The 56,519-nt window shown below is 65.7% G+C and carries 53 protein-coding genes (2 of these 53 running past the window's edge); 25 read left to right on the top strand and 28 right to left on the bottom strand.

Translation table 11 applies throughout. The features are described 5' to 3' along the window. On the bottom strand, window positions 1-579 hold the start of the coding sequence (locus ASF14_RS11665; RefSeq protein WP_236697032.1) for a malate synthase G. Its footprint begins 1,479 nt before the window's first position; 579 of the gene's 2,058 nt are visible here — the first part of the coding sequence; the start codon lies at window positions 577-579; its stop codon lies beyond the left edge, outside the window. A gap of 116 nt (window positions 580-695) precedes the next feature. Here ASF14_RS11665 and ASF14_RS11670 point away from each other — a divergent pair, with 116 nt between their 5' ends. Together ASF14_RS11670 and ASF14_RS11675 are read left to right on the top strand one after the other, a co-directional pair. Next, window positions 696-1,568 carry a LysR family transcriptional regulator gene (locus ASF14_RS11670; protein ID WP_056434949.1) on the top strand — a complete coding sequence of 291 codons (873 nt, stop codon included), beginning with the start codon at window positions 696-698 and terminating at the stop codon, window positions 1,566-1,568. 79 nt (window positions 1,569-1,647) lie between these two features. Next, a complete protein-coding gene (locus ASF14_RS11675) occupies window positions 1,648-2,601 on the top strand; it encodes a DUF808 domain-containing protein (protein ID WP_056434950.1) in 954 nt (317 codons plus the stop codon). Here the strand turns inward: ASF14_RS11675 and ASF14_RS11680 are convergent. Further along, the gene (locus ASF14_RS11680) at window positions 2,588-2,800 is read right to left on the bottom strand and encodes a DUF5818 domain-containing protein (protein WP_056435371.1); all 213 of its coding nucleotides are present in this window, start codon (window positions 2,798-2,800) and stop codon (window positions 2,588-2,590) included. The two genes, ASF14_RS11675 and ASF14_RS11680, sit on opposite strands and share 14 nt — an antisense overlap. 43 nt (window positions 2,801-2,843) lie before the next feature. Then, window positions 2,844-5,882 carry a ligand-binding sensor domain-containing diguanylate cyclase gene (locus tag ASF14_RS11685; protein WP_168371522.1) on the bottom strand — a complete coding sequence of 1,013 codons (3,039 nt, stop codon included), beginning with the start codon at window positions 5,880-5,882 and terminating at the stop codon, window positions 2,844-2,846. Between the two features lie 169 nt (window positions 5,883-6,051). On the opposite strand from ASF14_RS11685, the gene dinB reads away from it, so the two are divergent. Continuing rightward, on the top strand, window positions 6,052-7,170 hold the full coding sequence (dinB, locus tag ASF14_RS11690) for a DNA polymerase IV (RefSeq protein ID WP_269083250.1): 1,119 nt from the start codon (window positions 6,052-6,054) through the stop codon (window positions 7,168-7,170). Window positions 7,171-7,177: 7 nt separating this feature from the next. Here dinB and ASF14_RS11695 read toward each other — a convergent pair whose 3' ends face one another. The 4 genes from ASF14_RS11695 to glmU form a co-directional block, all read right to left on the bottom strand. Continuing rightward, entirely contained in the window at window positions 7,178-8,947 is a 1,770-nt protein-coding gene (locus ASF14_RS11695) for a sensor histidine kinase (RefSeq protein WP_082442207.1), read from the bottom strand. Between the two features lie 14 nt (window positions 8,948-8,961). Further along, entirely contained in the window at window positions 8,962-10,836 is a 1,875-nt protein-coding gene (locus ASF14_RS11700) for a putative bifunctional diguanylate cyclase/phosphodiesterase (protein WP_056434954.1), read from the bottom strand. Between the two features lie 78 nt (window positions 10,837-10,914). Beyond that, window positions 10,915-12,738 carry a glutamine--fructose-6-phosphate transaminase (isomerizing) gene (gene glmS, locus ASF14_RS11705; protein WP_056434955.1) on the bottom strand — a complete coding sequence of 608 codons (1,824 nt, stop codon included), beginning with the start codon at window positions 12,736-12,738 and terminating at the stop codon, window positions 10,915-10,917. A 7-nt stretch (window positions 12,739-12,745) separates the two neighbouring features. After that, entirely contained in the window at window positions 12,746-14,110 is a 1,365-nt protein-coding gene (gene glmU / locus ASF14_RS11710) for a bifunctional UDP-N-acetylglucosamine diphosphorylase/glucosamine-1-phosphate N-acetyltransferase GlmU (protein ID WP_056435373.1), read from the bottom strand. 62 nt (window positions 14,111-14,172) lie between these two features. Between glmU and ASF14_RS11715 the strand changes: the two genes are divergently transcribed. After that, a complete protein-coding gene (locus tag ASF14_RS11715; protein ID WP_056434956.1) occupies window positions 14,173-14,865 on the top strand; it encodes an HAD-IA family hydrolase in 693 nt (230 codons plus the stop codon). Here ASF14_RS11715 and ASF14_RS11720 read toward each other — a convergent pair. From ASF14_RS11720 to ASF14_RS11735, 4 genes are read right to left on the bottom strand one after another with little or no spacing between them, the layout of a single operon-like run. Beyond that, window positions 14,825-15,841, bottom strand: coding sequence for a nucleotidyltransferase domain-containing protein (locus tag ASF14_RS11720; RefSeq protein WP_236697033.1), 1,017 nt, complete (start codon window positions 15,839-15,841; stop codon window positions 14,825-14,827). The two genes, ASF14_RS11715 and ASF14_RS11720, sit on opposite strands and share 41 nt — an antisense overlap. Further along, complete coding sequence (locus tag ASF14_RS11725; RefSeq protein ID WP_056434958.1) at window positions 15,838-16,683, bottom strand: HprK-related kinase A; 846 nt, start codon at window positions 16,681-16,683, stop codon at window positions 15,838-15,840. The genes ASF14_RS11720 and ASF14_RS11725 overlap by 4 nt, the downstream gene beginning before the upstream one ends. Continuing rightward, window positions 16,680-16,958: an HPr-rel-A system PqqD family peptide chaperone gene (locus tag ASF14_RS11730; protein ID WP_056434959.1), complete on the bottom strand. Its 279-nt coding sequence runs from the start codon at window positions 16,956-16,958 to the stop codon at window positions 16,680-16,682. Before ASF14_RS11730 ends, ASF14_RS11725 begins: the two co-directional genes overlap by 4 nt. Before the next feature lie 4 nt (window positions 16,959-16,962). Further along, window positions 16,963-17,430, bottom strand: coding sequence for a hypothetical protein (locus tag ASF14_RS11735; protein WP_056435375.1), 468 nt, complete (start codon window positions 17,428-17,430; stop codon window positions 16,963-16,965). A gap of 143 nt (window positions 17,431-17,573) precedes the next feature. On the opposite strand from ASF14_RS11735, the gene ASF14_RS11740 reads away from it, so the two are divergent. The 8 genes from ASF14_RS11740 (at window position 17,574) to ASF14_RS11775 (ending at window position 25,220) form a co-directional block, all read left to right on the top strand. Further along, window positions 17,574-18,818, top strand: coding sequence for a sensor histidine kinase (locus ASF14_RS11740; RefSeq protein ID WP_056434960.1), 1,245 nt, complete (start codon window positions 17,574-17,576; stop codon window positions 18,816-18,818). Between the two features lie 72 nt (window positions 18,819-18,890). After that, the gene (locus tag ASF14_RS11745) at window positions 18,891-19,937 is read left to right on the top strand and encodes a substrate-binding domain-containing protein (protein WP_056434961.1); all 1,047 of its coding nucleotides are present in this window, start codon (window positions 18,891-18,893) and stop codon (window positions 19,935-19,937) included. Next, window positions 19,934-21,310, top strand: coding sequence for a phosphate ABC transporter permease subunit PstC (pstC, locus tag ASF14_RS11750; RefSeq protein WP_056434962.1), 1,377 nt, complete (start codon window positions 19,934-19,936; stop codon window positions 21,308-21,310). Before ASF14_RS11745 ends, pstC begins: the two co-directional genes overlap by 4 nt. A 43-nt stretch (window positions 21,311-21,353) precedes the next feature. Continuing rightward, a complete protein-coding gene (gene pstA, locus ASF14_RS22280; protein ID WP_236697034.1) occupies window positions 21,354-22,568 on the top strand; it encodes a phosphate ABC transporter permease PstA in 1,215 nt (404 codons plus the stop codon). Further along, entirely contained in the window at window positions 22,565-23,326 is a 762-nt protein-coding gene (gene pstB, locus ASF14_RS11760) for a phosphate ABC transporter ATP-binding protein PstB (protein ID WP_236697035.1), read from the top strand. The genes pstA and pstB overlap by 4 nt, the downstream gene beginning before the upstream one ends. Window positions 23,327-23,334: 8 nt before the next feature. Beyond that, on the top strand, window positions 23,335-24,021 hold the full coding sequence (gene phoU, locus ASF14_RS11765) for a phosphate signaling complex protein PhoU (protein ID WP_056435378.1): 687 nt from the start codon (window positions 23,335-23,337) through the stop codon (window positions 24,019-24,021). A gap of 13 nt (window positions 24,022-24,034) precedes the next feature. Next, window positions 24,035-24,727, top strand: coding sequence for a phosphate regulon transcriptional regulator PhoB (gene phoB / locus ASF14_RS11770; RefSeq protein WP_042488715.1), 693 nt, complete (start codon window positions 24,035-24,037; stop codon window positions 24,725-24,727). A 109-nt stretch (window positions 24,728-24,836) separates the two neighbouring features. Then, window positions 24,837-25,220: a hypothetical protein gene (locus ASF14_RS11775; protein ID WP_056434965.1), complete on the top strand. Its 384-nt coding sequence runs from the start codon at window positions 24,837-24,839 to the stop codon at window positions 25,218-25,220. Window positions 25,221-25,293: 73 nt separating this feature from the next. Here ASF14_RS11775 and ASF14_RS11780 read toward each other — a convergent pair whose 3' ends face one another. After that, entirely contained in the window at window positions 25,294-25,626 is a 333-nt protein-coding gene (locus ASF14_RS11780) for a DUF2794 domain-containing protein (protein WP_056434966.1), read from the bottom strand. Next, window positions 25,626-26,309 carry a serine O-acetyltransferase EpsC gene (epsC, locus tag ASF14_RS11785; protein ID WP_056435381.1) on the bottom strand — a complete coding sequence of 228 codons (684 nt, stop codon included), beginning with the start codon at window positions 26,307-26,309 and terminating at the stop codon, window positions 25,626-25,628. Before epsC ends, ASF14_RS11780 begins: the two co-directional genes overlap by 1 nt. Before the next feature lie 154 nt (window positions 26,310-26,463). Here epsC and ASF14_RS11790 point away from each other — a divergent pair, with 154 nt between their 5' ends. Next, on the top strand, window positions 26,464-27,228 hold the full coding sequence (locus ASF14_RS11790; protein WP_156361172.1) for a sulfite exporter TauE/SafE family protein: 765 nt from the start codon (window positions 26,464-26,466) through the stop codon (window positions 27,226-27,228). A 132-nt stretch (window positions 27,229-27,360) separates the two neighbouring features. On the opposite strand, the gene ASF14_RS11795 is transcribed toward ASF14_RS11790, so the two are convergent. Both ASF14_RS11795 and ASF14_RS11800 read right to left on the bottom strand, forming a co-directional pair. Continuing rightward, the gene (locus tag ASF14_RS11795; RefSeq protein ID WP_056434968.1) at window positions 27,361-27,882 is read right to left on the bottom strand and encodes a carboxymuconolactone decarboxylase family protein; all 522 of its coding nucleotides are present in this window, start codon (window positions 27,880-27,882) and stop codon (window positions 27,361-27,363) included. 124 nt (window positions 27,883-28,006) lie between these two features. Further along, window positions 28,007-28,552: a peroxiredoxin gene (locus tag ASF14_RS11800; protein ID WP_042488670.1), complete on the bottom strand. Its 546-nt coding sequence runs from the start codon at window positions 28,550-28,552 to the stop codon at window positions 28,007-28,009. Between the two features lie 156 nt (window positions 28,553-28,708). Between ASF14_RS11800 and ASF14_RS11805 the strand changes: the two genes are divergently transcribed. The 3 genes from ASF14_RS11805 to ASF14_RS11815 all read left to right on the top strand — a co-directional run bounded on the left by ASF14_RS11805 (window position 28,709) and on the right by ASF14_RS11815 (window position 31,018). After that, entirely contained in the window at window positions 28,709-29,611 is a 903-nt protein-coding gene (locus ASF14_RS11805) for a hydrogen peroxide-inducible genes activator (RefSeq protein ID WP_056434969.1), read from the top strand. 66 nt (window positions 29,612-29,677) lie between these two features. Continuing rightward, a complete protein-coding gene (locus ASF14_RS11810; protein WP_236697036.1) occupies window positions 29,678-30,298 on the top strand; it encodes a fasciclin domain-containing protein in 621 nt (206 codons plus the stop codon). 114 nt (window positions 30,299-30,412) lie between these two features. Then, window positions 30,413-31,018 carry a fasciclin domain-containing protein gene (locus ASF14_RS11815; RefSeq protein WP_082442239.1) on the top strand — a complete coding sequence of 202 codons (606 nt, stop codon included), beginning with the start codon at window positions 30,413-30,415 and terminating at the stop codon, window positions 31,016-31,018. A 50-nt stretch (window positions 31,019-31,068) separates the two neighbouring features. Here ASF14_RS11815 and ASF14_RS11820 read toward each other — a convergent pair whose 3' ends face one another. Genes ASF14_RS11820 through pgsA form a run of 3 tightly spaced genes read right to left on the bottom strand, consistent with a single transcriptional unit; the run spans window position 31,069 to window position 32,317 of the window. Next, the gene (locus ASF14_RS11820; protein ID WP_056434970.1) at window positions 31,069-31,509 is read right to left on the bottom strand and encodes a molybdenum cofactor biosynthesis protein MoaE; all 441 of its coding nucleotides are present in this window, start codon (window positions 31,507-31,509) and stop codon (window positions 31,069-31,071) included. After that, window positions 31,506-31,763 carry a molybdopterin converting factor subunit 1 gene (moaD, locus tag ASF14_RS11825; RefSeq protein ID WP_056434971.1) on the bottom strand — a complete coding sequence of 86 codons (258 nt, stop codon included), beginning with the start codon at window positions 31,761-31,763 and terminating at the stop codon, window positions 31,506-31,508. Before moaD ends, ASF14_RS11820 begins: the two co-directional genes overlap by 4 nt. After that, on the bottom strand, window positions 31,763-32,317 hold the full coding sequence (pgsA, locus tag ASF14_RS11830) for a CDP-diacylglycerol--glycerol-3-phosphate 3-phosphatidyltransferase (RefSeq protein WP_056434972.1): 555 nt from the start codon (window positions 32,315-32,317) through the stop codon (window positions 31,763-31,765). The genes moaD and pgsA overlap by 1 nt, the downstream gene beginning before the upstream one ends. Window positions 32,318-32,431: 114 nt before the next feature. On the opposite strand from pgsA, the gene ASF14_RS11835 reads away from it, so the two are divergent. Further along, complete coding sequence (locus tag ASF14_RS11835) at window positions 32,432-33,742, top strand: MFS transporter (protein WP_056434973.1); 1,311 nt, start codon at window positions 32,432-32,434, stop codon at window positions 33,740-33,742. On the opposite strand, the gene ASF14_RS21900 is transcribed toward ASF14_RS11835, so the two are convergent. The 5 genes from ASF14_RS21900 to ASF14_RS11855 all read right to left on the bottom strand — a co-directional run bounded on the left by ASF14_RS21900 (window position 33,739) and on the right by ASF14_RS11855 (window position 39,125). Then, window positions 33,739-33,906 carry a hypothetical protein gene (locus tag ASF14_RS21900; protein ID WP_167345429.1) on the bottom strand — a complete coding sequence of 56 codons (168 nt, stop codon included), beginning with the start codon at window positions 33,904-33,906 and terminating at the stop codon, window positions 33,739-33,741. The genes ASF14_RS11835 and ASF14_RS21900 overlap by 4 nt on opposite strands. Window positions 33,907-34,002: 96 nt before the next feature. Next, window positions 34,003-35,706 carry a cation acetate symporter gene (locus ASF14_RS11840; protein ID WP_056434974.1) on the bottom strand — a complete coding sequence of 568 codons (1,704 nt, stop codon included), beginning with the start codon at window positions 35,704-35,706 and terminating at the stop codon, window positions 34,003-34,005. Continuing rightward, the gene (locus tag ASF14_RS11845; protein WP_056434975.1) at window positions 35,703-36,008 is read right to left on the bottom strand and encodes a DUF485 domain-containing protein; all 306 of its coding nucleotides are present in this window, start codon (window positions 36,006-36,008) and stop codon (window positions 35,703-35,705) included. The genes ASF14_RS11840 and ASF14_RS11845 overlap by 4 nt, the downstream gene beginning before the upstream one ends. Window positions 36,009-36,078: 70 nt before the next feature. Next, window positions 36,079-37,395 carry a sigma-54-dependent transcriptional regulator gene (locus ASF14_RS11850; protein ID WP_056434977.1) on the bottom strand — a complete coding sequence of 439 codons (1,317 nt, stop codon included), beginning with the start codon at window positions 37,393-37,395 and terminating at the stop codon, window positions 36,079-36,081. Continuing rightward, window positions 37,392-39,125: a sensor histidine kinase gene (locus tag ASF14_RS11855; RefSeq protein WP_236697037.1), complete on the bottom strand. Its 1,734-nt coding sequence runs from the start codon at window positions 39,123-39,125 to the stop codon at window positions 37,392-37,394. The genes ASF14_RS11850 and ASF14_RS11855 overlap by 4 nt, the downstream gene beginning before the upstream one ends. Window positions 39,126-39,391: 266 nt before the next feature. Between ASF14_RS11855 and ASF14_RS11860 the strand changes: the two genes are divergently transcribed. From ASF14_RS11860 to ASF14_RS11870, 3 genes are all read left to right on the top strand, one after another. Next, window positions 39,392-40,723 (top strand): dicarboxylate/amino acid:cation symporter, encoded by a 1,332-nt coding sequence (locus tag ASF14_RS11860; protein ID WP_056434979.1) that lies wholly within the window; start codon window positions 39,392-39,394, stop codon window positions 40,721-40,723. A 111-nt stretch (window positions 40,724-40,834) separates the two neighbouring features. Beyond that, the gene (locus ASF14_RS11865; RefSeq protein ID WP_082442209.1) at window positions 40,835-42,322 is read left to right on the top strand and encodes an alginate export family protein; all 1,488 of its coding nucleotides are present in this window, start codon (window positions 40,835-40,837) and stop codon (window positions 42,320-42,322) included. A 40-nt stretch (window positions 42,323-42,362) separates the two neighbouring features. Next, window positions 42,363-43,655, top strand: a complete 1,293-nt coding sequence (locus tag ASF14_RS11870) for an MFS transporter (RefSeq protein WP_056434981.1) — start codon at window positions 42,363-42,365, stop codon at window positions 43,653-43,655. A gap of 3 nt (window positions 43,656-43,658) precedes the next feature. Here the strand turns inward: ASF14_RS11870 and mtnP are convergent, their stop codons facing one another. The 4 genes from mtnP to ASF14_RS11890 form a co-directional block, all read right to left on the bottom strand. After that, window positions 43,659-44,537 carry an S-methyl-5'-thioadenosine phosphorylase gene (gene mtnP, locus ASF14_RS11875; RefSeq protein ID WP_056434984.1) on the bottom strand — a complete coding sequence of 293 codons (879 nt, stop codon included), beginning with the start codon at window positions 44,535-44,537 and terminating at the stop codon, window positions 43,659-43,661. Between the two features lie 119 nt (window positions 44,538-44,656). Next, on the bottom strand, window positions 44,657-46,126 hold the full coding sequence (locus ASF14_RS11880) for an efflux transporter outer membrane subunit (RefSeq protein ID WP_056434986.1): 1,470 nt from the start codon (window positions 46,124-46,126) through the stop codon (window positions 44,657-44,659). Next, on the bottom strand, window positions 46,119-49,331 hold the full coding sequence (locus ASF14_RS11885; protein WP_056434989.1) for a multidrug efflux RND transporter permease subunit: 3,213 nt from the start codon (window positions 49,329-49,331) through the stop codon (window positions 46,119-46,121). The genes ASF14_RS11880 and ASF14_RS11885 overlap by 8 nt, the downstream gene beginning before the upstream one ends. A gap of 18 nt (window positions 49,332-49,349) precedes the next feature. Further along, entirely contained in the window at window positions 49,350-50,537 is a 1,188-nt protein-coding gene (locus tag ASF14_RS11890) for an efflux RND transporter periplasmic adaptor subunit (protein WP_056434991.1), read from the bottom strand. A gap of 128 nt (window positions 50,538-50,665) precedes the next feature. On the opposite strand from ASF14_RS11890, the gene ASF14_RS11895 reads away from it, so the two are divergent. The 4 genes from ASF14_RS11895 to ASF14_RS11910 are packed head-to-tail and all read left to right on the top strand — an operon-like array spanning window position 50,666 to window position 55,060. Further along, the gene (locus tag ASF14_RS11895) at window positions 50,666-51,298 is read left to right on the top strand and encodes a TetR/AcrR family transcriptional regulator (RefSeq protein ID WP_056434992.1); all 633 of its coding nucleotides are present in this window, start codon (window positions 50,666-50,668) and stop codon (window positions 51,296-51,298) included. Between the two features lie 56 nt (window positions 51,299-51,354). Then, on the top strand, window positions 51,355-52,470 hold the full coding sequence (locus ASF14_RS11900) for a glycosidase (RefSeq protein ID WP_056434994.1): 1,116 nt from the start codon (window positions 51,355-51,357) through the stop codon (window positions 52,468-52,470). Further along, window positions 52,467-54,056 (top strand): alpha-amylase family glycosyl hydrolase, encoded by a 1,590-nt coding sequence (locus tag ASF14_RS11905; protein ID WP_056434996.1) that lies wholly within the window; start codon window positions 52,467-52,469, stop codon window positions 54,054-54,056. Before ASF14_RS11900 ends, ASF14_RS11905 begins: the two co-directional genes overlap by 4 nt. Then, the gene (locus tag ASF14_RS11910) at window positions 54,053-55,060 is read left to right on the top strand and encodes a glycosyltransferase family 4 protein (RefSeq protein WP_056434997.1); all 1,008 of its coding nucleotides are present in this window, start codon (window positions 54,053-54,055) and stop codon (window positions 55,058-55,060) included. Before ASF14_RS11905 ends, ASF14_RS11910 begins: the two co-directional genes overlap by 4 nt. On the opposite strand, the gene ASF14_RS11915 is transcribed toward ASF14_RS11910, so the two are convergent. Then, the gene (locus ASF14_RS11915; RefSeq protein WP_056434999.1) at window positions 55,039-55,509 is read right to left on the bottom strand and encodes a MarR family winged helix-turn-helix transcriptional regulator; all 471 of its coding nucleotides are present in this window, start codon (window positions 55,507-55,509) and stop codon (window positions 55,039-55,041) included. The two genes, ASF14_RS11910 and ASF14_RS11915, sit on opposite strands and share 22 nt — an antisense overlap. Before the next feature lie 63 nt (window positions 55,510-55,572). Between ASF14_RS11915 and hppD the strand changes: the two genes are divergently transcribed. Further along, window positions 55,573-56,519 carry the 5' portion of a 4-hydroxyphenylpyruvate dioxygenase gene (hppD, locus tag ASF14_RS11920; RefSeq protein ID WP_056435001.1) on the top strand. 115 nt of this gene lie beyond the right edge of the window, so only the first 947 of its 1,062 coding nucleotides appear in the window; it begins with the start codon at window positions 55,573-55,575; its stop codon lies beyond the right edge, outside the window.

The following is a 56,519-nucleotide window of genomic DNA, read 5'->3' on the forward strand; positions in this document are numbered from 1 at the left end:
ATCCTCAAGCCGCTCGACGGCGGTGGCAAGGTCGGGCACCGCGTCCCAGCCCCCAGCAATAGGCAGGGCCTCGTCCAGAAAGCCACGCGCCCAACGGATCACCGCCGCGCCGCGCTCCGGGTCATAGTCCGTCGTCCCCGAAACCGGCGCGATGGCGTCGGTGCCGTAGAGCGCGTCATACAGGCTGCCCCAGCGGGCATTGGCGGCATTGAGCAGGAAGCGTGCATTGAGCATCGGGACGACCAGCTGCGGCCCGGCGCGCGACGCGACTTCCTCATCCACATCGTCCGGCGCGATGGTGAAGGGCGCGGGCTCGGGAACCAGATAGCCGATCTCGGTCAGGAACGCCCGCTGCGCTACTCCGTCGCGCGCGCCGGCCTGTCGATACCAGTCATCGATCTGCGCCTGCAGCGCATCGCGGCGACGGAGCAGCGCGTCGTTCTCGGGGGCGAAGCGGGTGACGATATCGGCCATCCCGGCCCAGAAACGATCCGGATCGATGCCACTGCCGGGCAGTGCATGCTCCTCCAGAAAGCGGACGAGCGCGGGAGCAACGGACAGGCCGTGGCGGTCGATCATGCGGCGCTCCTCAAGCATCGAAACTCTCCTCTTGCCCTGTGGTCGGGATGATAGAGCATCGCCATTTGTTCCGGTAGTCGGCATAATCGAATAGCTGTCGATCGCTGGAGGAACGAATGGACCCCGACATTGCGTTGTTCGTCGATGTCGTTCGTGAGGGCAGTCTGGCGAGCGCGGCTCGTCTTTGGCGGCTGTCGCCCGCCATGGTGTCGAAACGGATCGCCCGGCTGGAGCGCCGTTTGGGTGTGCGGCTGCTCCACCGTACGACCCGTCGTCTGGCCCCGACCACGGCCGGGGCCGCCTTCCATATGGAAGTAGCACCGCTGATCGCCGGGCTTCGCGCGGCGGAGGCTCGGGCGACGCAGAATGGCGGCGGTCCTGCGGGCCCGCTTTGGGTAAGCGCACCGACCTCGTTCGGGCGGATGTGGATCGCGCCGTATCTCACCCCCTTTCTCGACCGCTATCCGGCGATCCGGCTTCGGCTCGATCTGACCGACGATTTCATCGACGTGATCGACGGCGGCATCGACCTCGCGATCCGGATCACCGCGACGCCGCCTTCCGGTCTGGAAGCGCATCGACTGGCCGACAATCGGCGGGTTCTGTGTGCGAGCCCCGCTTATCTTGCCCGAGCCGGGACGCCCCAAAACATCGCCGATCTGGCCGACCATGCGCTGCTTGCCGCGCAAGGCCAGTTCCCCTGGCGGCTGACGGGGGCGACGGTGAACGGCGAGAGCCGTGTCGAAACCCCATCCAGCGAGGTGGTGCGCGAACTGGTCCTGGGCGGCGCGGGGATTGCGCTTCGCTCATTATGGGATGTTGGCGATGCCTTGGCGGATGGCCGGCTGGTCCGCATCCTACCGGCTCATGAAGGCTCGGCAGCGGTCGGCATCTGGGCAGTCCATGCGGCGGCGGGGGCGCCCCCGGCGGTACCCGCCCTGCTCGCTCATCTGAGCGAGGTCTGGCGCGACGCAACATGGATGACATGACGCACTCGTCATTTTTCCGTGCATCGCCCCCAAGGAGCCTCTAGGCACGGGATAACAGGGTTTAGGGAGATACGGGTCGATGGCTGGTGGTCTGGTCGCATTGCTGGACGACGTGGCGGCGATCGCCAAGCTGGCGGCGGCGTCGCTGGACGATGTCGCGGGTGCTTCGGCGCGAGCGGGTGCGAAGGCGGCGGGCGTGGTCATCGACGACACGGCCGTCACCCCGCGATATGTCGTCGGGCTGGCGCCGCAGCGCGAACTGCCGATCATCGGCAAGATCGCGCTGGGCTCGTTGCGCAACAAGCTGATCTTTTTGCTGCCTGCCGCCCTGCTGCTCAGCGCTTTCGCGCCCTGGGCGATCACGCCGATCCTCATGGCGGGCGGCGCGTTCCTGTGCTTCGAGGCGAGCGAGAAGATCCTTGAAACGCTCACCGGCCATCATGCCGAGGCGGAGGATGCCGCGCCGGTCGACGCCAAGCAGTTGGAAGAGCGCCAGGTGTCCGGCGCGATCCGCACCGACCTGATCCTGTCGGCGGAGATCATGGCCATCGCCCTGTCGGAACTGCCCGACCTGTCGATCGGCACCCAGGCCATTGCCCTGGCGTTGGTCGGCATCGCGATCACCGTGGGCGTGTACGGCGTGGTCGCCGCCATCGTGAAGATGGACGATATCGGTCTGCATCTGGCCGGGCGCGACAATGCGACCGCGCAAGCGATCGGGCGTGGCCTGGTCAAGGCGATGCCGGTCGTGCTGCGCGTGCTGGCGATCGTCGGTACTGCCGCGATGGTCTGGGTCGGGGGCGGGATCATCGTCCACGGCATGGAGGAATTCGGGCTGACCACCCTGCCCCATCTGATCCACGGCACCGCGCATCACGCGGGTGAGGCGCTGCCCGTCGGTGGCGCGGTGGCGGAGTGGCTGGTCGGCGCGATCGGCTCGGCCATTGTCGGCCTTATCATCGGTGCGGCCATCGTGGGCGTGCTGCACCTGATCCCCAGCGAAGGCGCATTGATCCCGTTCAGGCGCCCCTGACGCCGTGGACCTCCATTACATCGGGGGTCAGCAGGTGGCCGGTCACCGCGACCGATTTGCCGACATGATCGACGGGAACCCGCATCAGACGCAGTTCCAGATGCCTGCCGTCATCGCCTTCCAGCACAAAGGCACCGCCCCGGCGGACCAGACGACCGCTCCGAACGAGCGATGGGGCGGTATCGGCGCTGTCGTTCATCGTCATGTCCATTCAATGCTGTCGGGCGTGCACGGGTTCCGGATCAGGCCGCCCGCGCGACCCGGTCCCTTCCGCTGCGCTTCGCTTCGTAGAGTGCGTCGTCGGCACGGCGGATCATGGCCGCCACGTCTTCGCACGGACGCCACTCCGTCACGCCCGCGCTGAAGGTGACGGTGATCGCCTGGTTGCCAACCAGCAGCGGCGTGCTGGCGATTTCCTGCCGCAAGCGTTCGACGATGCCCGTCGCGCTATCGAGCGTCGCGGCGGGAAAGAGGATCGCGATCTCTTCGCCGCCATAGCGCGCCACGACGTCGTTCGACCTTACGCCCTTCAGCAGACGGGCTGCCATACGCACCAGCACTTCGTCGCCAGCGCCATGGCCATAGCCGTCGTTGATCCGCTTGAAATGATCGATATCCAGGAGCGCGAAGGTAAAGTAGCCGTCCTCCGCAATTGCCCGGTCGCGCGCATCCTGCAGCGCCGCCATCAGGGTCCTGCGATTGGCCAGCCCGGTCAGCGGATCGGTGCTGGCCAGGCGGTCGAGTTGCTCATTCGCGGCGCGCAGTGCGCTGGTCCGCTCCTCGACCATGGTTTCGAGCATTCGCGCGCGACGGCGAACGACGGCCGTAACGAGCCAGAAGGTCGCACCCAGCAGCAAGAGGAACAGCATGGCCAAGCCGATCCGTCCGAGCCAGCTTTCATACCATTGCGGATCGACGGTGATCTCGACGCGACGCTCGACCATCCGCGCGCCCAGCCCCGGAACATAGGCCCGGAGTTCCAGGTTGTAGGTGCCCGCCGGAAGGTTCGTATAGGTCGCGCTGGCGGGCGTCCCCGCTGGCACCGTCATCCATGTCCGGTCGAATCCGTCCAGGCGATAGCTATAGCGGATCGTCTCCGGCGCGTCATAATCGGCCAGGGCAAAACCGATGCGCAGGGTGCGCCCGTCCGCACCCCAGCGCAGCGAGAGCGATTTGACGGCCGAGTCCACGGCCAATGCGTGACCGTCGATATCCGCCGAGCTGACGATCAACGGTCCCGGACGGGCGCGGCTCAGCCGCCCGAGCAGGACATCGGGTTGCAGGACGATCAGCCCGTCGGGTGCGCCGAACAGCAGCGAGCCGTCCGCCATTCGCGCCGCCGCCCGCTGGTTGAAGGCGCTGGCGCTCAGTCCATCGCGCTGGCTCATGACCCGCACATGGCGGCTTGCCGGGTCGATGACCGAGATGCCGCCGGCACTGGCGACCCAGGGACGTTGCTGGGCATCCAGGACAAGGGAGGCAACATTGTCCCCTGCCAGTCCCTGTGCTTCCGTGATCGCACGGAAGCGCCAGCCGCCTGCGACCGCCCGGCCCAGGGCGACGCCGCCATAGGTTCCCACCCATATCCTGCGCCCGGCCGGAATGATCGAACCGGCATAGTCCTGCGGCAAGCTACCCGGCCCTGGCGACCGACTGGAAAAATTGGTGAACTTTCCCGCTGGCACATCGAGATGGCCGATGCCGCCCGGCGTGGCGACCAGCACGCTGCCGTCAGACTGCGTCACGATGTTGATGACTTCGTTGTTGGGCAGGCTGTGCGGGTCGGCGGCATCATGTTCGAACACCCGCACCCGTCCGTCGCTGCGCCGTCGAACGAACAGGCCCTTATAGGTGCCGATCAGCAGCGCATCGCGCGTCTCGGCCAATGAGATGACCGGAAGGTCGCCGAGCCCATTCACGGTCAACGCATGCTGCGACAGGGTGCGCGGATCGATCGCGACGACGCCGCGCGCACCGACCAGGATGGTGCCGTCCGACGATTCCAGCAGCGCCTTGATATCCTGACCGCCATGCTGGCCGTTCAGGGTCAGTCGACGAACCCGCCCTGCCTTTCGGTCGAGCGCATCGACAGTCCCGTTACTCAGGCCCAGCCAGACCTGATCATGCCGGTCGACCATGATCCCACGAACATTGTCGTCCGACAGCGACATGCGCGGATCGGGCATCGCCGATCCGATACGCAACGTCCCGCCGCCCAGTCCCTGCGTCCGCGCCGCGCCCATTTCGGTTGCGGCCCAGACGCCCCCCGACCCGTCCAGCGCCAGCGCGCGCACCGTGTCGCCCGCCAGCGACATCGGGTTCGCGCCGAGATGGCGGATCGCGGTCGCCGAAAAGCCGTGGCGGGGATCGATCAGCACGATCCCCATGCCATCGGTACCGACCCATAGCCTTCCCCGTTCGTCTTCGATGATCGCCCTGATCGTCCGATGCCCGATCAGGGGGGCGGCGCCACGCAATGCGGGCATTTGCGAAAAACGCGGGCGGATGCCCCGGTCATTCGACAAATAGACGCCGTCCGAACCTGTGCCTGCCCATAGCCGCCCGTGCCGATCACGCAGGATCGACCAGATGTCACGGCTATTCGCGGCATCCACGAGCGACGTCGGATGGAACCGCCTGGACTTGGCAGGGCGTACCCACAGTCCACCTTCACACCCCGCCCAGAGCGTGCCATCCGCATCGCGGTAGACCGCAAATGCTCCCTGACGGCGCCCGTCGGCCGACCGGATCGCCGAACCTGCCATGGAGTCGAGTTGATCGGCATGGGCGATGTAATGATGAACGCCACCATCCGATGCGATATAGGCCCCTCCCGATCCATCCGGGGTAAAGCTGAAAACACGGCTGCCCGTCGGTCCATTACGGGCCTTCAACCGGATGAACCGGCCACTCGCCGGTTCGTAACGCGCCAGGCCGCCGACATTGGTGCCGATCAACAGCCCGCCATCGGGCAGCGCCAAAAGCGAGCGGACATAATTATCCGGCAGCGAAAACGGATCGCTCGACAAGGCCTTGAAGCTACGGACACGCTGCCCGTCATAGCGGATCAGACCGCCTCGCGTACCGATCCACATGGTCCCGTCGCTGGCGCGGACAACCGCCGTCGCGGTGATATGGGGCAGGCGCACTGCGTCGCCGAGCCGCGTGAAGCTGGCCCATTGCCATGCCGCCCATGGATCGCCGCGTGCTTCTCCCCGGACCATGGCGGGCAGACACAGGAGCAATAAAAGGGCAGCGGCACCGAAGGATCGGAAGCGCATCAAATCATCATCCCGCGCCCCTTTTAGAAAAGGTTCCATAAAAGGATATTAATTTTGATCAACGCTCTGATTGCCGTCCCGACGACCCCGGGCTTGACGTTTGGGCGCTGTTCCTGTTTCGTTTTCAAGCCCGTAGGGTGCGGGCGCAAGGATCATTCCGGGCTATTGCGTGCCAGCGCCATTATCACCTTTCGACGAAACGGGGCGGCTTGACGGGCGCAAGATCATCCATGTCGACATGGACGCCTTCTACGCTTCGGTAGAGCAACGCGACGATCCGGCGTTGCGCGGGCGTCCGCTCGCCGTGGGTGGATCACGCGCAAGGGGTGTCGTGGCGGCGGCGAGCTACGAAGCGCGGACCTTCGGCGTTCGGTCGGCCATGCCTTCGGTGACGGCATTGCGCAAATGTCCGGACCTGGTGTTCGTGCCGCCCCGGTTCGACGTGTATCGCGAGGTTTCGCAACAGATCCGCGCCATCTTCGCCCGTTATACCGACCTGATCGAGCCGCTATCGCTCGACGAAGCCTATCTCGACGTCACCGAAGACCAGGCTGCCCTGGGGTCGGCCACCGCCATCGCCAATGCCATTCGAGAGGCGATCCGCTCGGAGACGGGGCTGACCGCCTCGGCCGGGGTCAGCTACAACAAGTTCATCGCCAAGCTCGCTTCGGATCAGAACAAGCCCGACGGCATATGCATCATTCCACCGGCGCACGGCGCGACCTTTGTCGCGGGATTGCCGGTTAAGCGGTTCCATGGTGTCGGACCGGTCACGGCACGCAAGATGGAGACTCTGGGCATCCTGACCGGACAGGATTTGCGCGACCGACCGTTGGATTTCCTGCAACGCCATTTCGGCAGCTATGCCGATTATCTCTACGGGGCCGCGCGCGGGATCGATCACCGACCGGTTCGTGCCCATCGCATCGCCAAGTCGGTCGGCGCCGAACGGACTTTCGAGTCCGACCTGTCCGATCGCGAGGGGCTGCGGAGTGCGCTGGAGCGGGTGGTCGACGCCGCCTGGACCCGGATCGAACGAAGCGGGGTTGCGGGCCGGACGGTGACCTTGAAATTACGGCACAGCGACTTCCGGACCATCACACGGGCGCGCTCGGCCCATCACCCGATCCGTGACCGTGCCGAATTTCTGGCGGTCGGGCTCGATCTGTTGGACCAGCAACTGCCCGTGACGCTCGGGGTTCGTCTGCTGGGGCTGACGCTATCCGGCCTTTCCAGCGATGATGACGGCGCTCAGTCTGCCCCGACCCAGGCGGAACTGCCGCTATGATCGACGATCAGGCAGCCAGTTCGACCTGGCGCTCCCCTTCGCCATCCGCGTCGAGCGTCACGATCGCCACCGCACCGGTGCCCCGGCCTGCACTGCGCAATTCGAGCGTCCCGCCCATCCCCGCCATGGAATTGGCACACCAATGCAGGCCAAGCCCGCCGGACTTCTCGGTCCGGGTCGAGTAGCCGGCCTGGAACAGCCGCGTCGCCTGGGCGGGCTCGAACCCCTCGCCGTCATCGATGATCCGAACAGACAGCCGCCCTTCGCTGGGCGGCGGAATGTCGACGGTGATCGCGCCATGATCGCGCCCCGTCGCGACGATCGCCTCGACCGCGTTGGAGAAGAGGTTGCCGATCACCTGGCTCAGGATCACCCGGTTCGCCACCACATAGGCCGGGTGGGCCGGGAAGGTGAAGCTGATCGATACGGCATGGGCATAACGTGCGATCGTCGCATTGCGCGCCACGATGTCACTGATGTCGCAGCGTTCGCGGGCGGGCCGCTCGTGAGCCCGGGCCTGTTGCGCGCCGATGATCTCCAGCGTCTGGCGCATGGCATCGCGCCCGACTTCCAATTGCCGCCGGACCTCGGTGCGGGCCAGCGCTTCCGCATCGAAGGCGGTCGACAGGAAGGCGACGAGCTTGGCGCGTCTTTCGGGCTCGACCTCCCCGTCCGCCAGTTCGGCCAGCGCGCGGTCGAGCAGGTCGCGTCGGGCGCCGTTATGCTGTCCCACGCCGTGGCTGAGGATCGTCGCCAGGGGCGCCAGTGCGTTGCGGACATTGTGCAGGACCGCGACGGCGCTTTCCGAACGACCGAGCGCGAAGCTCTGTATTTCGTTGCGTTCGCGCAAATCCTTGAGCTGGCTGAGCATGGCGTTGAAGTTGCGGCCGAGCGATCCGAACTCCTCGCATTGGCCTTGATCGTCCTCGAACGGCAGCAGCGCGCCCGATGCCTGGACCCGCTGCATATGCCGCTGGACCCGGTCGAGCGGAACGAGCACGAACCGCCCCAGCGCGCGCCGCAGCATGAGCAGAAGCAGCACCAGCAGGAGGATCGATGCCGCCGCCGCTAATAGGAGAACGCGGCGGCCGAGCAGCACGACCTCGCGTGAGACCCGGAACCGGGCCGAGGCGACCGGCCGCCCATCAGGTCCATCGACCGGCACGGCGATATCGATGAATTGCGCGCCGCGGCGGGGCCCAGCATTACTGGTCGGAGCCCCGGTGGAAAGGGCCACTGGTCGCCCAAGCAGGCGAGACAGAGTCTGCACTGTCAGACGCCGCGCCACGGCGACGTGCATATTGCCTCGCGGGCTGTCCGCTACACCCACGGCCAGGACGTCTTCCCCAACGGCCAGATAGAAACGTGTCGAGCGCCCTGCGTCCACCAGATGTTCGAAACCCAGGCGATCCAGTGCCGCTTCGACCTGACGCGTATCTTTGGTCAAGGGCCGCTGAACGCTGCCGCCCTCACCGACCGCACGCCGATACACGATGCTTTGGTCTGGCACGGTCGGCGCGATGCCGTCGGAGGTAACGGCACTGGCCTGTTCGCGTGCGGCAACCTCGCTGATCGCCGCGAAGTCCGACAACACCGTCTGGGCCCGACCGCGATAGCCTTCCGTCGCCCGCTCTTCCAGCTCGGCAAAACCCGGCGAGATGACCAGCGTCAGCAGGACGGCCAGCGCCAGTGCCCCGCCGATCCCGGTCAGGGTCAGCAGCGACACCATCGTCTCACGAAGCGATCGTGGCCGCCGCCGTTCATGCCACCGGCGCATGATGCTTCGCTTCGTCAGCGCCCCGCGCCTGCCATGATGGGAGCGCCTTGCGCTTCGCCGGGCAGCGTCAGGAATTTCCGCTCGGCGAGTTTGCGGGCCTCGGTCGCCGGAACGGGTTTCGAGAAGAGATAGCCCTGGAGATGGCTGGCACCTGCGACGCGCAGCGCTTGCGCCTGGGATTCCGTCTCGACGCCCTCGGCGATCACGCCCAGGCCCAACGCCCGACCGAGATGGATGATGGAATGGACGATCGCCGCGGACTCGCGCTCGCGCCCCATGCCGTCGATGAAGCTGCGGTCGATCTTCAGGCAGTCCAGCGCGAATTTGCGGATGTTGTAAAGGCTGGAATAGCCCGTACCGAAGTCGTCGAGCGCGATACGGAAGCCCAGCTTGCGCAGTTCGCAAAGGGTCTGCGCGGCATGTTCGGCATCGTCGAAAATGGCGGTTTCGGTAATCTCGATCTGGACGCGCTGGGGCTCGACGCCCGCCCTTCGCACGCTCTCCATCACATGCCCGACGAAATGCGAACGGCGGAACTGGATCGGGCTGAAATTCACCGAAACATATTGGCCCGGCCAATGCTGGAGCTCGGCCAGGGCGTGGTCGAGGATCCAGTCACCCAGATCATGGATCAGGGTGCTTTCCTCGGCCAGCGGGATGAAGATCGCCGGGCTGATCGCACCGCGTTCGGGCGTGCTCCAGCGGACGAGCGCCTCGAACCCGACAATGTCCAGGCTGCCCCGGGCGACAATCGGCTGATAGGCCAGGCTCAGCTCGTCGCGGGCGATGGCTTGGCTTAAACCGGCCTCGATCTCCCGGCGAACGCGAATGCCTTCGTCCATGCTGGCATCGAAAACCCGAACGGTTCCGCGCCCCGAACGCTTGGCTTCGTTCAGCGCCATGTCGGCCTGTCTGACGAGATCGGTCGGATCGCGCTCCCCGCCCGGCTGGCACATCACCAAGCCGCAGGATGCGCCGCACCGCACCGCATGGCCCAGCACGTTGAAGGTCGAGGCACAGGCGGTGACGATCCGGTCACAGGCCGCGACGGCCAGGTCAATGTCCTCAACCTCGAAGAAGATGCCAAACTCGTCGCCGCCAAGCCGGGCCAGCATCGCGCCCTCGGGCATATTGGCCTGGATGGTCGCGCACACCATACGGATCAATTCATCCCCGGCAAGATGACCGAGCGTGTCGTTGACGAGCTTGAACCGGTCGAGATCGAGCATCGCGGTAACGAACGGACCGTCCTGACGCCCTCGCTCGGTCAGGCGGCGCAGGAAGGCGACGCGGTTGGGGGCATCGGTCAGGGCGTCGTGCATGGCGATATGCATCGCCCGGCTTTCGTTCGCTTCCAGCTCGGCGGTCTTTTCCTCCAGCGTCGCGACCTGCGTCGCCAGCAACGCCCGAGCGGCGGCCAGTTCGCGGTCATTGTCCCAGCGGCGGCACAGAGCATGCGCCATCTGCTGGACTTCGATCACCTCGAACGGCTTGGCGATGTAGAAGATCTTGTCGGCCGGCCCCGCCACCTTGCCGATCTCGGCGGGGGAGAAATCGGAATAGCCGGTGACGATAACGATATGGATATCGGGATCGAGCGCCCGGATGCGCCGCGCGGTTTCGCGACCGTCGATACCCGGCGGCATCCGTATGTCGATGAACGCCACCGCGAAAGGCGATCCTTCCGCCTGGGCTCGCTCCACTGCGGCGACCGCCTCCAGACCCTGATGGCAATGATGCCGGTCGAGGACCAGGTCGCCGTCCCCCCCGTCGGCCCCCTCACCGAACAGCTCGGTCGCCATAGCGTCCAGGGTGACGTTTCGTCCCGAGAAGCATAGTTCGTAGCTCTCGTGAACCGCCGGTTCGTCGTCGGCGATCAGAATACGCATCCGGCTACCATCCGTCTTCATTACTCAACACGAAGATAGATGGTAACCAGAGAGGCTTAAAGTGACGTAAATGGTCAGTTATTCGACCGTAACGCTCTTGGCCAGATTGCGCGGTTGGTCGACATCGGTGCCCTTGGCGACGGCGACATGATAGGCGAGCAGCTGTACCGGCACCGCATAGACGATCGGGGCGATCAGCGGGTGGACCTTGGGCATGGTGATGGTGGCGATACATCCGTCGCCCGCCGCTTCGATCCCGTCATAGTCGGAGATCAGGATCACCTTGCCGCCGCGTGCCTGAACCTCCTGCATGTTCGAGACGGTCTTTTCGAACAGCGGGCCGGAGGGCGCGATGACGATGACGGGGACATGCTCGTCGATCAGCGCGATCGGGCCGTGCTTCATCTCGCCCGCCGCATAACCTTCGGCGTGGATGTAGCTGATTTCCTTCAGCTTCAATGCCCCTTCCAACGCGAGTGGATAGTCGGTGCCGCGCCCCAGATAGAGCACGTCGCGCGCGCCCGCGACGGCACCCGCCATGCCCTCGATCGCTTCGTCATAGGCCAGCGCGCCGTTGATGGCGGCGGGCGCTTCGGCCAGGTGACGGACGATCTGCTTTTCCTCGTCAGCCGACAGGCGCCCCTTTGCCTTGGCCAGATTGGCGGCCAGCGCGGCCAGCACGCTCAGCTGGCAGGTAAAGGCCTTGGTCGAGGCGACGCCGATTTCCGGCCCGGCATGGGTCGGCAGCAGCAGGTCGGCCTCTCGCGCCATCGAGCTGGTCGGCACGTTGACCACCGCCGCGATCGTCTGCCCCTCATTCTTAGCATGGCGGAGCGCGGCCAGCGTGTCGGCGGTCTCGCCCGACTGGCTGATGACGATCATTAGCCCGCCCGGCTCCATGACGGGCGCGCGGTAGCGGAACTCGGACGCGACATCGAGGTCGACGGGCACGCGCGCAAACTGCTCGAACCAGTATTTGGCGACCATGCCCGCGTAGAAGCTGGTCCCGCAGGCGACGATGGTGACCCGCTTGATGCCCGACAGGTCGAAGTCCGGAATGGGCAGCGCAACCTTGCCCTCCAGCCGCTGGAGATACGAGCGCAGCGTCTGAGCGACGACGATCGGCTGCTCGTAGATTTCCTTCTGCATGAAGTGGCGGTGATTGCCCTTGTCGATCAGCGCGCCGGTGACGCCCGACAGGGTCACGGGCCGGTCGATGGGGGTGTTGTCACGGTCATAGACCTGGGCGCCCTCGCGGGTGCAGACGACCCAGTCGCCTTCGTCCAGATAGGCGATACGCTGGGTCAGCGGTGCCAGCGCCAGCGCGTCGGAACCGAGATAGGTCTCGTCATCGCCGTAGCCGACCACCAGCGGCGAGCCGAGCCGCGCGCCGATCAGCATGTCGGGCTGATCGCGGAACAGGATGGCGAGCGCGAAGGCCCCGTGCAGGCGCGGCAGCACCTCACGGACGGCGGCAACGGGGTCGAGGCCCTGCTCTACCTTCTCGCTGACCAGATGCGCCACGACTTCGGTGTCGGTTTCGCTAGTGAACACCCGGCCGCGTCCGATCAGTTCGTCGCGCAAAGCCTTGAAGTTCTCGATGATGCCGTTGTGCACGACCGCGACGTGATCGGTCGCGTGCGGGTGCGCGTTGTTGGTCGTGGGGCCACCATGCGTCGCCCAGCGGGTATGCGCGATACCGATGGAGCCGGGCAGCGGATGCGCCGCGAGTTCCTTGGCCAGATTGACCAGCTTGCCCGAGGCCCGGCGACGTTCGATCTCACCATGGTCGATCGTTGCGATGCCTGCCGAGTCATAGCCCCGATATTCCAGTCGACGCAGCCCGTCGAGCAGCCTCTCGGCCACGTCGTCACCGCCCAGGATTCCTACGATACCGCACATAAGCTAATTACTCCCCAGCCTTTTTCGCAGCCTTTTTGGCCGTCATCATGTCTCTGAAACGCTTGGCCCAACCGGCCTTGGTCCGCCGCTCGGCGCGGACGAGTGCCAGGGCATCGGCCTCCACGTCGCTCGTCACGACGGAACCCGCGCCCACGATCGCACCCGCACCGATCATGACGGGCGCGACCAGCGCCGAGTTCGAGCCGATAAAAGCCCCCTCGCCGATCACGGTCTTATACTTCAGGAAGCCGTCATAATTGCAGGTGATGGTGCCTGCGCCGATATTGGCGCCCGCGCCCACTTCGGCATCGCCCAGATAGGTCAGATGATTGGCCTTGGCGCCGGGGCCGAGGACGGCCTTCTTCATCTCGACGAAATTGCCGACCCGTGCGCCCTCGCGTACGTCCGCACCGGGGCGAAGCCGGGCATAGGGGCCGATATCCGCACCGGTGGCGACGGTCGCGCCCTCCAGATGGCTGAAGGCGTGGATGGTCACGCCGTCGGCGACATGGACGCCGGGGCCGAACACGACATGCGGCTCGATCACGACGTCGCGGCCGAGACGGGTATCGTGCGAGAACCAGACTGTCTCGGGTGCGATGAGCGTCGCGCCGTCGGCCATTGCACGGGCACGACGACGGACCTGCCAATCCCCCTCGACCACCGCCAGTTCGGCCCGGCTGTTGACGCCCGCGACCTCGCCCGCGCCCGTCTCGATGACGGCCGAATGGCGACCGTCTGCGGCGGCCAGCATGACGATATCGGGCAAATAATATTCGCCCGCCGCATTGTCGTTGCCGACCCGGTCGAGCAGGCCGAACAAATCGCTTGAGCGCACGGCCATCAAGCCGGAATTGCAGAGGGTTACGGCACGCTCTTCAGGATTGGCATCCTTGAACTCGACCATCCGATCGATACGCCCGCTCCGATCGGCAATGACCCGGCCATAAGCGGCAGGGTCATCGGGACGGAAGCCCAACACCACCGCCGCTGGCGCATCGGCTTCGCCCAGCCGGTCGATCATCGCACGCATCGTCCCTGCCTCTACCAGCGGAACGTCGCCGTAGAGGATCAGCACATCGCCCTCGAACCCGGCCAGTGCCTCGCGTGCCTGCGCGACGGCATGGCCGGTGCCCAGCTGTTCGGCCTGAAGCGCGGTGGCGACGCCCAGCGGAGCGACAGCCGCCTCGACCTGCTCGCGCCCGGCGCCCGTCACCACGACCATGCGTTCGGGCGACAAGGCCTTCACGCTGTCGATCAGGTGGAGCAGCATCGGCCGCCCGGCAATGGGATGGAGGACCTTGTGCAGGTCCGACTTCATGCGGGTGCCCTTGCCCGCGGCGAGGATGATGGCGGCGATCGGTCTCGTCATGACGGTTGCGCCTGCCATGGATTTCCGGTCAAGGCCAGTCGGAGACTGCACCGGGACCGAACATGGACGTCAATTCATCGCATGGTTTTCCCTTCGCCATTGTCGGCTTCGACCTGGACGGCACGCTGCTGGATACCAGCGGCGACCTGGCCGCCGCAGTCAACCACGCGCTGGGCTCGATCGGACGTGCGCCCCTGAGTGTTGAGGCGGTCAAGCCGATGATCGGCGGCGGCGCCCGCGCGATGTTGCGGCATGGGCTGGACGCGACCGGCGGCCATGATACCGAGACGCTGGATCGGCTGCACAACCTGCTGCTCGAATATTACGAGGCCCATCTGGCGGTGCATACCGCACCCTTCCCCGGCGCGATCGAAGCGCTGGATGAATTGGCGGCACGCGGCGTAACGCTGGGCATCATGACAAACAAGCTGGAGCGCTTCGCCCGGGCGATCCTGGGGGCGCTAGACCTGACCGATCGCTTCGCCTCAATCATCGGCGGCGATACGCTGGGCGTCGCAAAGCCCTCCCCCAGACCGATCCAGGCCCTGGTCGAGCAGTGCGGCGGGGGGAAAGCCGCGTTCGTCGGCGATTCGATCTTCGACGTCCAGGCGGCCCGTGCAGCAGGACTGCCGGTCATCGCCTGTTCCTTCGGGTTCCTGAGCCAGCCGGTCGAGGCCCTGGGGGGCGATGCGATCATCGACGGCTATGCCGAGCTTATCCCGACCCTGTCGTGGCTTTCGCCTTCCGCCATTTGATCCACAAATGTCGGATGAGCATCGGCAGCGGCATTCGGATGAGGTGCGAGCGGATATAAAAGACGGTCCGTAACGCCTTGTGCCGTTCCCGCCCCCATCCGTCACGCGCCGTCATGCGGCATCGGTAAAGGCGATCGATCATGGTCAGCCTTCGCCACCGGGCAGGAACGGCCGTGCCATAAAGCGCATGCGTCAACCGCAGCGCACGATCAACGGCGGACGAAAGGCCGTGATGCGCCGCCCGTACCTCCAGCCCCTCCATGCCCTTTTCCTCGATCAGCGCATGGATATCCCACAAATTGCGGAGGCCCCCGGCCAGTTCGCCATCGGCCAACAGATGCGCCGCCGCATGGACGATCATGTCCGTATGGCACAGCACCGCCAATCCGCCGTCCAGCACTTCGGCATCGTCGATGAGAGCCAGTGCATCCGGTGTAGGCCTCGCCGTCAGCGGCAGGATGGTGTGGTGCACATCGACCATCCGCCCCCGCTCGCCATGGACCAGCGGCGGGAGCTCGTGCATCCATTGGCGATAATAAAGGTCATCATAGGGATCGGATTTCATCCATTCCCATCCGGCATCGACCAGCAGCTTTTCGGCATGGCCGAGCAGCGGCCGGGGAAGCAGGATATCGCAGTCGCCGATACCGCGCCCCTGGCCCGCCGCCAGCCCGGCCGCGACGAAGGCGGTGCCTTTCAACAGGATGACCGGGTGCCCCAGGGGCCGAAGCGCAAGCGCCACGCGGTTCGCCTCCCACAGCGCCGTCCGCCTGGCCTCGGCGGCGTCGATCCGGGCCTCCGCGAGCGCCCCGACGACCTCACCGGGTAGCGCAAGCCCCTCCAATCGATACGCCAAGGTTCCGGCCAGCGTCTCGGCCCGCGCAACCGCCAGCACCTCGGTCCAGTGCGCCGGATCCACAGCCCTAGCACGCCTGGGATCACGCAGCAGCGCGACCAACGTCCGAACCGCGCTCACAGCGCCTCCCAAAGGGCTTCGACAGCGGCGACACCCGCTTCGCCATCGGGATAATCCAGCGCCACCGCCGGGACCTGCCCGCGGAGACGGGTCAGCGTCTGGAACCCGGCCTCCCCCATCGCGACATAGTTGGTCGATGCCTGAGTCAATCGCATAAAGGTCTCGGTCGGCGCGACGCCGCTCAAGGCGGAGGGAAAACCGAAGCGCGGAAAGATCAACAGCGCAGGCTGTGCACGCTCGTCCATCGCAGCGATCGCAGCGGCGGGCGGCGCGACGTGGCGCACATCGCCCTTGGGCGTGCCCGTCAGCAACGGACCTGTACGATAGCCTTCGGGAATGAGCGAAAGGCTCTCGTTCTTCAGGCTGACCGGACGGGGAAAGGGATGGGCCAAGCCGGTGTCCGGATCGATCATGGCGAACTCGTCGCCCAGGAAGCGCCAGCCCCTTTGCGACAGCATCAACGCCAGCGTCGACTTGCCTGCGCCGGACTCGCCGCTCATCAGGATCGCCCGATCGTCGCGTGCGACCACGGCGGCGTGAAGTAGCAGGTGACGGCGATGCCCGAGCGCGACCTGCAAGTTCATGCCCATCTCGGCCGCCAGCACGCCTTGCGCCAACGGCAATGGCGACGCATCAGGCAACCAATAATCCCCCGCCACCCGAACAGATGGCCGCACCCGGCGGCGCCAGGGCGATACGGCCTCCAATCGGACGCTGTAATCGGCGAATTCGGGTCGCGGATAGTCGCGATACAGCGCATCCAGCGCCGCAATCGGCGCATGCCAGTCCGATCCGATCCGGAAACCGACCGGCCCGACCCGCAAGGTAATTTGATGCCTCACGCCCGGTCGACCAATCCGGCCGCCTCCAGTTCAGCCAGACGAGCCTGCAACACCGCCGTACCGTCTGCGTCACCCAAGTCGAAATTTTGCGTGAGCCGAGCGAGCAGCGCATCCCTATCCAAGGGTTCGTCCGCCAGTGCCTCCATTATCTGTGGCGCCGGTTCGTTCAGCAAATGGGTCACGCCGGAGGGGCGATGGAAAACGGCCGTGAACATATCCAGCGGCTCGACGATCAAGAGCGCCGCCGCCGCCGCGCGGTAGCGCGGACCGGCCATCGGATCAGGTCCTGGGATTCTGAATGGACAGGAAACAGGTATAGCCGCTCTGGCCGCCGCTCAGCTTCTTGATATATTTGAGATAGGCATCGTTGGAATAGTAAGTGGTGCCGGGCAGCGACATGCCGTTGTACAGTGCATTGCGCACTTCTTCGCCGGTGAAGGGCCGCGACGGTGGCGGATAGGGCCCGCCGAAAAGCGCGCCCAACGGGCCCAGCGGGCCGGGGTTCACGACGTTACCATTCCTGTCTATATATTTTCCGGCATCGCCCGGACCGGGCACGGGGATCTGACAGTTCAGCACCGATGCCGTCGTCTGGGCCAGCGCCGGGCGGACGGCAATCACCGTGCTCGCCCCGACCGCGCCCAGCATCAGCATCCGGCGGCTGGTCACGCTGGAGGCAGGCGCATCGGCCTGCGCTTCGGGCGCGAAGCCCGATGCGGGGCCGGGTTCGGAGGGCGTGTCGTCCATGACGAAGCGGTCTCCCATATTCGTCGGCCCGCCACAAGAACCTGTGCAAGCCCAGCCGCTTCCCAAAACTGGAAGCCGGTCCGTGCCGGTCCGCCATTCAGCGGTGGAGACAGGGCGCGCCTGCGCCGCTACATCGGCACGTCATGGGATTCGGCATTCGCACCTTATGGGCCATCGTCGTCGTCGTCGTGGCCGCCGCTGTCGTGTTCCTGACGGCAGGACCGGCGCCTGCCATCATTGCGCTGGTCGGCGGGATCGCCGCCGCCCTGGTCGCCAGTGAGGGCGTGCCGAACGAAGCCGAGGAGGATCCCGCTGCCGAGGAGGGCCATACCGGCCTCTCTCCGCTGCTCGAAGAAGCACTGGACGCGATCGTCGAGCCGGTGCTGCTGATCGAGGGTGGACGCGTTATCCTGGCCAATCGCTCGGCACGCGGGCTGCTCGGCAAGCATATCGTCGGTGAGGATGCCCGCATCGCCATCCGGCACCCCGCGGCCGCCGAACGTCTGCTGACCAAGGAAGGCGTGACCGATCCCGACCATCCGATCTCTCTCGTCGGACTGGGGTCGCTCGAACAGCGCTGGGAAATGCGCGTGGCCGATACCACGAGCGGCCAGCGCATCGTCCACCTGATCGACCAGACCGCACACGACGCCGCCGAGCGGATGCGCGTCGACTTCGTGGCCAATGCCAGCCACGAATTGCGCACCCCCCTCGCCTCGATCCTGGGGTTCATCGAGACCCTGGGCGACGAAGCGGGCGAGGACGCGGAAATCCGCGCGCGCTTCTTGAAGGTGATGTTCGACGAGGCACGGCGGATGCAGCGGCTGGTCGAGGACCTGATCTCGCTCAGCCGGATCGAGGCGGACAAGTATCGCCAGCCCGCCCAGCCCGTCGATATGGCCGAACTGGTCGACCATGTCTGGGAGGAGTTCCTCGACTCCGGCTCGCCACGCGCCGACGACATTGGCTGCGAACTGGCCGAAGATCTGCCGCCGATTGCGGGTGACCGTGCGCAATTGTCGCAGATGCTGCACAATCTGATCGGCAATGCGATGAAATACGGAAAGGCGGAAACGCCGGTGCGTGTCAGGCTGGATCGCGACGGGCCCATGCTGCGCCTGAGCGTCGCCGACCGGGGCGAAGGCATCGCGGCCAGCCATTTGCCGCGCCTGACCGAACGATTCTACCGGGTCGACTCGGGCCGGAGCCGCAGCATCGGCGGTACGGGACTGGGCCTCGCCATCGTGAAGCACATTGTCGAGCGGCATCGGGGAAAGCTGGAAATCGCCAGCGAGGTGGGCGTCGGGACGACCGTGACGGTTCGCCTGCCGGCGCTGAAGACACCGGAAAAGAACGCTTCCGAGAGCGCTGTCACAAAACCACAATAAAAATGTCACACGGAGGTATGGCGAGCGTGGCAGCGCCGGTTCGCACCCGTTCCGGTGTTTCCAAGGATCTCGATGCGTCTGCCCTGCCTTCTCGCCGCGATGTTCGCGCTGGCGGCCTGCCATGATCAGGCCAATGGCGGCGGCGCGGGCGTGCGGGAGCAGATCACGGCTGTCGGTTCGTCGACCGTCTATCCCTTCACCACGATCATTGCCGAGCGTTTTGTCGCGGCCGATCCCGATGCCAAGGCGCCGGTGATCGAGTCGACGGGTACGGGTGCGGGCATGAAGCTGTTCTGCGCCGGGATCGGGGCGGGTCATCCCGACCTGGAAGACGCGTCCCGCCGCATGAAAGCCAGCGAATATCGCGACTGCGCGGCGCACGGTGCGGGCGAATTGCTGGAGATCCAGATCGGCATCGACGGCATCGCCTTTGCTGAATCCAAGCGCGGGCCGCACATGGCGCTGACCTCGGTCGATATCTACCGCGCGCTGTCGGCGCATCCCGGCGGCGAGCCCAATGCCGCGCGTACCTGGGCTGACGTCAATCCAGCGCTCCCCGCCATTCCGATTCAGGTCTATGGGCCGCCCGCGACCAGCGGTACGCGCGACGCGCTGGCCGAGCTGATCCTGGCCAAAGGGTGCGATGCAGTCGAACCGGGCGCACCCGCGCTGGCCGCCCGTGATCCCGAAGCGCACCGCCTGTTCTGCACGCGCGTCCGCGAAGACGGCGCCTATATCGATGCGGGCGAGAACGACAATCTGATCGTCCAGAAGCTCCAGGCCAATCCCGACGCGCTCGGCGTCTTCGGCTATTCCTATCTTGAGGAAAATCGCCAGACGGTCGACGGGGTGACGATCAATGGCGTCAAGCCGACCTATGACGCGATCGCCGCCGACCGTTATCCGGGATCGCGCCCCCTCTATGTCTATGCCAAGAAGGCGCATCTCGATGCCATTCCAGGGTTGCGCGCCTTCCTGCGGCTTTATGCCGAAAACTGGGGCAAGGACGGGCCGCTGGTCCGCCGGGGTCTGATCGCCTCGCCGGAGGCGATCCAGGCTCGTTCGCGCGCCATCATTGGCCGTGAAATCACGCTCGATCCGGCGAACCTGCCGTCATGAACGGCGTAGTCCTTCTGATCCTGACGGTCGGGCTGGGCATCATCGCCTGGGCCTCGACGCGGATGCATGCGCTCGGCTTCCGTCGTCGGTCGGGAACGCGCGCCAGCTCGCTGCCGCATCATTATGGCTGGTATGTCGCGCTGTGGACCGCCGTCCCGCCACTGATCTTCCTTGCCATCTGGGCCGCGACCTCCCCCGCGCTCGTCACCGACATGGTGCTCCAGGCCCCTGCCGCCGTGCAGCTTCCCCCGCCCGGATTCGAGCGCGCGGCGATCCTGTCCGAAGCGCGCGCGCTGGCGGCGGGGCAGGCGCATGGTGCCTTCCATGCGCTTTCACGGACGCTCGCGCCCGCCTATGACGCCGCGCAGACGCGGATCGACTGGATCGCCACCGCCATCGTCTTGCTGCTGGCGCTGGCGGGCGGCGCCTATGCCTATCTGCACGTCCGGCCGGAGTTTTCGGCGCGCACCCGGATCGAACGGGTGGTGCTCGGACTGCTGCTGGGTGCGTCGCTGATCGCGATCCTGACCACCGCCGGGATCGTCGCCTCGCTGCTCTACGAGGCCGGGCGCTTCTTCTCGATCGTGCCGGTCACCGATTTCCTGTTCGGCACGCATTGGAGCCCCCAGTCGATCGATCCGCGCGATCCCGGCGCGTCGCTGGGGGCGGTACCGCTGTTCTGGGGCACCTTCTTCATCGGGGCGGTCATCGCCATGGCGGTCGCCATCCCGTTCGGGCTGATGAGCGCCATCTATCTGACCCAATATGCAGCCCCCCGTGCGCGTCGTATCATGAAGCCGGTGCTGGAGGTGCTCGCGGGCATCCCGACCGTCGTATATGGTTATTTCGCCGCGCTGACCGTGGCCCCCGCCGTCCGGCAGTTCGCGGTTGCGATCGGCATCGAGTGGGCTTCGTCGGAAAGCGCCTTGGCCGCCGGGCTGGTCATGGGGGTGATGATCATCCCCTTCGTCTCGTCCATGGCCGATGACAGCCTGGCCGCCGTGCCCAACTCGATGCGGGACGGCAGCCTGGCGATGGGGGCCACCCCGTCCGAGACGATCACCCGCGTCATGTTGCCCGCCGCCCTGCCCGGCGTGGTCGGCGGCGTGCTGCTGGCCGTCAGCCGCGCGATCGGCGAGACGATGATCGTCGTCATGGCCGCCAGCGGCGTCGCCACGCTGACCGCCAACCCTTTTGCCAGCACGACCACGGTCACGCGCCAGATCGTCGACCTGCTGACCGGCGAAGCCGAGTTCGACAGCCCCAAGACCTTGGCCGCCTTTGCGCTGGGCCTGACGCTGTTCCTCATCACGCTGCTGCTCAACATCGTCGCGCTGAATGTGGTGAAGCGGTATCGGGAAACCTATGAATAAGCCGCCCTCCCAGCCTCCGGCCATGGGTTGGGACAGCCCCGCCATGGCCCGTCGCCTGCGTCGGCGCTATGCTGCGGAACGTCGCTTCCGGCGGCTGGGCGCGGCGGCCGTCGCCTTGTCGGCGGCGTTCCTCGCCTTCCTGCTGATCACCATGCTGGCGCAGGGGCTTCGCGGCTTTACCGAGACGCGGGTGGCCATGCCGGTCAACCTCGCGGCTGCCGAACTGCCGATCGAGCCCGCCCGCTTGAAGGGGCGCGGGGCCGATCTGGCGCTGGCCGGGGCCGGGCTGGAGGATGCGGTGGAGAGCGCCGCGACGACCGCCTTCGGCCCGATGGGAACCGACCTGCTGTCGCCCGGCGCCTGGATCGTGGTGCGCGACGCGATCAAGGCCGACCCCGACCTGCTCCGTCGCACCGTCCGCTTCGAACTGCCGATCGCCAGCCGCTATGACGTCGCCGCCAAGGGTGTCGGTACGCCCGAGGCCGAGGGCGTCGTCGCGCAGTTGCAGGCGCGCGGGGTGTTGTCGACCGGTTGGGACATGGGCTTCCTGCGCGATGCCGATGCCACCGACCCGACGCGGGTCGGCATCTGGGGGGCGACAAAGGGATCGCTGCTGACGATGCTCGTCACGCTGGCGCTGGCCTTCCCCATCGGTGTGCTGGCCGCCCTCTATCTCGAGGAATATGCGCCGAAGAACCGCTGGACCGACATGATCGAGGTGTCGATCAACAATCTGGCGGCGGTCCCCTCGATCATCTTCGGGCTTTTGGGGCTGGCAGTCTTCCTGGGCAGCTTCGGCCTGCCGCGCTCGGCCCCGCTGGTCGGCGGCCTGACGCTGGCGCTGATGACCATGCCGGTCATCGTCATCGCGGGGCGCAATGCGATCAAGGCGGTGCCACCCTCGATCCGTGATGCCGCACTGGCGGTCGGCGCTTCGCGGGTGCAGGTGATCTTTCACCATGTCCTGCCGCTGGCCCTGCCCGGCATATTGACGGGCACGATCATCGGCATGGCCCGTGCGCTGGGCGAGACGGCCGCCCTGCTGATGATCGGCATGCGCGCCTTCATCGCAGCGCCGCCGCGCGGGCTGACCGATCCGGCGACCGTGCTGCCGGTCCAGATCTTTCTCTGGTCGGATCAGGTCGACCGCGGCTTCATCGAAAAGACCTCGGCCGCGATCATCGTCCTGCTCGTCTTCCTGCTCGCGATGAACGGGCTGGCCATCTACCTCCGCAATCGGTTCGAGACACGCTGGTGAATACCCCCAAGATAACCGCGCGCAACGTCAGCGTGTCCTATGCCGACAAGCAGGCGATCCATGACATCTCGATCGATGTCGACATGGATCACGTCATCGCGTTCATCGGCCCGTCGGGCTGTGGCAAGTCGACCTTCCTGCGCACGCTGAACCGCATGAACGACACCATCCCCTCGGCGCGGGTGTCGGGTGACGTGCGGCTGGACGGGCAGGACATCTATGCGCCCGAGATGGACGTGGTGCAGCTCCGCGCACGCGTCGGCATGGTGTTCCAGAAACCCAACCCCTTTCCCAAATCGATCTACGAGAATGTCGCTTACGGACCGCGCATCCATGGCCTGGCGACCTCACGGAGCGAGATGGACGCCATTGTCGAGCGCTCGCTGACCCGTGCGGGCCTGTGGAACGAGGTCAAGGATCGCCTGTCGGAAAGCGGCACCGCGCTGTCGGGCGGCCAGCAGCAGCGGCTGTGCATCGCCCGCGCCATCGCCGTCGACCCCGAGGTCATCCTGATGGACGAGCCGTGCAGCGCGTTGGACCCGATCGCCACGGCGCGCATCGAGGAACTGATCCACGACCTGCGCGGCCGCTACGCCATCGCGATCGTCACCCACAATATGCAGCAGGCCGCCCGCGTCTCGCAACGCACCGCCTTTTTCCACCTCGGCACCTTGGTCGAGTACGGCAAGACGTCCGACATCTTCACCAACCCGAAGGAAGAGCGGACGAAGGACTATATTACCGGCCGTTACGGCTGAGGACGAGGATCATGGACCACACCGTAAAAGCCTTCGACAATGATATCGGCCGCCTGCGCGGGCTGATCAGCCAGATGGGCGGATTGGCCGAGGAGGCGATTGCCAATGCCATCAAGGCGCTGCAACGCTCCGACCTGGAACTGGCGCGCAAGGTCCGCGAGGACGACAAGGCGATCGACCTGATCGAGGCGGAGGTCGAGCGGCTGGCGGTGCGAACCATCGCACTCCGGGCGCCGATGGCCAACGACCTGCGCGAGGTGGTCGCGGCGCTCAAGATCGCCAGCGTCGTCGAGCGCATCGGCGACTATGCCAAGAATATCGCCAAGCGCGTGCCAATGATCGAGAGCGAGGATCGGATCGAGCCCGTCTCGATCCTGCCCGCCATGGCCAAGATCGCCTCCGCCATGGTGCATGACGTGCTCGACGCCTTTGCCGCGCGCGATGCCGAGGCGGCGATCCGGGTCCGCGACAGCGACAACGCGCTCGACGATTTCTACGATTCCATCTTCCGCACGCTCGTCACCCATATGGTCGAGAATCCCAAGACGATCGGACAGGTCGCGCACCTGCTGTTCATCGCCAAGAATCTCGAACGGATCGGTGACCATGCGACGAACGTCGCGGAGATGGTCTATTTCGCCGCCACCGGCACCCAGATGGGTGAGCGGGACCGCGGCGGCACATTGCCTTCTTGAGGGAACAGGCACGATGGCACGGGTAAAGATGTTGCTGGTCGAAGACGACGCCGCATTGGCGGAACTGCTCGTCTTCCATTTCAAGCGCGAGGATTTCGACGTCACCCACACGGTCGACGGCGAGGAGGCTCTGCTGCTGGCGCGGGAGAGCACGCCCGACATCGTCCTGCTCGACTGGATGGTCGAGGGGATTTCGGGGATCGAGGTCTGCCGCCGCCTGCGCCGCTCGGCCGAGACGGCGAACGTGCCGATCATCATGCTGACCGCGCGCGGCGAGGAAGAGGACCGGGTACGCGGGCTGGAGACGGGCGCGGACGATTATGTCACCAAGCCCTTTTCCCCGCGAGAGCTCGTCGCGCGCGTCGGCGCGGTGCTGCGCCGCGTGCGTCCGGCGCTGGCGGGCGAGGCGCTGACCTATGCCGATATCGAGATGGACACGGTCGGCCACAAGGTTCGCCGCGCAGGCGAAGTCGTCTCGCTTGGGCCGACTGAATTCCGCCTGCTCAAGCATTTTCTCGAGCATCCCGGCTGGGTGTTCTCGCGCGAGCGGTTGCTCGACGCGGTATGGGGACATGACTCGGATATCGAGAGCCGGACCGTCGACGTGCATATCCGCCGCCTGCGCAAGGCGATCAACATCGGCGACCGCCCCGACATCATCCGTACGGTGCGCTCGGCGGGCTATTCGCTCGATGCCGGTGGTTGATTAAAAGCCTGTCAGGATCGGGTCGCAAGCGAAACGAGGGAGCCAAGTGCGGCATGGGGCGTTCTGCCCGACGCGCTAACGCACTTGCGCTTCTGAACAGGAGATTCGCATGAAGCTCGTTTTTCTGGCCGCCACCGCTCTGATGGCGGCGCCCGCTTTCGCCCAGCAGACCCAGACCGACACCACCGCCCAGGCGGGGGTGCAGGCCGGCGCCTCGACGCAGACCGATACGACCACGACGCAAACCCAGACCGACGCGTCGGCTCAGGGTTCGATGCAGGCCAATGCCGCCGTGACCGCCGGCACGATGACCGCCGGTGGCTATCAGCCCGCCCAGCCGCCCATGGCGTCGCAGCCCGCGCCCGGCGCGCCGGTCGTCTTCCAGCAGGCGCCCAGCCCGTCCCAGGCCTATCCGGCCCCGGCGCCCCTCAAAAGCTATCCAATCTGCAAAAAGGGTCAGTATGACCAGTGCCGTCAGCGTGGCGGCAAGTAATCGGCCCATCACCCGGCTGTAAGAATGGCGCCGGTTCCCGACACGGGGACCGGCGGTTTTTAATGGGGACAGGTTATTCTTCGACCAGCTTCATGAGGCGCCGCTCGACCGGGGCCAGAACCGGCCCCAGTTCATGCCCACGCTTCAGCACCGCCCCGCCCTCGCCGATCAGCGCCCACATGCCCTGTCGGTTGCGCAGCGCCGGGCGCTTCTCGATCCGAAATTCGGGGCGTTCGGCCGCGCGGCGAAAGGCGGAGAAGATCGCCGCATCGCGGCCCATGTCCATCGCATAGTCGCGCCAGTGCCCGGCCGCGACCATTCGGCCATAGAGGTCGAGGATACGCGTCAACTCCGCGCGGTCGAACCCCACCTGCCCCGCCGCTTTGGGAAAGGGTACGACCCCCATCAGGCCCGGTCGCGCTCTTCGCCCTGCTCGGCCAGCACCGCGTCCAGCCGCCGCCGCATCGTCTCCAGCTCGCAACGGAGCATTTCGATCTTCTGGGTCTGGGGATCGAACATCTCGGAACAGGGCGTGCCGTAAGGAACGAAGCGCTTCTCGGGCGCAGCCCCGCCTTCGACGATCGTCGGGCGAGCCGGAATGCCAACCATCACCGCCCCCTCGGGCACGTCGCGCGTGACGACCGCGTTCGCGCCGACCCGCGCGCGCGGACCGACGATGATCGGACCCAGCACCTGCGCGCCGGATCCGACGATCGCACCGTCCATCAGGGTCGGATGCCGCTTGCCCGCCACGCCATTGTCCGGGCTGGTGCCGCCTAGGGTCACGCACTGATAGATGGTGACGTCGTCGCCGATTTCCGCCGTCTCGCCGATCACGACGAAGCCATGGTCGATGAAGAAGTTGCGTCCGATCCTGGCGCCGGGATGAATGTCGATCGCGGTCAGGAACCGGGTGAAGTGATTGACCAGCCGCGCGAGGAAAAACGCCCGCGACTTGTACAGCCGGTGCGCGACCCGGTGCCCGGCCAGCGCCCAGACGCCGGGGTACAGCAAAATCTCCGCACGCGAATGCGGAGCGGGATCGCGAGCCCGGATCGAATCGAGATAGGCGGCCAATCGGCTCGGCATGAGCATGTCCCCAGATGCGATATGCGCATTTAGGCATAGGCCCGGCCAAAATCCAGATCGACCCATTCTCGCTTGGTATCGGGCAAACTCTATCGCGGTTGCAGCGTTGGCCGGGACACGGCATGGCCGCCGGTCATAAAGCACAGGAGACATGATGGACCCGACCAGCACCGAACTGATCCACATCCTGCCGTTTGTGGCCGTGGGGTTTGCCGCGCAGGTGGTCGACGGTGCGCTGGGCATGGCCTTCGGGGTGATTTCCAACACGCTGCTCATCAGCCTGGGCGTTCCGCCTGCCGCCGCCTCGGCGGGCGTGCACAGTGTCGAGACCTTCACCACCGCCGTCTCGGGGATCAGCCATGCGGTCCATCGCAACGTCAACTGGCGGCTGTTCCTGCGGCTGATGATCCCCGGCGTGATCGGCGGGGCGCTGGGCGCCTATGTGCTGTCGAACATCGATGCAGCCGTGGTGAAGCCCTTCATTCTGGCCTATCTGACCGGCATCGGCATCTATCTGCTGATCCGCGCCTGGCGACACAAGGCGGCAACGCGTGAGCCCAAGATCGTCGAGCCTCTTGGGTTCCTCGGCGGCTTTCTGGACGCGGCGGGTGGCGGCGGCTGGGGGCCTGTCGTGACGTCGAACCTGCTGGCCCAGGGGGCTGCGCCGCGAACCACCATCGGCACGGTCAACACGGCCGAATTCTTTCTGACGGCGACCATCTCGGCAACGTTCATCACGCAGCTCGGCTGGGGCGCCTTCACCATGGCGACGGTCGGGCTGCTGATCGGCGGCATCTGTGCGGCGCCGTTCGGAGCGATGCTGGCCAAGCGGGTCCCGGCGCGAACCCTTTTGACGCTGGTCGGGGTGATCCTGACCCTGACCAGCCTCTGGGGGCTGTATCAGGCGGTTAAAGGATAAATCCTCCCCGGCACGGGGAGGTGGCAGGCCAAAGGCCTGACGGAGGGGGGCTTCCGCAGAGTCCGTCCTTGGCGGAGAGCCCCCTCCACCATGCTACGCATGGTCCCCCTCCCCGTGCCGGGGAGGATATTTTTACGCGATGGCCGAGTGTACGGTGGCCACGGCCTGCATCACCGCCGCGATGCGAACGGCGGTCTGGATGACCTCGGCCGAGGCACCGGCCTTCTTCAGCACTGCCTCATGCGCGTCGATGCACATGCCGCAGCCGTTGATCGCCGACACCGCCAGGCTGAACAGCTCGAAATCGATCTTGTCGATGCCCGGCGCACCGATCACGTTCATGCGCAGCTTGGCGGGCATGTTGCGATATTCCTGGTTCCCGGCCAGGTGGGTGAAGCGGTAATAGACATTGTTCATTGCCATCACCGCCGCCGCCGCGCGCGCCGCATTGGCGGCTTCGGGCGAGAGCTTGGGGGCGCATTCCGCCTCGGCGGCCTCGACCAGCGGCTTGTGGCCGGTGCCATGCGCGCAGGCGAGCAGCAGGCCGTACTTGCGCTGATCGTTCAGCACCGGCTCGTTGAGCAGCGAGCCGACGTTCAGGCGGATGTCCTTGGCGAAGTCGGGCAGCTGCCCGGCAAATTCCTTGAGCGACATGAAAGGGATTGCTCCGGATAAACGACGCCCCAGTCCGGGCCGCCGATCCGCGATGGACCAGCGACCCTCGCCGGGGCGTCGGAAATGTTGGGTCCGGGGACGTCACCGCCCCCGGATGACAGAATTACTCGGCGGCGAGCTGGAGGACGTCGTCGCCCTTGTTCCAGTTGCACGGGCACAGCTCGTCGGTCTGCAGCGCGTCGAGGACACGCAGCGTCTCGGCCGGGTTCCGGCCGACGTTCAGGCCGTTGATCGTGACGTGCTGGATGACATTGTCGGGATCGATGATGAAGGTCGCGCGGTAGGCGACATGCTCGTTCTTGTCGACGATGCCCAGCGCATCGGCCAGGACGCGGCCATTGTCCGCGATCCAGGGGAAGTCGGCCGCGGCCAGATCCGGGTCCGACTTGCGCCATGCCAGGTGGACGTGCGCAGTGTCGGTCGACGCGCCGATCAGCACGGCGTCGCGATCCTCGAAATCGCCCTTCAGCTCGGAATAGCCCACGATCTCGGTCGGGCAGACGAAGGTGAAGTCCTTCGGCCAGTAGAACAGGACCTTCCACTTGCCCTCATAGGAGGTGTCGCTGATCGTCTCGCCGGCGGGCAGCGCGTTGGTGCCCTGCTGGACGGGAACGGTGAATGCGGGGAGCTTGTCTCCAACGGTCAACATGGCAATAGCCTCCATTCTTCAACAAAATTCGGCTTCAGCCATCCTCTCGTACGATCGGCGGTTGGCCCGCCTGTATTCGTTGCCGTGACAGATATGGGGACTGGCGCCTTTGATCCAACAAGCTATTTGTCACATCGCAATCGACTGAGACGATCAATGGCCGCGACCTATCTACCGACCCTGAAACAGTTACAATATCTCGTGGCCCTGCAGGACCATGGCCATTTCGGCCGGGCGGCGGATGCGTGTTTCGTCACGCAATCCACCCTGTCGGCGGGCCTGCGCGAACTGGAAACGCTGATCGGCGTGACGCTGGTCGAGCGGACGCGGCGTGTCGTGCGTTTCACGCCGCTGGGCGAGCGGATCGCCGACAAGGCGCGCCGCGTCCTGCGCGAGGCGGACGAACTGGGCGACATGGCCCGCGCTGCCGGACGGCCTTTGTCGGGCGAGATGCGCATGTCGGTGATCCCGACCATCGCGCCCTTCATGCTGCCGCGCATCCTGCCCCGGCTGCGGCGTGACTTTCCCGACCTGAAGCTGTTCCTGCGCGAGGAGCCGAGCGGCCCGGCCTGCGAGCGTCTGCATAACGGTCGCACGGATTGCGTGCTGCTCGCCCTCCCCTATGCCTGTGGCGAGGTGACGGCCGAGCCCCTGTTCGACGACCGGCTGTTCGTCGCCTTCCCGACCGACGAGGATGTGACGCCGCCTGCCGCCTTCCCGGCCTCTGCGATCGACGAGGCGCGGCTGTTGCTGCTGGAAGATGGCCACTGCCTGAAGGACCATGCGCTGGCCGCCTGCAACCGCCCCGAACTGCGCGCCGAGGCGACGATGCTCGGCACGTCGCTCCACACCATCGTCCAGATGGTCGACAATGGCCTGGGCATGACGATGCTGCCGGAAATGGCGCTGCGCTCGGGCATTCTGGACAATACCCAGATCACCGCCCGGCCGCTCGACGCCGAGAATGCAGTGCGCAAGATCGCGCTAGTCTGGCGTCGCGCCAGCCCGCGCGAGAAGGACTTTCGTTTGTTGGCACAGGTGCTCGCGGAAGCAGCGTGAAGCGCAACCCGGGCGGCGCCTTGCGCGTCCCCTTCGATATCATCCCATCTACAGGAGATTTCGCCCATGACCCATAATGCACGGCAGCTGGTGGCCGTTCTGCCGCTCATCGCCATGATCGGACTGGGCGGCTGCGGACGCGGGCGGGATCAGCGGGAGGCCCCTGCGGCCCCATCCAGCGCGCCGGTCGTCGCGACCCCGGCGGCTCCGCAGCCGGACCAGCCGATGGTGCCGACCCGCACCATCCTCGACAATGCGACAGCCACGCCTTCGCTATCGTCGCTGGTTGCCGCGATCCGCGCCTCCGGGCTCGCGACGACGCTCGCAGGCCCTGGCCCCTATACCCTGTTCGCACCGTCGAACGAGGCTTTTGCCCGACTGGCGCCGGGTGTGCAGGAGCAGCTGTTGCAGCCCGCCAACCGGGACTCGCTGGTCAAGCTGATCCGCTTTCATATGGTGCCCGGCGTCGTCGGTATCGCCGACCTGCAACAGCAGATCGCGGCCGGTGGCGGGACCGCCAAGCTGATGACCGTCCAGGGCGAATGGCTGACCGTCAGCATGACCCAGTCGGTCATCACCCTGACCGACAGCGGCGGAAACAAGAGCTATATCGAGGCGGGTGACATGACCCAGGCAAACGGGGTCATCCATATCGTCAACGGCGTTTTGGTGCCAAAACTGGATTAAGTGCGTTACTCCCAGCAGGACGGCCGTTTCGCTCGAGGAACGGCTGGCCTGCCCTTCACCATGCGGCGCGATGCGACCCCGCTCCGCCGCCAGAAGAACGGGAGTATGCTATTCATGTTGAAGACCTTTGCCATTCTCGTGTCCGCCACGGCCCTGACCGGCGCGGGTACCGCCATGGCCCAGACGGCGCCCCAGACCGCACCGATGCAGCCCGCGCCTGCCCAGACTGCTCCAGCAGCCCCGACCAGCGCGACGCCCGCCGCAACCGGTACCATCGTCCAGATCCTGGCCGCGACGCCGGATCGTAGCACGCTGGCAGGCCTCGTCACGACGGCGGGCCTGAATGCCGATCTGTCCGGCCCCGGCCCCTTCACCGTCTTCGCGCCCAGCAACGAGGCGTTCAGCCGTATGCCCCCGGGCGCGCTCGACACGCTGAGCAAGCCGGAGAACAAGGCCACGCTGGCGACGATCCTGAAATACCATGTCGTGTCGGGCAAGGTAACCGCCGACCAGCTGAAGGCGCAGATCGCGGCGGGCAACGGCACCGCCACGCTGACAACGCTCGCTGGTCAGCCGCTGACGGCGCAGCTCGGCCCCAACGGCAATATCATGTTGACCGATGTGAACGGCCAGAAGGCCTATGTCGACAAGGCCGATGTGCAGGCGACCAACGGGGTCGTGCACCTGACCAACGGCATCAACGTGCCGAAGATCGGCTAAGTCGGCGGATCGCCGAAACAGGAAAAGGCGGGGCTTCGGCCTCGCCTTTTTTATGAAGTCCAGCGTTCGGCCGCCGCCGTGTCGCTGTCACGCGCCTCGACCCAGCGCGCATCTTGTCCCCGCGTCTCGCGCTTCCAGAAGGGCGCGTCGGTCTTCAGCCGGTCGATTAGATAGGCGCAGGCGTCGAGCGCGTCGCGGCGATGCGGGGCCGCCGCCAGGACCAGCACGATCCGCTCGCCCGGCCGCATCGGGCCGACCCGGTGGACGATCGTCGCGGCCTGAAGCGACCAGCGCTCCGCCGCCTCCTGTGCGATCCGCTTCAACGCCGCCTCGGTCGCGCCGGGATAATGTTCGAGTTCGAGGCAGTCGACCCCGTCATCGGCGCGAACGAGCCCGCAAAAGCTCGCCACCGCGCCGACATCCTGTCCCTCGATCCGCGCCATTTCCTCGGCGAGATCGATCGGGGCGACCGATACCAGGATATTGATCATCCGCCCGTCACCGGCGGAAAGATCGCGACCTCACGGGCATTGCCGATGGCGGCTTCGAGGCTCACGAAATTCTGGTCGACCGCAGCGCGCAGCCGCTCCGGTTCGGCCATCGCCTCGGCATAGCCGCCGCCGCGCGTCGCCAGCCATGCGACCAGATCGCCGACCGTCACGACATGCTCGGGCGGCGTCACCGTCTCTTCGGCCTGTCCGATCCGTTCCCGGACCCAGGCGAAATACAGGATCGTCAGCGTCATCAGCTATCCATATGCTTGAGGCCGACGCGGAGATAATCCCAGCCGGTGACGAGCGTCAGCACCGCCGCGGCCCAGAGCGCCGCCAGGGCCGCCACATGCAGCCACGGCCAACCGGGCAGCGCACCGCCCAGGATGAGACCGCCGAGCGCGATCAGTTGCAGCGTCGTCTTCCACTTGGCCAGTCGCGAGACGGGCACCGACACCTGCAACTGCGCCAGGAACTCGCGCAGTCCCGACACCGCGATCTCGCGCAGCAGGATGACGAGGCCCGCGACCACGCTCACCCCGCTCAGCACCTGTACCGCGACCAGCACCAGGATGACCGAGGCGACCATGATCTTGTCGGCGATCGGATCGAGAAAGACGCCCAGCTTCGACACCGCCCCCTGCGCACGCGCAAGATAGCCGTCGAAATAATCGGTGATGCCCATCAGGCAGTAGAGGGTAAAGGCGATGCCATAGCCCAGCGCCCAATCGGGTTGCCACAACAGCCCCGCGAGCAGCGGCACGGCCAGGATTCGCGAGAGCGTCAACAGGTTGGGCAGCGTCAGCATGCCGCCTTCTAACCGCTCGTTCGCGCATGACAAACCGCTTTAAGCGGTTGGCGATACGGGTACGCATAGCTATGTTGCTGTCATCCTGTTGCCACGATCGGGCCATTTTTCGTTATGCTCAATGCCCTCGGGCTTCTCAAACAGCGTCGCTTCCTGCCGCTGTTTGCCACCCAGTTTCTCGGCGCGTTCAACGACAACCTGTTCAAGACGTCGATGGTGTTGTTCGCCACCTATGCGATCTTCACCGACCCCCATTCCGAATTCTATTTCAACTGCGCCGCGACCGGCGCCGCCATCCTGCCCTTCGTCTTCCTGTCGGCACTGTCCGGGCAATTGGCCGACAGCCACGACAAGGCCAAGATCATCCGCATCGTGAAGACGGTCGAGATCGGCATCATGCTGGTCGGTGCGGGTGGCCTGCTGATCGCCAAGGCGGGGTACACGACCGCCGGACTGGCGCTGATGCTGGGCACGGTGCTGGCGCTGGGCGTCCATTCGACCTTTTTCGGGCCGATCAAATACGCCATCCTACCCCAGCATCTGGAGGCCGAAGACATATTGGGCGGCACCGGCCTGGTCGAGGCGGGGACCTATCTCGCGATCCTGCTCGGCACGGTCGCGGCGGGGTGGATCCCGATCGAGGCGGCCGCCATCGGCGTGCTGGTGGTCGCGGTGATCGGCTGGTTCCTGGGGCGTCAGGTGCCCCCGGCCCCGCGCGAAGGGCCGCCGCTGAAGCTCAACTACAACCCCTTTACCGCCTCGTGGCGGCTGATCTCGGCGACGCTGCATATCCGCCGCCTGTTCCTGGCGATCATCGCGATCAGCTTCTTCTGGACGATCGGCGCGGTTCTCATCATCATCTTCCCGCCGCTGGTGAAGAATGTCCTGACGGCGGACAAGGAAGTCGCCAGCCTGGCTATCGCCATCTTCTCGATCGGGGTCGCCATCGGATCGGTGGTCATCAACACGATGCTGAAGAGCGAGATTTCGGCGCGCTATTCGCCGATGTCGGTCATCGCCATGGGCGCCTTCGTCGTGCTGTTCTCGTTCCTTTGCCGCAACTGGACCCCGGCGGTCGGCGGCGGCCTGTATAGCTGGCAGGCGTTCCTGGCCGAGCCGCGGGCCATCGGTATCCTCGCCACGCTTCTGGCGATCGCCACGACCGGGGGCATGTTCGTCGTGCCGCTCTATGCCTTTCTGACCACCACGGTCGAGAAGGATCAGACCGCGCGGACGGTGGCGGCGAACAACATCGTCAACTGCTTCGCCATGACGATCGGCTCGGTCCTGGCCTTCGCGATCAGCGCGGCGGGCGTCTCATCGGCCGACATGCTGTTCGTGGTCGCGGGCATGTGCCTCGTATCCGCATGGCTCGCACTGCTACTGCACCGCGCCTGCGACGAGGTTTCCGTCGAACCGGCTTAAAACAGAAACGTGTAGATACTGATGAAGAAGGCCGTGAAGCTGAGGACGAACAGCCTGATATCCTGATCGTCATCCTGTCGCCTCCGCGCTTTGACGGGGGGCGGCAGCGTGCGCCGAAAGGGGTGGCGGGCGGCTTCGTTGGTCAGGACTAGGCGGCGTCTCATAGCCCCCTGTTAACGTCTCGTTTACCGTTTCGGCAGCGGCTCGATATCGGACCGTCTGTCCCCGCTGCCCCGTATCGAGACAGCGGGGATCGAGACTCAATGGTCGTGTGCGCCCGACGCGCCGATGCCCGTCTCCGAGCGGATGCGCTGCGCCGGATAGCCCGCCTTGTCGACCGCCGCACGACCGCTGCTATCGGTGATCGACACCAGCCAGATGGTCAGGAACGCCAGCGGCATCGAGAAGATGGTCGGCGAGCCATAAGGGAAGATCGGCGCGGCATGGCCCAGCACGTTCACCCAGATGGCAGGCGACAGGATGGTCAGCACGAGCGCGGTCAGCAGGCCGACTAGGCCGCCCGCCACCACACCGCGCGTCGTGCATCCCGACCAGAGCAGCGACAGGAACAGCACCGGAAAGTTGGCCGACGCCGCCAGCGCGAAGGCCAGGCTGACCATGAAGGCGACATTCTGCTTCTCGAACAGGATGCCCAGCAGGATCGCGATGACCGCCAGCACCAGCACGGTGATCCGCGATACCCGAAGCTCGGAAGCGGAGTCCGCCTTCCCCTTCTTGATGACGGTCGCATAGAGGTCATGACTGACCGCCGAGGCTCCCGACAGGGTCAGACCCGCCACCACCGCCAGGATGGTCGCGAACGCCACCGCCGAGATGAAGCCCAGGAACAGGTTGCCGCCCACCGCCTGCGCCAGATGGATCGCCGCCATGTTGCTGCCACCACGCAGCGCGCCCTCTGCATCGAGGAAGCCAGGGTCGGTAGCGACCAGCACGATCGCGCCGAAGCCAATGACGAAGGTCAGGATGTAGAAATAACCGATCCAGCCCGTAGCCCACAGCACCGAGCTGCGTGCCGCCTTGGCATTGGGCACCGTGAAGAAGCGCATCAGGATATGCGGCAGGCCCGCCGTGCCGAACATCAGCGCGGCCCCGATCGAGATGGCGGAGATCGGATCCTTGATGAACCCGCCCGGCCCCATGATCGCCCGGCCCTTCGTCACCGCTTCGTCCGGCCCTGCGCCCGCCAGAGCGGCCAGTGCCGTCTTCACCTCGACCGCGCGGGCGAACAGGGCCTCGGGGCTGAACCCGAACCGCGCCAGCACGGCGATCGCCATGAAGCTGGCGGCACCGAGCAGCATCATCGCCTTGACGATCTGAACCCAGGTCGTCGCGGTCATGCCGCCGAACAGGACGTACATCGTCATCAGCACGCCGACGATGATCACCGCATAGCCATAGGGCAGGCCGAACAGCAGGCGGATCAACTGCCCCGCCCCGACCATCTGCGCGATCAGATAGAATAGGACGACAAGCAATGTCGAACAGGCCGCGACCATCCGCACCGGCGTCTGGGCGAAGCGGAAGGACGCGACATCGGCGAAGGTGAACCGCCCCAGATTGCGCAGGCGTTCGGCCATCAGGAACAACAGGATCGGCCAGCCGACGAGAAAGCCGATCGAATAGATGAGCCCGTCATAGCCATCGGCATAGATCTGCGCCGAAATGCCCAGGAAGGATGCGGCGGACATGAAGTCGCCCGCAATCGCCAGGCCGTTCTGGAAGCCGGTAATCCCGCCCCCGGCCGTATAGAAATCGGAGGCCGTCCGCGTTCGCCGCGCGGCCCAGCGGGTGATGGCCAGCGTCAGCGCGACAAAGGCCGCGAACATGCCGATCGCGGTCCAGTTCGTCGCCTGCTGAACGGCAGGGCCGATGGCATGAGCCTCGGCCGCCGAGACGGGCAGCAACGTCAGGGCGACGGCGAGCGTGATCCTCGCGCGCGTCATGCACCATACTCCGCTCGGAGCGCGTCGATGACCGGATCAAAATCGCGATTGGCCCGCCATACGTACAGGCCGGTCAGCACGATCGCGAGGGCGATCACCCCCAGCCCGATCGGTATGCCCCAGCTCGTCGCGCCCCCGCTGACCGAATGGGCGAGCAACGCCTTGTCGAAGGCGATGGTCAGGACGAACCCAAAATAGACGATCAGCATGATGACCGTCAGGACAGTCGTGAAGCGCCCTCGTTTGCGAACCAGCGCGATGTAGCGCGGATCGCTGGCCAGACGGGCTGCGGCATCCTCCATGGCAATCTCCTAACCCCCGCACCGTACATCGGTGTCGTGGCCGCCATGCTCCCCCGCCCCCGCCGTAACGTCAAGCGCGATTGGGGCGATAGGCGTTCAGGTCGATGCCGTGCCGTGCGACCTTGTCGTAAAAGGTCTTCCGCGGGATGCCCAGCACGGCGAGCGCCGCGCGGACGTCGCCCGCCACTTCCTCAAGCACGGCGCGGATCGTCGCGCCCTCGAACTGCTCGACCCGTTCGGGAAGGGGCAGCGGATCCCCCGCCTCACGCGCTTCGCCGAACAAGCCTAGCGCGACGCGGTTCGCATAGTTGCGCACCTCGCGCACATTGCCCGGCCAGTCGTGCGACAGCAGCCGCGCCTGGATACTGCCGTCGATCATCGGCACCGGCCGCCCGAAGCGCTCCGCCGCCTCGCGCAGGAAATGGGCAAAGAGCAACGGCACGTCGGCCCGCCGCTCGCGCAACGGCGGCACGCGTAGCCGCACCGCGTCGAGCCGGTAGAGCAGGTCGGCGCGGAAACGCCCCTCCTCCACCGCACGGGCCAGATCGGACTTGGCGGCGGCCACGATGCGCAGGTCGAGCAGTTGCGGGTCCTCCGCCCCGATCGCGCGGACCTCCCGCTCCTCCACCACACGGAGCATCCGGCCCTGGAGCGCCGGGGCCATGCTGTCCACCTCGTCGAGGAACAGCGTGCCGCGATGTGCCGCCGCGATCCGTCCCGGCGTCCGGCCATGAGCCTGGCCGAACAGCTCGTCCTCGGCAATGGCCTCGGGCAAGGCGGCGCAGTCGACCGCGATGAAGGGCCGCGTACGCCTGGCGCTCCAGCGGTGGAGCAGCAGCGCGACCAGTTCCTTGCCCGTCCCCGTCTCTCCCTCGACCAGCACGTCGACATCGGCCTGCGCCACCTGTCGCACCGTATCGCGAAGCCGCATCATGACCGGGGTCTCCCCGATCAGCGGATAGGCACCCTGCGCTTCCTCCGCCGCCTGTCGCAACCGCCGGTTGTCGAGGACCAGCCGCCGCATCTCCAACGCGCGTTCGGCACTGGAGATCAGGTGATCGGCGGCAAAGGGCTTGGCGACGAAGTCATAGACGCCCTGCTTTAGGGCGGCGACCGCCATCGGTACGTCGCCATGACCGGTCATCAGGATCACCGGGATTTCGGCGTCGATCGCGGCCACCCGCTTCGACAATTCAATCCCGTCCAGGCCCGGCATCCGTATGTCGGATACGACCATGCCGGGAAAATCGGCGGTGATCGTCGCCAGCGCCGCCAGCGGATCGCCATGCGCCTCGACATCGATACCGGCCAGCTCGAACGACTGGGCCAGTGCCTGACGCAGCACCGTGTCGTCATCGACCAGAAGGACCCGCAACGTATCGCTCATGCGCGGCGCATCCTCAGACGAAAGCCTGCGCCGCCCAGACTTGAGGGGATGGTTTCCAACACGCCGCCAAACTCCGTCATGATATCCCGCGCAATCCCCAGCCCCAGGCCCAGCCCATCGGGCTTGCCGGTCACGAAGGGAGTGAAAATCTCGGTCGCGATGGCCGGGTCCAGACCGGGGCCGTTATCCTCCACGGTCAGTTCGACCCCATCGGGATGCTCGACGACCGTCAGTCGCACGCGCGGCGAAGGGGTCTCCGCCACGGCGTCCAGTGCGTTCTGCAGCAGATTGACCAGCACCTGCTCCAGCCGCACGCGCCCCGCCACAACCCGGGGCAGTGCCCCGCCCCTCGGCCGCTCCAACGCGACCCCGGCGGTGCGGAACCGGTCGCCGATCAACAGCATCGTGCCGTCCAGCACCGCCTCCAGCGACACCGGGCCCAGCCCATGCGTACCGCGCCGAACGAAGCGCCGCATCTCCTGAACGATCGAGCCGATCCGTTCGGTCAGTTCGACGATCGTGGCCAGATTGCCCGCGGCCTTGTCCGGCTTGTCGCGCGACAGGAAGGTGCGGGCATTGTCCGCCAGCGTGCGGATCGCCGCCACCGGCTGGTTGATCTCATGCGCCACGCCTGCCGTGATCGAGCCTAGCGAGCCCAGCCGGTTCGCCTGGGCCAATTCCTCGCGCGCCGCGCGGAAGCGCTGGTCGGCACGGATACGCTCGGAAATCTCGACGGTCAGCTGATCGTTGGTCGCGCGCAGTTCCGCCGTGCGCCGGGCGACCTCCTCCTCCAACGCCTCGCGCGCCATCGCCGCGCGTTCGGCGCGTGTCCGTCGCCAGATCGCCAGCAGCGTCAGCCCGATCAGCCCGACCGCGATCAGCGCCGTGACCGATCGGACCCAGCCGTCCGCCTCCTTCAGCGCGGGCTTCGAGGGAAGGACATGGACCAGCTGCCACCGGGGCAGCGGCGCGGGCGTGACGCCGACAATGTAGCGCGTCCCCTCTCGGTCGGTCGCATCGCCGCCCGCGATTCTGTAGGGGCCGGGGCGAAGGGCGATCGTGCCGAATTGCTGGCTTTCGCGGATCGCCAGCTTTGCCGAAGGGGTCAGCGGACGGGTCAGCGTGAACTCCGCGGCGGGATCGGTCGTGACCACGACCACGCCGTGATCGTCGAGCAGCAGCGTCTGGCCCGCATCGCTCGCCCAGGCCTGTACCATATGCGCGAATTCGACCTTCACCACGACCACACCGTCCGGGGCAGTCGCAGGGCCGATCCGTCGGGCGAGAAACAGGCCGGGCCGGTGGCTCGTATTGCCCAAGGCGAAATATTCGGACGTGCCGGTTCGCATCGCCTGCCGGAAATAGGGACGAAACCCATAATCCCGCCCGACAAAGCTGTCCGCACGCCCGGCATTGGAGGCAGCGACCGTGCGCCCGCGCCTGTCGATGGCGTAGATGACCGGCGCGCCGGTGCGCTCCGCCAACCCGCGCAGCTTATCGTTCAGCCGCGCGGCGGCCTCCACCGACCCGTTGCGCAGGGCGTCACCGACATCGGGATATTCGACCAGCACGATGGGCAGCAGCCGGAAGCGCTGCAACTCGCTGCTCAACAGCCTTTCTTCCTGCCGGGCGATGCGCAGGGTCTCGCCCCTGAGATCGGACAGCGCCTGCCGATGGGCATAGAGACGCAGCAGCGAACCTGCGACGACCGTCAGCAAAACTACCGCCAACAGCGGCAGGGCATGGCGCCGAACCAGGGCTCGGCCGCGATAGGACGGCAACGACATATGTGCGAAATATCGCAACCCGCGCCCGAGCGCCATGCGGATTTTCGCGCGACACAGGGCAACGCCACGTCATTTATCGAGGTATTTTAAATGCTTAGATGCATTTTCGATAAAATTGAATTCCCCGGCGGCATTCCGCACACTGACGGCAATTCGGAAGCGCGGCCTACCGCGTCCGGCCCACTTTTTGTAGAGGATGCTGAAAAGTCATGATCGCCCAAGATTATGCCGTCGCAGAGGCGCCCCGCCGGGCGCGTATCTGGTCTCACCTGTATGTGCAGGTTCTGTTCGCGATCGCGCTGGGCGCGATCATCGGTCATTTCTGGCCGAGCTTCGGCGAATCCCTGAAGCCGATCGGCGACGCCTTCATCAAGCTGGTGAAGATGATCATCGCCCCCGTCATCTTTCTGACCGTCGTCACCGGTATCGCCGGCATGCGCGAACTGGGTTCGGTCGGCCGCGTCGCCGGCAAGGCGTTTTTCTACTTTATCACCGTCTCGACCTTCGCGCTGATCGTCGGTCTGGTCGTCGCCAATGTCGTTCAGCCGGGCGCGGGCATGAACATCGATCCCAGCACGCTGAAGGTCGGGTCGATCGCCGAATATACCGCCAAGGCGCATGACACGACGGTCACCGGCTTCCTGCTGGGCATCATTCCCGATACGCTGATCAGCGCGTTCACGCAGGGCAACATCCTGCAGGTGCTGATGGTCGCCATCCTGTTCGGCATCTCGATGGCGCTGGTCGGCGAGCCCGCCCGCCCGCTGCTGAACAGCCTGGAGCGGATCAGCGTCGTCATCTTCCGCATGGTCGGCATCCTGATGCGGGCCGCCCCGATCGGTGCCTTCGGCGCCATCGCCTTCACCATCGGCAAATATGGTGTCGGCAGCCTGGTCAATCTCGGCGCGCTGGTCGCGACCTTCTATCTCACCTCGATCCTGTTCGTCGTCGTCGTGCTGGGCACCATCGCCCGCGCCAACGGCTTCTCGGTCCTGAAGCTGATCCGCTACCTGAAGGCCGAACTGCTGCTCGTCCTCGGCACCTCGTCGTCCGAAGCCGCCCTGCCCAATCTTCTCGTGAAGATGGAAAAGGCCGGTTGTGAAAAGTCGGTCGTCGGTCTGGTCGTCCCGACCGGCTATTCGTTCAACCTCGACGGCACCAACATCTACATGACGCTAGCCGCGTTGTTCATCGCCCAGGCCTGCGGCGTCGACCTGTCGCTCGGCCAGCAGCTGGCGCTGCTCCTTGTCGCGATGCTGTCGTCCAAGGGTGCCGCTGGCGTCACCGGCGCGGGCTTCATCACCCTGGCGGCTACCCTGTCGATCGTGCCGGACGTGCCGGTCGCGGGCATGGCCCTGATCCTGGGTGTCGACCGCTTCATGTCGGAATGCCGCAGCCTGACCAACTTCATCGGCAACGCGGTGGCCACCGTCGTGGTCGCCCGTTGGGAAGGCGCCCTCGACAAGGACGCCCTCGACGCCGCGCTCAGCGGCAAGCCGATGCTCTCCACCCCTGCCACTGTCCAGCCGGCCATCGCCTGATCCCTATCCCGGCACGACCCGGCCGACCGCACCGGCCGGGTCATTTGTTTACCGGGATGCTATAAGGCAACCGACGCGACGACATATTGGTTTGATTGAGGGGGATTTTCCATGAAGTTTCTATGGCTTKTCGGCACCGCCATGGTGTCGGCGATGGGGGTTGCCGTTTCCCCGGCTATGGCACAGACCGTCACCCCGAAGGCCGCTGCCGAACCCGCCAGCCCTGCCAGCACCGCCTATCCCACCAGCGCGGCGGGCGACGGCAACACCGTGGCGGGTTATAACCAATCCCGCTGGGCCGAGGACTGGCGCAAATATTGCGATCCGTCGAAGCGCGACGACTTTATCGACGCCCTGAAATGCGTGAAGCTGACCGAGGATGGCAAGTCCTATGTCACCTTCTCGGGCGAGCTTCGCACCCGCGTCAATATCACCACCAATCCCAACCTCCGGGAAGTGCAGCAGCAGCGCCAGGATATCGCCCGCATCGTCGGCGGCGCGGATGTCCACCTCGGCGATCATTTCCGCGTCTTCGGGGAGCTCGGCCGCGCAGAACTCCAGGGCATCAACCTTGGCGCACCGGGTGGTAATCTGCGCAACCAGCTGGCGGTGCAGCAGCTCTTCGCCGAGGTGAAGGGCAAGGCGCTGGGCCTAGACGTCGGTGTGCGCGCCGGTCGCCAGGAATTCTTCGACGGGCCGCAGCTGCTGACGGTCGGTCGTGACAATAACACGCTGTTCTTCGTGCTGGATGGCGTTCGCGCCTATGCGCGCGGCAAGGATGCCCGAGTCGATATTTTCGACCTGAACTACGTCACCTATGGCTTTCAGGGCATAAGCGACGACAAGACCAACCCGGACGTGCGCTTCTCGGGCGCGACCTTCGGCTTCCGCCTGTCGCCCAAGCTGTTCGGCGGGTCCAAGCTGTACCTCGACCCGTTCATCTGGCGCCTCCGCAACCGCCGGGCAGTCTGGGGTCCGACGACCGGGCTGGAGGAACGCTATTTCCTCGGCCTCCACGCTTATGGCGATGCCGGCCCGGTCAATATCGACTGGACCGTCAACAACCAGCGCGGCACCTTCAACAACCGTCCGATCGAGGCGTGGCAGGCGTTCATCGCCCAGACCTATCGCCTGGGTAACAAGCCCGACGCGCCGCGGGTCGGCGTGCATTTCGACTATGGCTCGGGCGGCGGTGCCTATCAGCGGACGGGCGAGCTGAACACGACCAATGGCCTGTTCGGCAACAACATCTATTATAGCTATGGGTTGTTCCTGACGCCGACCAACCTGCTGTACACTGCACCGAACTTCACCTTCTCGCCGATCAAGGGCGTGCGTCTGGCGACCGAATATGGCTTTGCCTGGCGGCCCGACGAGTTCGACGCGGTGTACCGCGCCAACGGCTCGGCGCTGCCGGGCACGCAGAATGTCCGCGGCAAGAAGGTGGCCGAGGTCGCCCGTCTTCAGGCGACATGGACCATAACGCCGCGTCTTTCGTTCGTTGGCCGTTACGAACATTTCAAGGCGGACACGGTGCTGCAACGCGCCAACCTGAAAAGCTCGGATTTCTGGGCAGGATGGTTGAGCTTCCGCTTCTAACAAGGCGAAAAAGCCGAAAACTGTAAAAGGGGAGTATGACATGACCAGTATCACCGCCGATCCCGGGCGCGAGCGGTTGAAGGCCATCATAGGTGGCTCGACCGGCAATCTCGTCGAATGGTTCGACTGGTATGTCTACTCCGCCTTCACCCTGTATTTTGCCCCGCATTTCTTCCCGTCGGAGGATCGCACGGCGCAGTTGCTGAGCGCGGCGGCCGTGTTCGCGGTCGGCTTCATCATGCGGCCGATCGGGGCATGGGTCATGGGCATCTACGCCGATAGCCGGGGCCGCAAGGCGGGGCTCAGCCTGTCGGTCACGCTGATGTGCGCGGGCTCGCTGATCATCGCGGTGACGCCGGGCTACCAGACGATCGGCCTGGCCGCCCCGGCGCTGCTGGTGCTGGCGCGCCTGATGCAGGGGCTGTCGGTCGGCGGCGAATATGGCGCCAGTGCGACCTATCTGTCCGAAATGGCGGGCAAGGATCGGCGCGGTTTCTTCTCGTCCTTCCAATATGTCACGCTGATCTCGGGCCAGCTGCTCGCCATCTGCGTCCTGCTGATCCTGCAATCGACCATGAGCGAGGCGGCGCTGGACGAATGGGGCTGGCGCATCCCGTTCGCTGTGGGCGCGGTGCTGGCGGTCGTCGTCTTCTATATCCGGCGCGGCCTGGCCGAGACCAACAGCTTCAAGAACGCCAAGAAGGATGGCGCGCCCAAGTCGGGCCTGGTCCAGCTATTCACCAAGCATCCCAAGGAAACGCTGACGGTCATGCTGCTGACCGCGGGCGGCACCCTCGCCTTCTATGCCTATTCGATCTACATGCAGAAGTTCCTGGTCAACACCAGCGGCTTCAGCCGTGAGGTCGCCAGCCAGATCAACGCCGTGACCCTGTTCGTCTTCATGCTGCTCCAGCCGGTGGCGGGCGGCCTGTCGGACCGGATCGGACGCAAGCCATTGATGGTCGCATTCGGCATCGCGGGCGTGCTCCTGACCTATCCGATCTTCTCGACGCTGGAGACGACGCGCGATCCGATCGTCGCGGGGGCGCTGGTCATGGGCGCGCTGATCATCGTCACCGGCTATACCTCGATCAACGCCGTGGTGAAGGCCGAGCTGTTCCCGGCGCATATCCGGGCCCTCGGCGTCGCCCTGCCCTATGCGTTGGCCAACACCATTTTCGGCGGCACGGCGGAATCGGTCGCACTGCTGTTCAAGAAGGCGGGCTTCGAACAGGGCTTCTACTGGTATGTCACCGCGATGATCGGCATTTCGCTGATCGTTTACCTGCGGATGCGCGACACCCGCAAGAACAGCCAGATCGTCGAGGACTGATCCTCAACCGCCTCGCTTGGCGAGGACACGCGACACGATCGGGCCGAGGCTATCCGCCTTGGCCCGATCCACATGCGAGATATGGGTGATCAGAGCCTGATCGAGCACGGTATCGATCGGCGAGGCGGTCCGCTCTTCGGGCAACATGGCGGCCAGTTCCTCGACCAGCGCCCGCGCGGTCGCCGCGTTTCGGCTGAGCTGTGCGAGGATCGCATCGACCTCGACATGCGCCTCGTCCTCGCGCCAGCAGTCATAGTCGGTGACCATGCCGATCAGCGCATAGGGAAGCTCCGCCTCGCGCGCGAGCTTCGCCTCGGGCATCGCGGTCATGCCGATCACGTCCGCGCCCCATTGGCGATACAGATGGCTTTCCGCGCGGGTCGAGAATTGCGGCCCCTCCATCGCGAGATAGGTGCCGCCATGGACCATGCTGGCCCCTACCCGCTCGCCCGCCTGCGCCGCCAGGGTCGACAGGCGCGGACAGACGGGATCGGCCATCGAGACATGGGCAACCAACCCTTCGCCAAAGAAACTGGTATCGCGGTGGACGGTCCGGTCGATGAACTGGTCGACCGCGACGAAATGGCCGGGCGGCAATTCCTCGCGCAGCGAGCCGATGGCGGAGATGGCGAGCACGTCGGTGCACCCCGCCAGCTTCAGTGCATGGATATTGGCGCGCGCATTGACCTCGGTCGGCGACAGGCGATGCCCCCGGCCATGGCGCGGCAAGAAGACGAAACGCACGCCCCCGATGCGCCCGCGCACCAGCGTGTCGGACGGTGCGCCCCAAGGCGTGTCGAGCACCAGTGTCTCGACATCCTCGAGCGCATCGATCGCGTAGAGGCCGGAGCCGCCGATGATCCCGATCGTCCAGCCCGTCATAGTGCTCTCCCGTTGCATCCTGCGCCGGTTAGGCGCTCCGTCAGACAAAGCAAAGGGGCGCACGGGGGGAGGCCCCGTACGCCCCTCGCTCGACCGCGCCGGCCGGAGGGTTCGGGGATTTAGCCGGACGCGGGAACCGTGGTCGCCACTCCGCCTTCGCGCAGGCCACCGCCCAGCGCGACATAGAGGGTGACGTCGTTTTGGAGCGCCGCGCTGCGCAGGGTCAGCAATTGCTGCTCGGCGGAGAACAGGTTGCGCTCGGCATCCAGCACTTCGAGATAAATGGCGATGCCGTTGGTGTAGCGAAGCCGCGCCGTCCGGGCGAGCCGCCGCTGTGCGTCGACGGCGCGGGTCTGCGCCTCGATCTGCTCGGCATAGCGGCGGCGGGCGACCAGCGCGTCGGCGACTTCGCGGAACGCACCCTGCACCGTCCGCTGATAGGCGGCGGTCAATTCGTCCGCCTGCGCCCGGCTGAGCCTCAGCTGGGCGTTGCGGCGGCCCCAGTCGAAGATCGGCAACAGGGCCGCACCCTGCACCTGATATTGGGTCGAATTGCCATCGATCAGGCTGCGGAGCGCAGGCGAGACGAAGCCCGCCAGTCCGGTCAGCGAAATGCTGGGCAGGAACGCCGCACGGGCCGCGCCGATATTGGCGTTGGCGGCGAGCAGTTGCTGCTCGGCCTGAAGCACGTCAGGCCGGTTGACCAGCAGTGCGGAGGGCAGGCCCGGCTCGATCGCGGCGAACTGGTTCTGATCGCCCAGCCGCCGTCCGGCGGGCAGCGGCGCGGTGATCGGGCCGCCGACCAGCACGGTCAACAAATTCTGCGACTGCGCCACGGTACGGCGAAGCTCGGCCAACTGCGTCTCGGCCTGGGTCAGCAGGGCTGCCGCCTGGTCGTAATCGACACTGGACGTCACGCCCGCATCCATCCGTCGCTTGGCGATGCCCAGCCCCTCACGGCGGCTGGTGACGGTCTGCTCTGCGAGTGCGATCTGTTCTTCGGCAGCGCGGATCTGGAGGTAGGTCGCGGCGACCTGTCCGACCAGCGACAGGCGGAAGGCACGTTCGGCCTCGACGGTCGCAAGATATTGCCGCCGCTGCGCCTCGGCCAGGTTGCGAACCCGGCCCCAGAAATCCAGCTCGAAACTCGACACCCGCGCGCCCAGCGAGAACTGGTTATAGGTGATCGAGGTCGGGTTCTGTGCATCCCCCGCGCCGGGGATCGCGTTGCCGAAGCCCAGCGAGTTGAGCGGCACCCGCGTCCGCGCTGCCCCCGCCGTGGCGTCCAGCGCGGGCAGGCGCTGCGCATCCTGGATGCGATATTGCGCCCGCGCCTGCGCCACCCGCGCCACCGCCTGGGCAAGGTCGCGATTATTGGCGAGTGCGGCGGCGATATAGGCCTTGAGCTGTTCGTCGGCGAAGAACTTGCGCCAGCCGATCTCGGCCGCCGTCCGCGTACCGCTCACCGCCTCGGGATAGGTGGCGGAGACGGGCGCGATCGGCTGGCGATATTGCGGCGCCAGGTTGCAGCCCGCCAGCGCGCTGGTCAGCGCCAACATGGCGGCGGCACGGGAAATCCCTTTACGCATGGGCCGGGCCCTCCTCTTCGCCGGTTCGTGCCTCACGCTCGCGCGCTTCCTCCTCGGCATCCGCCGCCTCATGGTCATGCTCGCGCGCCAGCCATTTCTTGGCCGCGATGTAGAAGACCGGCGTGAAGAAGATGCCGAATGCCGTCGCCGCGATCATGCCGCCCATGACGCCGGTGCCAACCGCCCGACGGCTGGCCGCGCCCGCCCCCGTCGCGATGAACAGCGGCACCATGCCCAGGATGAAGGCAAGGCTGGTCATTAAAATGGGACGCAGACGCTGGCGCGCCGCTTCCAGCGTCGCCTCGAAGGGTGAACGGCCGCCCTCTTCGTCCTCGATCGCGAATTCGACGATCAGGATCGCGTTTTTCGCGGCCAGACCGATGATCGTGATGAGACCCACATTGAAATACACGTCCGCCGAGAAGCCCCGGAAGATGGTCATCAACACCGCGCCCAGCACGCCGAACGGCACCACCAGCAACACCGCCAGCGGGATCGCCCAGCTTTCGTACAGCGCCGCGAGCAGAAGGAAGACCACGATCAGCGACAGGCCCAGCAGAAGGCCGATCTGGCCTCCCGCCTGTTGCTCTTCATAGGCCGTGCCGGTCCACTCGAAGCTCATGCCGGCCGGCATCACCTCGCGCGCGATCTGTTCCATCTGCTTCAACGCGGTGCCGGTCGACTGGCCCGGCGCGGCCATGCCCGAGACGGTCAGCGACGGATAGCCGTTATAGCGTTCCAGCTGCTGCGGCCCGTTCTGCCACCGCACCTTCGTGAAGGCCGAGAAGGGCACCATATTACCCTGCGCATTACGGACGCGGAGCGCCAGCACGTCCTCGGGCGACATGCGCTGCGGTGCATCGGCCTGAAGATAGACGCGCAACACATTGCCATCGCGAACAAAGTCGTTGGCATAAGCCGAGCCGAAGGCGATCGACAGCGTCTGGTTCACATCCGCGATCTGAAGCCCCAGCGCGCGCGCCTGAATACGGTCGATATCGACGTAGAGCTGCGGTGCCGGTCCCAGACCTTCGGGGCGGACGCCCATCAGTGCCTTGTTCTGCGACGCCTTGGCCAGGATCGCGCCCTGGGCCTGCTGCAACGCGGCGGCACCCAGACCCGAACGATCTTCGATCTTCATCGAGAAGCCCGTCGCATTGCCCAGCGCCTGGATCGGCGGCGGGTCGAGCGCGAAGATGGTCGCCTCCGGGATCGACTGGACAAAGCCCATCGTCTTGCCGACCAGCGTGGTCGAGTTGTTCTCGGTCCCCTTGCGGTCGTGCCAGGGCTTCAGGTTGACGAACGAGATACCCGCCGCCTGGCCCTGACCGAAGAAGTTGAAGCCCGCGACCGACACGATGTCCGACACCTGCGGCTGGTCGTGCAGGAACTTCTCGACCTTGGTGATCGCCTCGCCCGTCCGCTCCAGCGTCGCGCCGGGTGCCGCGTCATAGGATACGAAGATATAGCCCTGGTCCTCGGTCGGCAGGAAGCCGCCGGGGATGCGGGTGAACATCAGGCCGGTGATGACGACGACGACGGCGAACACCGCCAGCCAGCGGACCGGCCGCGACATCATCCGCTTCACGCCGCCGGTGTACTTCTCCGTACCTCGGCCGAACTTGTCGTTGAACCAATTGAAGAAACGCTGCGGCAGGCCGCGCACGCCCGGCTTGGGTTCGCGTCGGTCCTCCTGATGCGCATCCTCATGCTTCAACAGCGTGGCGCAAAGCGCAGGCGTCAGCGTCAGCGCGAGCACGGCCGAGAAGAAGATCGACACGGCCAGCGTCACCGAGAATTGGCGATAGATGCCGCCGGTCGAGCCCGGGAAGAACGCCATCGGGATGAACACCGCCACCAGCACCAGGGTGATGCCGATGATCGCACCCGTGATCTGGCCCATGGCCTTCACCGTCGCGCGGCGGGGGCTCAGCCCCTCCTCCGACATGATGCGCTCGACATTCTCGACGACCACGATCGCGTCGTCGACCAGGATGCCGATCGCCACCACCATGCCGAACAGCGACAGGGTGTTGATCGAGAAGCCGAAGGCCAGCAGGCCGATACAGGCCCCGCCCAGCGCGATCGGCACGACGATCGCGGGGATCAGCGTGGCGCGCCAGTTCTGGAGGAACAGGAACATCACCAGGAAGACGAGGATCATCGCCTCGATCAGCGTATGGATCACACTGTCGACCGAGGCGGTGATGAACGGCGTCGTGGTGAAGGGCACGCTCCACGTCACATCGGCTGGGAAGCTCGCCTGAAGCTGCTTCATCTTGGCCGTCACCGCGTCCGCCGTCGCCAGCGCATTCGCGCCGCTGGCCAGCTGGACGGCCAGACCCACGGTCTCCTTGCCGTTCAGGGTCAGGCGGAAACCGTAATTGTCCTTGCCCAACTCGACGCGCGCCACATCACCCAAGCGTATGGCCGAACCGTCGGGGTTCGCGCGGATGATGATCTGGCGGAACTGCTCCGGCGTGGCGAAGCGGTTCTGGGTGATGATCTGCGCGGTGAACTCGGCGGTACGGTTCAGCGGCTGCGCGCCGATCGAACCACCCGCCGTCTGGCTGTTCTGTTCCTGCACGGCGGCCAGCGCTTCCGACGCCGACAGGCTATAGCCCGCCAGCTTCTGCGGATCGAGCCAGATACGCATCGCATAGGGCGAGCCGAACAACTGCACGTCACCCACGCCGTCGATACGGCGAAGTTCGTTGCGGATATTATTCTCGGCGAAGTTGCCCATTTCGACCGGGCTGGTTTTGCCCGACTTGGAACTGAGCGTGATGACTTCGAGGAAGCCCGCCGAGCCCTCGGTCACCTGGATGCCCAGCGCGCGAACCTCCTGCGGCAGGCGCGGTTCGGCGCGGCTCAGGCGGTCCTGGATCTGCGTGCGCGCCACGTCCAGGTCGGTGCCCGGCTTGAAGGTGACGGTGATCTGGGCGGTGCCGTTGGAACGGCTGGTCGACGCCATGTAGAGGAAATTGTCGACGCCGTTCAGTTCCTTTTCGATGACTGCGGTCACCGAACGGTCCATCACCTCGGCATCGGCACCGTTATAGCTGACGGCCAGATTGAGCGCGGGCGGCGCGACCGAGGGATAGCTTTCGATCGGCAGCAGCCGCAGCGAAATCACACCGAACAGCGCGATGAAGAGCGCGATCACCCAAGCGAATACCGGGTGATAGACGAAAAAGCGGTTCATGATGCTCTACTCCGGCGATCAGTGGCCTGTGGCCGGCTGACCGCCCGCCTGCCCCTGTGCCTGCGCGCCGCCGGGCTGCCCCGGTTGCCCGATGCGGACCTTCTGGCCCGGCTGTACCTTCTGCCAGCCCTCGGTGACGACCTTCTCGCCCGGCTTCAGACCGGACAGGATCACCCAGTTGCTGCCGACCTGACCGCCCAGCGTGACCGGGCGCGACTGGACCGTACCTGAAGCATCGACCACCATGACCGAGGCTGCCTGGTTGCTTAGCTGAACTGCGCGCTGCGGCACCGAGATGCCGTTGCGGATCGTGCCCGCATTGACATGCGCGCGGACGAACTGTCCGGGCAGCAGGGCGCGGGTCGGATTGGGGAAGCGTGCACGCAGTTGCTGGCTGCCGGTCGTTGGGTCCACCGTCTGCCCGGCAAAGTCGAGCTGGCCGGTCGGACCATATTCCGATCCGTCCTCTAGCGTCAGGCGCACGGTGATGTGCGACAGGTCGGGCAGCGCCAGACCACCCGAACGCGCCTGCTGGATCAACCCGCTCAGCGCCGCGCTCGATTGGGTGAAGACGGCGTAGATCGGCGAGAGCTGGTCGACCTGGGTCAGCGGCGTCGCCTGGGTCGCGCTGACCAATGCGCCCTCGGTCACCTGCGCGCGACCGACGCGACCGGCGATGGGCGCGCGGACGATGGTGTAGCTCAACTGCAACTGCGCACGCGACAAGGCGGCGCGAGCATCGGCGACGCTGGCATCCGCCTGGCGCAGCGTCGACTGGGCGGCGTCGAACTCCTGCGCGCTGACCGCGCGTTCCGACACCAGCGGCTGGTAACGACGGACGATCGACGCGGCGTTCACCCGTGCCGCCTCGGCCCGTGCGAGCGCAGCCTGGGCCTGTTGCACCTGCGCGCGATAGTCGCGCTGGTCGATGCGGAACAGAGGCTGACCCTCGGCTACGTCGGTACCTTCGCGGTACAGCCGCGCCTCGACGATACCGTCGGTCCGGGCCCGGACCTCGGCGGTGCGGATCGCCTCGATCCGGCCGGGCAGCTCAATGATGTTGGGAACGGCAGCAGACTGAACGGTGATTGCGGTGACGAGGGGCGGTGGCGGAGCAGCCTGTTGCTGCTGCGACGCTTCCTGCCCGCACGCCACCAGCGCCAATGCCATCGCGAGCGACGACCCCAGGACGGTAAATTTGGACACCCCGTGAAACTCCCTGAAGCACATGACGTTTCGGTCATTAAGTTCCCCTGTACTTCGCACCTACGAAAAAGCAACGACCAGGTGCAATTAAATTTGACCAATGCCGTGGGAGGACGCAAGAGGGGGATATGACAGTCACGAAACGGACCGCCGGACGCCCGACCCGCGAGCAGGCGCAGCATATTGACGATATCATTCTTTCCGGCGCGCGAGAGGCGTTCTGCAGCCGCGGAATCGAGGGCACTTCGATGGAAGAAATCGCCTTATCCGTGGGGGTTAGCAAGCATACTATCTATCGCCGCTACGCAGGCAAAATGGCACTGCTCGACGCGGTGGTGACGCGCGACCTCGACCGGTTGAACCAGACGATGCTGGACGACAGCAGCGGGGCCAATCCGTTGGAGCGATTGAAGAATTCGGCCCGCCGCTTCTTCTTTTTCTGTGTCCAGCCTGACTCGGTCCGGTTCATGGCTTTTCTGACATCGGAGGCGATTTTCTCCGAGGAGTTGCGTCAGCGATTCGCGACCTGGGATCGCGTGCTGGCCGATCCGATCATCGCCTGCATCCAGGCGTCGCAGGATGCCGGGCTGTTGCGGCGTGACGACAGCGCGTTGGCACTGTTCAGTTTGCTGGCCGACATTCTCGACGGACCAAGCCGCCGGATGCAGTTCGATCTCCCCGACCCCTTCAACGGCATGACGCCGGACGCCTTTTTCGAGCATCGCTGGTCCGTGTTCCTGAAGGTCGCGACGGCGGGTTGAGCGACGGGGCGCGATCTTCATCGGGAACGCGAAGGTATAGCGGGCGTTGGCGCGCCATGTCCGACGACCTGCTGATCTTCCGCCCCGATGATGTCGATCTGTCCCGCTCTCCGCTTCGGCGGGGCATAGCAGAGCCGACCTATGTGCTGGGGGCGTTCAACCCGGGCATGACCCGGCTGGCCAATGGCAACATCCTGCTGATGGTTCGCGTGGCCGAGGCGTTGAGCCAGCCGGTCGATGGCGATCATGTCCGTGCGATCCGCTGGACGACCACGGGCTATGTCCTCGACCGCTACCCGCTCTCGGCGGTCGACATGACCGATCCCCGCCAGTTCGCCATTCGCGGCAGCGCGCACCGGATACTTGCCCTGACCTCCCTGTCATGGCTGCTGCCGGTCGAGCTATCGGCGGACGGCTCGACGATCGTCGCGGCCCACTATGACAAGGTGATCGAACCGGCCGCGACCTGGCAGGATTATGGCGTGGAGGACGCTCGGATCAGCCGGGTCGGTGACCGCTGGTATATGACGACCTGCTCGGTGTCGGCCGAGCGGCATTCGACGACGCTTCATATCTCGGACAACGGCCTGGATTACCGGTTGGCGGGCATCATCCTCGACCATCAGAACAAGGACATGCTGTTTTTCGAGGGGTTGGTCGACGGCAGGTTCATGGCACTGACCCGGCCGCTGGGTGAGGTGTATTTCGCCTATCCTGATGACAGCCCCTTTGTCGGCGGACCGTCGATCAATTTTGCGACCTCGCCCGATGCGCTGCACTGGAAGCCGCTGGAGGCACCCGGCATCCGGGCGCGCAAGGACTCGGTATCGGCGATGAAGGTCGGCGGAGGCACGCCGCCGATCCTGACCGAGCATGGCTGGCTGACCCTCTATCATGGTGTTGAGCGGCGCGAGTCGGTCGGCATCTATCGCAGCTTCTGGGCATTGCTCGACAAGGACGAACCCACCCGCATTCTGCGCCTCGCCGACGATCAGCCGATCATGGAGGCCGCGCCCGAACTAACCGCCTCGATCGCGCATCAGATGTATCTGCCGACGCCCGTCGTCTTTTCGACCGGCATCATCGACATGGGCGACCATTATCTGGTGGCGAGCGGCGAAGCCGATCTGGCCTGTCGCATGACCCGCCTGTCCAAGGGCTTGTTCGCATGAGTGCGCGGCCCTGGTGGCAGTCGGCGGTCCTCTATCAAATCTATCCCTGGTCGTTTCAGGACAGCGATGGAGACGGCATCGGCGACCTCCGTGGGATCGAGCAGCGCCTCGATTATCTCGTCGATCTGGGCATTGATGCGATCTGGCTTTCCCCAATCTTTCCGTCACCTATGGCCGACTTCGGTTATGATGTGGCGGATTATTGCGGTGTCGACAGCCGGTTCGGAACGCTGGCCGATTTCGACTCGCTACTGGCCTCGGCCCATGCGCGCGGGCTGAAGCTGCTGCTCGACTTCGTGCCCAATCACAGCTCGGACCAGCATCCCTGGTTCGTCGAAAGCCGGTCGAGCCGCGAAAATCCCAAGCGCGACTGGTATATCTGGCGCGATGCAGCCCCGGACGGCGGCCCGCCCAACAATTGGATCAGCGACTTTGGCGGCCCCGCCTGGACCTGGGACGAGGCGACCGGCCAATATTATTATCACGCCTTTCTGAAGGAACAGCCCGACCTCAACTGGCGCAACCCGGAGGTTCGCGCCGCGATGCTCGACGTGCTGCGCTTCTGGTTCGCGCGCGGGGTCGACGGGTTTCGGATCGACGTGTTGTGGCACATCGTCAAACATGCGGGCTTCCCGGATAATCCGCTCAATCCAGACTGGGACCCGGCGACGGGCGAGATGCACCGGGTGTTCCAGCTCCATTCGACCGACCAGCCCGAGGTCCACGACATCGCCGCCGACATGCGTGCTATCGCCGATGCGTTCGGCCGTGAGGGCGACGAGCGTGTGCTGATCGGCGAGATCTACCTGCCGGTCGAGCGACTGATGCGCTATTATGGGCAGCATGGCGAGGGCGTGCACCTGCCCTTCAACTTCCAGTTGATCGACGCACCCTGGGATGCCCGCCATCTGGCGCGGATGATCGCGGAGTATGAAGCCGCCCTCCCCCCCGGCGGCTGGCCCAATTGGGTGCTCGGCAACCATGACCGTCCGCGCAGCGCGACAAAGCGCGGGGCGGCCCAGGCGCGGGTGGCGGCGATGCTGCTGCTGACGCTGCGCGGAACGCCGACGCTCTATTATGGCGACGAGTTGGGCATGGAAAATGGCGTCATTCCGCCCGACCGTGTCCGCGATCCGCGCGAGTTGCGCGAGCCGGGCCTGGGACTCGGTCGCGATCCCGTACGCACGCCGATGCCATGGGATGATAGCCTGCGGGGCGGCTTCACGGCCGGTGAGCCATGGCTTCCATTGGGAGCCGGTTGGCAAGTACGCAACGTCGCCAACGAACTTGCCGAGCCCGACTCCATGCTGGCCCTGCACCGCGCCTTGCTGGCGCTCCGGCGGAGCAATCCGGCGTTGGCCATCGGGGCGATCCGGCTGATCGAGGCGGAGGGTTCCGTGCTTGCCTATGAGCGCGAACAGGATGGTGAACGCTTCGTCGTCGCGCTCAACCTCGGTGCGGAGCCGGCGCCCCTACGCCTGACCGGCCGCCCCATTCTCTCGACGCTCGGTGATCTGCCGAGCGATACGCCTTCCCATTTGCGCCCCGATGAGGGCCTGATCCTGAAAGTCGACACGCCCGCATGAAGATCGCGATGATTGCCCCGATCGCGTGGCGCACTCCGCCGCGCGCCTATGGCCCCTGGGAGCTGGTGACGAGCCTGCTGACCGAAGCACTGGTCGCGCGCGGCGTCGACGTCACGCTGTTCGCGACGCAGGACAGCATCACCGCCGCCACGCTGGCTGGCCCCGTCCCCGCCCCCTATTCCGAAGACCCGAGCGTCGATGCCAAGGTGTGGGAAATGCGCCATCTCGCCGCCGTGTTCGAGCGGGCGGGCGAGTTCGACCTGATCCACAATCAGGCCGATTTTCCGGCGCATGCCTTTGCCGGACTGGTCGACACGCCGATGGTGACGACCATCCATGGCTTCTCGTCGGAGCGCATCATGCCGATGTACGAGCCGTATCAGAAACGCGTGCACTATGTCGCGATCTCGGACGCGGATCGCCACCCCCGCCTGCACTATGCCGACACCATCCATCACGGCATTCGGATGGACGAATTTCCTTTCGATCCAATAGGTAGTGTCGACCTTCTCTTCTTCGGTCGCATCCACCCGGACAAGGGCGCCGCCGAAGCGATCGCCGTCGCCCAGGCGACCGGCCGCCGCCTGATTATGGCAGGCATCGTGCAGGATCAGGGCTATTGGGAGCGCGAGGTTCGCCCCCATGTCGATGACGATCGCATCCTCTATCGTGGTCCAGTCGGCGGCGCGGATCGCACCGCCACCCTCGGACAGGCCAAGGCGCTGCTCCACCTCATCAACTTCGACGAGCCGTTCGGGCTGTCGGTTGTCGAAGCGATGGCCTGCGGCACGCCGGTCATCGCGATCCGGCGCGGATCGATGCCGGAACTGATCGAGGACGGGGTGAACGGTTTCCTCGTCGAGAACGTCGAACAGGCGATCGAAGCGGTCGGCCGGATCGGCGAGATCGACCGGGCGACCTGCCGAAAGGTAGCGGCCGACCGCTTCTCGGTCGACCGCATGGCCGATCGCTATCTTGAGCTTTACCGCACGATCTTGGGCTGATCGCGTTGCGCCAGCGCGACGGCGTCGATCCGGTGGAGCATGGTCACGAACGCTTCCAGTTCGTCCGGCGTGAACCCCGCGAATAGCTGCGCCTCCAGTTCCAGCGCCTTGGGTGCGACATCGGCGTAAAGCTCACGCCCCGCTTCGGTCAGGACCAGCAGGTGCGACCGGCGGTCGCCGTCATGCGCGTTGCGGGCCAGAAGGCCGCGCCCGACCATGGCGATGGCCGCGCGCGAGACCGTCACCTTGTCCATCCGGCTGCGCTCGCACACCGCCGATTGGGCGACCGCGCCCTCCTCCGCAACGATCGCGATCAGCCGCCATTCGGGAATCGTGAGCCCGAACAGCTGCTGATAGGCGCTGGCAATATGGTCGCTGACCAGATTGGACGTGATCGACAGGCGATAGGGAAGGAAGCCATCCAGCCGCAATTCGCGAGATCGTAACATTTGACACCAATTCCCCATTCTGCGATCTGGTAACGGAAGATACTGGATCAGGAGTTGGACGTCATGGCAACCACCCCGAACAATCCGCTGGGCCTGGACGGCTTCGCATTCTGCGAATTCACGACGCCCGAGCCCGATACGCTGGCACGCCAGTTCGACGCGATGGGCTTCGTGCCGACGCACCGTCATCCCGAAAAGGCCATTACCCGGTACAAGCAGGGCCGCATCACCCTGTTGCTCAACGCCGAGGAGCATGGCCAAGCGGCAGACTTCCGCGCTGAGCACGGCCCCTCGGCCAGTGGCATGGGCTTCTATGTCGCCGACCCGGCCGAGACGTTCGACCATGCGGTCAAGGGCGGCGCCACCCCGGTCGACGCGACGCGCGGGTGCCTGACCCCGGATGCCAAGGCGATCGAAGGGATCGGCGGCAGCTATCTTTACCTGGTCAAGGCGGGCAGCGACCTGTTCGCCGACTGGACCGAGATCGAAGGCTGGCAGCAGGCCGAGGCGGAGAACAATGTCGGGCTCGACCTGCTCGACCACCTGACCCACAATGTCCGGCGCGGCGAGATGCGCACCTGGTCGGGTTTCTACTCCAAGCTCTTCGGCTTTGAGGAACAGAAGTATTTCGACATCAAGGGCAAGGCAACCGGCCTGTTCAGCCAGGCGATGATCGCCCCCGACAAGGCGATCCGCATCCCGCTGAACGAGAGCCAGGACGAGAAGAGCCAGATCGAGGAATTCATCCGCGAGTATAATGGCGAAGGCATCCAGCATCTCGCGCTGACGACCGACAATATCTACGAAACCGTCGAAAAGCTGCGGGCGCGCGGCGTCCGATTGCAGGACACGATCGAGACCTATTACGAACTGGTCGACAAGCGCGTTCCCAACCATGGCGAGGATCTGGAGCGGCTGCGCAAGAACCGTATCTTGATCGACGGTAATGTCGGTGAAGAGGGCATCCTGCTCCAGATCTTCACCGAGAATATGGTCGGGCCGATCTTCTT

The sequence above is a fragment of the Sphingomonas sp. Leaf257 genome, from assembly GCF_001422185.1.
Lineage (GTDB): Bacteria > Pseudomonadota > Alphaproteobacteria > Sphingomonadales > Sphingomonadaceae > Sphingomonas > Sphingomonas yabuuchiae.

Bases quoted from the DNA above. Each gene is read 5' to 3' on its own strand.
- ASF14_RS11685 (WP_168371522.1), bottom strand. From the start codon at position 5,882: ATGCGCTTCCGATCCTTCGGTGCCGCTGCCCTTTTATTGCTCCTGTGT.
- ASF14_RS11790 (WP_156361172.1), top strand. From the start codon at position 26,464: ATGGACCCGACCAGCACCGAACTGATCCACATCCTGCCGTTTGTGGCC.
- ASF14_RS11675 (WP_056434950.1), top strand. From the start codon at position 1,648: ATGGCTGGTGGTCTGGTCGCATTGCTGGACGACGTGGCGGCGATCGCC.
- pstC (WP_056434962.1), top strand. From the start codon at position 19,934: ATGAACGGCGTAGTCCTTCTGATCCTGACGGTCGGGCTGGGCATCATC.
- ASF14_RS11880 (WP_056434986.1), bottom strand. From the start codon at position 46,126: ATGCGTAAAGGGATTTCCCGTGCCGCCGCCATGTTGGCGCTGACCAGC.
- ASF14_RS11910 (WP_056434997.1), top strand. From the start codon at position 54,053: ATGAAGATCGCGATGATTGCCCCGATCGCGTGGCGCACTCCGCCGCGC.
- ASF14_RS11815 (WP_082442239.1), top strand. From the start codon at position 30,413: ATGTTGAAGACCTTTGCCATTCTCGTGTCCGCCACGGCCCTGACCGGC.
- ASF14_RS11800 (WP_042488670.1), bottom strand. From the start codon at position 28,552: ATGTTGACCGTTGGAGACAAGCTCCCCGCATTCACCGTTCCCGTCCAG.
- epsC (WP_056435381.1), bottom strand. From the start codon at position 26,309: ATGCCGAGCCGATTGGCCGCCTATCTCGATTCGATCCGGGCTCGCGAT.
- ASF14_RS11680 (WP_056435371.1), bottom strand. From the start codon at position 2,800: ATGAACGACAGCGCCGATACCGCCCCATCGCTCGTTCGGAGCGGTCGT.
- glmS (WP_056434955.1), bottom strand. From the start codon at position 12,738: ATGTGCGGTATCGTAGGAATCCTGGGCGGTGACGACGTGGCCGAGAGG.
- ASF14_RS11670 (WP_056434949.1), top strand. From the start codon at position 696: ATGGACCCCGACATTGCGTTGTTCGTCGATGTCGTTCGTGAGGGCAGT.
- ASF14_RS11840 (WP_056434974.1), bottom strand. From the start codon at position 35,706: ATGACGCGCGCGAGGATCACGCTCGCCGTCGCCCTGACGTTGCTGCCC.
- ASF14_RS11895 (WP_056434992.1), top strand. From the start codon at position 50,666: ATGACAGTCACGAAACGGACCGCCGGACGCCCGACCCGCGAGCAGGCG.
- ASF14_RS11740 (WP_056434960.1), top strand. From the start codon at position 17,574: ATGGGATTCGGCATTCGCACCTTATGGGCCATCGTCGTCGTCGTCGTG.
- ASF14_RS11885 (WP_056434989.1), bottom strand. From the start codon at position 49,331: ATGAACCGCTTTTTCGTCTATCACCCGGTATTCGCTTGGGTGATCGCG.
- pstA (WP_236697034.1), top strand. From the start codon at position 21,354: ATGGCCCGTCGCCTGCGTCGGCGCTATGCTGCGGAACGTCGCTTCCGG.
- ASF14_RS11900 (WP_056434994.1), top strand. From the start codon at position 51,355: ATGTCCGACGACCTGCTGATCTTCCGCCCCGATGATGTCGATCTGTCC.
- ASF14_RS11870 (WP_056434981.1), top strand. From the start codon at position 42,363: ATGACCAGTATCACCGCCGATCCCGGGCGCGAGCGGTTGAAGGCCATC.
- ASF14_RS11845 (WP_056434975.1), bottom strand. From the start codon at position 36,008: ATGGAGGATGCCGCAGCCCGTCTGGCCAGCGATCCGCGCTACATCGCG.
- phoB (WP_042488715.1), top strand. From the start codon at position 24,035: ATGGCACGGGTAAAGATGTTGCTGGTCGAAGACGACGCCGCATTGGCG.
- ASF14_RS11735 (WP_056435375.1), bottom strand. From the start codon at position 17,430: ATGGACGACACGCCCTCCGAACCCGGCCCCGCATCGGGCTTCGCGCCC.
- ASF14_RS11905 (WP_056434996.1), top strand. From the start codon at position 52,467: ATGAGTGCGCGGCCCTGGTGGCAGTCGGCGGTCCTCTATCAAATCTAT.
- moaD (WP_056434971.1), bottom strand. From the start codon at position 31,763: ATGACGCTGACGATCCTGTATTTCGCCTGGGTCCGGGAACGGATCGGA.
- ASF14_RS11695 (WP_082442207.1), bottom strand. From the start codon at position 8,947: ATGCGCCGGTGGCATGAACGGCGGCGGCCACGATCGCTTCGTGAGACG.
- ASF14_RS11700 (WP_056434954.1), bottom strand. From the start codon at position 10,836: ATGCGTATTCTGATCGCCGACGACGAACCGGCGGTTCACGAGAGCTAC.
- ASF14_RS11850 (WP_056434977.1), bottom strand. From the start codon at position 37,395: ATGAGCGATACGTTGCGGGTCCTTCTGGTCGATGACGACACGGTGCTG.
- ASF14_RS11860 (WP_056434979.1), top strand. From the start codon at position 39,392: ATGATCGCCCAAGATTATGCCGTCGCAGAGGCGCCCCGCCGGGCGCGT.
- ASF14_RS11780 (WP_056434966.1), bottom strand. From the start codon at position 25,626: ATGGGGGTCGTACCCTTTCCCAAAGCGGCGGGGCAGGTGGGGTTCGAC.
- ASF14_RS11835 (WP_056434973.1), top strand. From the start codon at position 32,432: ATGCTCAATGCCCTCGGGCTTCTCAAACAGCGTCGCTTCCTGCCGCTG.
- mtnP (WP_056434984.1), bottom strand. From the start codon at position 44,537: ATGACGGGCTGGACGATCGGGATCATCGGCGGCTCCGGCCTCTACGCG.
- ASF14_RS11810 (WP_236697036.1), top strand. From the start codon at position 29,678: ATGACCCATAATGCACGGCAGCTGGTGGCCGTTCTGCCGCTCATCGCC.
- ASF14_RS11745 (WP_056434961.1), top strand. From the start codon at position 18,891: ATGCGTCTGCCCTGCCTTCTCGCCGCGATGTTCGCGCTGGCGGCCTGC.
- ASF14_RS11715 (WP_056434956.1), top strand. From the start codon at position 14,173: ATGGACGTCAATTCATCGCATGGTTTTCCCTTCGCCATTGTCGGCTTC.
- glmU (WP_056435373.1), bottom strand. From the start codon at position 14,110: ATGACGAGACCGATCGCCGCCATCATCCTCGCCGCGGGCAAGGGCACC.
- ASF14_RS11730 (WP_056434959.1), bottom strand. From the start codon at position 16,958: ATGGCCGGTCCGCGCTACCGCGCGGCGGCGGCGGCGCTCTTGATCGTC.
- ASF14_RS11775 (WP_056434965.1), top strand. From the start codon at position 24,837: ATGAAGCTCGTTTTTCTGGCCGCCACCGCTCTGATGGCGGCGCCCGCT.
- ASF14_RS11820 (WP_056434970.1), bottom strand. From the start codon at position 31,509: ATGATCAATATCCTGGTATCGGTCGCCCCGATCGATCTCGCCGAGGAA.
- pgsA (WP_056434972.1), bottom strand. From the start codon at position 32,317: ATGCTGACGCTGCCCAACCTGTTGACGCTCTCGCGAATCCTGGCCGTG.
- ASF14_RS11915 (WP_056434999.1), bottom strand. From the start codon at position 55,509: ATGTTACGATCTCGCGAATTGCGGCTGGATGGCTTCCTTCCCTATCGC.
- ASF14_RS11795 (WP_056434968.1), bottom strand. From the start codon at position 27,882: ATGTCGCTCAAGGAATTTGCCGGGCAGCTGCCCGACTTCGCCAAGGAC.
- ASF14_RS21900 (WP_167345429.1), bottom strand. From the start codon at position 33,906: ATGAGACGCCGCCTAGTCCTGACCAACGAAGCCGCCCGCCACCCCTTT.
- ASF14_RS11805 (WP_056434969.1), top strand. From the start codon at position 28,709: ATGGCCGCGACCTATCTACCGACCCTGAAACAGTTACAATATCTCGTG.